We start from the raw sequence: 48,223 nt of genomic DNA, 5'->3' as shown, positions 1-48,223 counted from the left end.
GTCTTTTTCTTTTGATCTTAAAAGCGAAAAGCGAAAAGAATGTCCTCGCCGGACGGGCAGACCCCCGGAGGGGTTTGACAAGTCAAAAGCCGGGACGAGCAGGTTGCGGGGTTGAGCAGGCTGCCGGAGCCGATTCCAGCGTGCTCGCGGTCCTCTTGTCTTCTCCGCACGACCTTCCGACAGCGAACCACATCCCAGCGATCAGCCGCCGTCACGCTGATCGGCGTTGGCGGCGGTTGCTGTGAGCGTCTGCTCGCTGGGATGCGGTTAGCAGTCTCCAGGCCGTACGGAGAAGACAAGAGGCCCACTTTGTGGGTTTTCACCCCGAGCTAACCCCGAGCCAGCCCCGGGCCTTGCCCGACGCGCTACGAGCGCCGGTCAGGCCACTGCGGGTGCTGAGCCTGCTGCTGTTGTTGTTGCTGTTGCTGCTGGGGATGCCCGCCGTTCTGCGTCCCGTGCTGTCCCTGCCCCGGCTGCTGCTGCTGCCCCTGTCCCTGCCCTTGCATCGGCTGGGTGGGTTGCGCGTGCTGCATCGGCTGGGTCGGCTGGGGGTGCTGACCCATCGGCTGCGTTGGCTGCGCGTGCGGCATGGGCTGGGTCGGCTGGTGGCCGTGCGGGGGGCGGGGCTGGGGTGGCATGGTCTGTTGGCCGTGACCTTGCGCACCCGGGTGCATGTGTAGGGATTGCCCGTGTTGTGGCCCATACCCTGCCTGCATGGCCTGGACCGCCTCCGGTGACAGGATCACGGTTGAGTCCGGATCGGCGTGGTGCGGGTCGTTCGCCGCGACCACGATCCGGGGTATCTGTACCGTGTTGGCCGCATCCATCGGCGAGGTGGCGTCGTCTGGTGTGACGACGAAGGAGCCACGCGCCCTGGCACGGGCTAGCAGCTCATCGGCCCGTTCGCGGGGATCCATCGCGCTGGCCTCTCCTGCGTTGCCTCGTCGCCTGGGGCGGATTTGCCGGCAGGCGGATACGGAGATCATCCCCCACGCTGTGGTGGTCGCTCTCCGGAGCCGCCGCTCGCCTGGTCCGGGTTCTCTGCAAGAGTATTCCGTCCCAGGGGGTCTCGTCAGGGTGAAGAGGAGTAACGGCATGTCGGCCAGTCCGGCGCCAGTCGAGGAGCAGGGGGAACGTGTGCGAAAACTGTCCGGTGTTGACGCGGTCGTGCTGGTCGGCGGCCAGGGCACCCGGTTGCGGCCGCTGACGCTGTCGGCGCCCAAACCGATGCTGCCGACGGCGGGTGTTCCCTTCCTCACCCACCTGCTCTCCCGGATCAGGGCGGCCGGCATCACCCATGTGGTGCTCGGCACCTCGTACAAGGCCTCGGTCTTCGAGGAGTACTTCGGCGACGGGTCGCGGCTGGGCCTTGAGCTGGAGTACGTGGTCGAGGACACCCCGCTCGGCACCGGCGGCGGCATCCGCAACGCGGCCTCCCGGCTGCGCGCCGAGCACATCATGGTCTTCAACGGCGACATCCTGTCCGGGGTCGACCTGGGCGCGGTCGCCGAGACCCACATCGGCAACGACGCCGACGTCACCCTGCACCTGGTGAAGGTGCCCGACCCGCGCGCCTTCGGCTGCGTGCCCACCGACGCCGACGGCCGGGTGCTCGCCTTCCTGGAGAAGACCGAGAACCCGCCCGCGGACCAGATCAACGCCGGTTGCTACGTCTTCAAGCGCTCGGTGCTGGAGGAGATCCCGGCCGACCGGCCCGTCTCGGTGGAGCGGGAGACCTTCCCCGGTCTGCTGGAGCGCGGCGCCCGCCTCCAGGGCCACGTGGACTCCTCCTACTGGCTGGACCTGGGCACCCCGGCCGCCTTCGTCAAGGGCTCGGCGGACCTGGTCCGCGGCCTGGCTCCCTCCGACGCGCTGCCCGCGCCGGCCGGGGAGTCGATCGTGCTGGACGGCGCGCTGGTCCGCGCGGACGCCAAGCTGGTCAACGGCAGCACCGTCGGCGCGGGCGCCCAGGTCGGTCCCGGCGCGACCGTGGACGGCTCGGTGCTCTTCGACGGTGCGGTGATCGGCGCGAACGCGGTGGTCGAGCGCAGCGTCATCGGCGCGGGCGCGCGGATCGGTGACGGTGCGGTGCTGCGCGGCGCGGTGATCGGTGACGGCGCGGTGGTCGGCGCCCGCTGCGAGCTGCTGGACGGCCTGCGGGTGTGGCCCAACACGGCGCTGGCCGACGGCTCGGTGCGCTTCAGCCACGACGCATGACCCTGGCCGCCCCGGCCGCCGAGCGGGCCTGGACCCCGCCGTTCGCTCTGGACCTGGCCGCCGTGCTCAAGCCGCTGCGCCGCGGCCCGGCCGACCCGTGCCTGCGGATCGGCCAGGACGGCACGGCCTGGCGCGCGAGCAACACCCCGGCCGGGCCCGCCACCCTGGCCCTGCGCCGCAGCGGCGGCGAGATCAGGGCCAGCGCCTGGGGTCCTGGCGCGGACCTGGCGCTGGCCGCGCTGCCGGACCTGCTGGGCGCGCGGGACGACGACACCGGCTTCGTCGCGCACCACCCGCTGATCGCGGAGTCCCGGCGGCGCGCGCCGGGGCTGCGGATCGGGCGGACGGGGCAGGTCTGGGACGTGCTGATCCCGGCGGTGCTGGAACAGAAGGTGACGGGGAAGGAAGCCTGGCGGTCCTGGCGGGAGCTGTGCCGCCGCTTCGGCACACCGGCCCCCGGCCCCGCGTTGCCCGGCGCACCGGAACCCGAGCCCGCCCTGTCCGGCGCACCTCTCGCCCCGCCCGCGGCCCTGACCCCGCTCTACACCCCACCCACTCCCCGCGCCCTGCTCGCGATCCCCGACTGGGAATGGCACCGCGCCGGCGTCGACGGCGCTCGCCGTCGCACCCTGCTCGCCGCCGCCTCCGTGGCCACCCGCCTGGAACGCGCCGTCGACCTCGGCGGTGAGGCGGGCCGCGAGCTGCTCCGCAAGGTCCCCGGCATCGGGGTCTGGACCGCGGCCGAGATCGCGCAGCGGGCCTGGGGTGACCCGGACGCGGTCAGTGTTGGCGACTTCCACCTGCACGACGTGGTTGGCTGGGCGCTGGCCGGGCGCAAGGCCAGTGACGAGGAGATGCTGGAGATCCTCGCGCCCTACGCCCCGCAGCGGCAGCGGGCCATCCGCTACCTGGAGTGCTCCGGGGCCCGCAAACCACGCTTCGGGCCCCGGTTCGCCGGCCGGGACTACCGGGCGATCTGACGCAGCGCCAGCTCCACCAGCCGCGGCACACTGTCCACATTGGACGGAAGTCCGTCGACCGGCCACCACTGGAGGTCGACCGACTCCGCGCTGCGCACCGGCCGCGCGCCCACCGGCGCGCGCACCAGGTACCGGACGTCCAGGTGCCTGGTCGGCCGGCCCAGTGAGCAGGTGATCGGGTGCACCTCCAGGTGCAGCGGGACGGGTTCGATCACCAGGCCGTCGATGCCGGACTCCTCGGTGGCCTCGCGCAGGGCGGCGGCCAGCAGGGTCGGGTCCTCTGGCTCGCAGTGGCCGCCCAGTTGGAGCCAGCGGCCCACCCTCGGGTGCAGGGTGAGCAGCACGTGCTCCGCGGTGGCGTCCAGCACGATCGCGGAGGCGGTCAGGTGCCCCGGCACGCAGGAGCGCTGACAACCGTCCTCGCGGGCGGCCAGGAAGCTCAGGAACGCGTGCCGCAGGCTCTCCTGGTTCGGATCCGCCGGCCGCCAGTCCGACAGCTCGGCGACCGCTTCGGCGTGCAGGCTCACAGCTCGATCAACTCCCCCTCGACGGACCGCGGCGGCCTCGGCGCGAGCGGGCCGTCCGCCGGATAACCCACCGCCACCGCGCCCAGCGGCGCGTAATCGGCTGGCAGGTCCAGGATCGAGCGCACGGTGTCCGGGCAGAAGATGGTCGAGGACACCCAGCAGGAGCCCAGCCCCTCAGCCGCCAGCGCCACCAGCAGGCCCTGCACGGCCGCGCCACCGGCCACGGTGAACATCGTCTTCTCCGCCGCGCTACGTCGCTCGTCCGGGTAGTCGTGCGCGCCGTCGGGAACTCCGAACGGCAGCACGATCTCCGGCGCTCCGTACAGCAGGTCGCCGCGCTTGATCCGCCGCTCGATCCGCTCCGCGGGCCAGCCGTCCGCGCGCAGGTCGGCCCGCCACTGCTCGCGCATGCCGTCCAGCAGCTTGGCCCGCAGCGCCCGGTCGCGCAGCCAGACGAAGCGCACCGGGTGGGTGTGGTGCGGCGCGGGCGCGGTCAGTGCGACGCCGACCGCCCGGCGCACCAGCTCCTCGGGCACCTCCTCCTGGCTGAAGGTCCGGATCGAGCGCCGGGTCAGCACCGCCTCCCGGCGGCCCTGCTCGATCGCCAGATCCGTGCCCAGCCGGAACAGGTCCTCCTCCAGTGGCCGGACCAGGTCACGGGCGGTGGAACCGTCGTCCACAATGGACATTCCGCGGACCACGGCCACCGGCAGCCCGCCCAGCTTGCCCTTCACCAGGTCGGCCGCGGCGGCCAGCTCGTCGGCCACCGCCACCTCGGTGACGTGCAGCTCGTTGCCCTGCGCGTCGGTCGACCCGGCATAGCGGTGCAGCACGGTGAGCCCGGCCGCGCCGATCGCCGCGTCGGTCTGCCCGACCCGCCAGGCCCGGCCCATGGTGTCGGTGACCACCACCGCGACCGTGACGCCCAGCCGCTCGCGCAGCTCCGCGCGCAGCCTCGCCGCCGAGCCGTCCGGGTCCTCCGGCAGCAGTGCCAGCTCATCGGTGGCCACGTTCGAGCCGTCCACCCCGGCCGCCGCCTGCACGATGCCCAGCCGGTTCTCGGTGATCAGCGTGCGGAACTTCCGCGCCACCAGCCGGACCGACTCGGCGGCCACCAGCTCGCGGCGCAGCGTGTCCCGCTGCTCGGGGTCGGTCGGCGCGCTGACCAGTCGGCCCTCCACTTTGGACAGAACCTTGCTGGTCACCACCAGCACGTCACCGTCGCGCAGCCAGGGCGCGGCCCCGGCCAGCGCGGCCGCCAGGTCGTCACCCGGCCGGAACTCCGGCAGACCGGTGACCGGCAAGATCTCCAGGGAAGCGGCGGCGTGGTCAGCCAACGGACACCCCGCCCAGCTCGAAGGCGTCCCTCGCCATCTGCGCGGTAGCGTCCACAGTGGACATGAGCAGTGGCACTGCGCGCACCTCCACCCCGTCCACCAGCGCGGAGTCCCCGGTGTGCACCAGCCAGCCGTCCAACACGCCACCGGACTTGCGCGATCCGTAGTGCCTGCCCACCGCCTCCGCGGTCGAGGCCACCCCGATCGCGGTCAGGCAGGCGTCGGCCATCCCGCGCAACGGTTTGCCGTCGATGATCGGCGACAGCCCGATGACGGGAGCCTCGGTCGCCGCGACCGCGGCCCGGATGCCCGGCACCGCCAGGATGGTGCCCACGCTGACCACCGGGTTCGACGGCGCGAGCAGCACGATGTCCGCGCCCGCGATCGCCTCGGCCACCCCCGGCGCCGGCTTGGCCTGCTCCGCGCCGACCGCCACGATCGCCCGCGCGGGCAACTGCGCCCGGTACCGGACCCACCACTCCTGGAAGTGGATCGCCTTGGGCTCACCGGAGTCCGGGTCCTCGATCGAGACATAGGTCTCACACCGGTCGTCGGTGGCCGGCAGCAGCCGCACCCCCGGCTGCCAGCGGTCGCACAGCGCCTCGGTCACCGCGGAGAGCGGGTAGTCCGCGCGCAGCATCCGGGAGCGCACCAGGTGGGTGGCGATGTCCCGGTCGCCGAGCCCGAACCAGCTCGGCTCGGCGCCGTAGGCCGCCAGCTCCTCCTTGACCGTCCAGCTCTCACCCGCGCGACCCCAGCCGCGCTCGGTGTCGATGCCACCCCCCAGGGTGTACATGCAGGTGTCCAGATCCGGACACACCCGCAGGCCGTGCAGCCACACGTCGTCGCCGTTGTTCACCACCGCGGTGATCTCATGCGGCGACGCGCCCGCGCCGACCGCGGGCAGGCCCAGCGCGGCCTTGACCCCTTGCAGGAAACGGGCGCCACCGACGCCACCTACCAGCACAACGACCTTCACAGTCGCCCATCCTCCCCGTTTTGCCCGAACGGGCGAACTTGGGGGCCGCGCTCCGTAATCATGATCACCACGGCGAACGCCCCTCCCAGAACCGGAACCCGGCCTGGCCCTTGAACAGCTCGGTGATGTCGCCGCCCAGCGACTGATAGATCCACAGCACCGCGCCGGAGAACGCCTGGCCAACCAGCGGCACCCCGATCAGCAGCGCGAACAGCACAAAAGGCGCCCACGGCCGGGCCTTCGCGCCGAACTCCCTGGCTTGGTAGGACAGGTACGGCTCGATCACGCCGAACCCGTCGAGGCCGGGAATGGGCAGGATGTTGAGCACGAAGGTGAACAATTGCAGGTAGGCCAGATAGGACAGTCCGGCTGCCAGTCCTTCGGGTGGATTTGTCAGTACCACCGTCGCAATGAGCAACAGACCGATCACCAGGTTCGCCATCGGCCCGGCCAGCGAGACGAAGGACTCCCCGCGCCGGGTGCGCAACGCGTGCCGATCGATCCACACCGCGCCGCCCGGCAGCGGGATGCCACCGACGGCGAGCAGCAACAGCGGCAGCAGCAGGCTCAGCACCGGATCGGTGTACCTGCGGATGTCCAGGGTGAGATATCCCTTGTGCCGCACCGAATAATCGCCGTTGCGGAAGGCGAGATAGGCGTGCCCGAACTCGTGCAGGCACAGCGAGACCGCCCAGCCACCGAGCACCAACAGGACGATTCCGGCAGTGCGTGCCACATTCTGGTCCAAGGTGGACAGCACGCCGCCGCCGACCGTGACCGCCAGCAGGATTAGGAACAGCGGGCTTGGGGCAACCGAGGATCTCGTCACAGCAACACTCTGCCCTGCCGGTGAACCTCCTTGCCAGCGGGGCAGATTCGTCCCCCGTCGTGTGTACTTGGCTTGACCCTCTTGCATCCCACAGGTCTAATCACATTGGTGTCATTCGTCGGGTGGGACGGCGAATGGGGTCCGCCACCGGGGAGTGCGGGAGGAGCGGACAGTGGAAGAGAACGAAGGGAGCCGAGTGGGAGAGCGGGACTCCGCACCCACTGGCGTGGGAGTGCTGGTCGATCTCTTCGACCCCGCCCTGGAGGCGGACGAGGAGCACGACTGGCAGGAACGGGCACTGTGCGCGCAAACCGACCCGGAGGCGTTCTTCCCTGAGAAGGGTGGATCCACCAGGGAGGCCAAGCGGATCTGTGCCGGTTGCGAGGTTCGGGCCGAGTGCCTCGAGTACGCCCTTGCGCATGATGAGCGCTTCGGCATCTGGGGCGGTCTGTCCGAGCGAGAGCGCCGCAAGCTCAAACGCCGAGCGGTGTGACATAACGGTTCGGTGTGGCCGGGTGAGATCACCCGGTCGCACCCCGTAGCGTTTTCCACCACGTGCCAGTGGATTCCACCGGCACGTGGTGGAAGCGCCGCCGACTCGAGGGACCAGCTTGCCGCACCCGCAGCCGGGCACCACGCCGGTGCTCGCCGTGATCGTCTGCCATGAGGGCGCGGAATGGTTGCGGCCGCTGCTCTCCGCGCTGCGCCACCAGACCCTGCGCCCCCGGCACATCCTGGCCGTGGACACCGGATCCACCGACGCCACCGCCCGCCTGCTGGCCGCCGCGGCCACTGGTCCGGACCGGCTGCTCGACGGCGTGCTCACCGAAGCCCCAGGCACCGGATTCGGCGTCGCCGTTGCCAAAGCCGTCGAAGCCGCCACCGAGCGCTGGGGCGACCCCGGCAAGTGGATCTGGTTGCTGCACGACGACTCCGCGCCCGAACCCGACTGCCTGCCCGCCCTGCTGAGCACCGCCGAGCTCGCGCCGTCGGCGGCCATCCTCGGCCCGCTCGCGGTGGACTGGGCCGACCCCAGGCTGGTGGTGCAGGGCGGGCTGTCCCTGGACGCCTCCGGCCACACCCAGACCGGCATCTCCGGCGCGGAACTGGCGCACGGCGGCGGCTTCGACCAGAGCCGGGACGTGCTCGCGGTCGGCACCGCGGGCGCGCTGGTCCGGCGCGAGGTCTGGGAGGCCCTCGGCGGGCTGGATCCCGCGCTGCCACTGGGCTGCGACGACATCGACCTCGGCTGGCGGGCCAACCTGGCCGGGCACCTGGTGCTGCTGGTGCCCACCGCCCGGATCCGGCATGCCCGTGCCGCGGAACGGGATCAGCGACCGGTGCACGCGGTGCCCAGCCTGGCCCGCGCCCGCCGCGCGCACGGCCTGCGCACCTTCCTGGTCAACACCAGCCTGCCCTCCTTCGTGCTCGGCCTGCCCCGGCTCGCGGTGCTGTGCCTGCTGCGCGCGCTGGGTTTCCTGTTGCTGCGCCGGACAACTTCCGCGGGCGCCGAGCTGGCCGCCCTGGGCTACCTCTTCGGCGGCCGGGCCGGTCTGCTGGCCGCGCGGCGATCCCGCGCCGCCACCCGCACCGTGCCGCCATCGGAGATCCGCGGACTGTTCACCTCCCGGCTCACCAGGCTGCGCAACGCGGTGCAGGGCGGGCTGCTGCACCTGCTGCGCAACCGGGTGCGCGCCGATGTCAGCCTCGGCCGGATCCCGGCCAGCCCGGTGCCGGAGTGGACCGAACCCGGTGCGCCACAACGCCGTCCCGGCCCACCCGCACTGCCCGCCGGCGCGCTCGGACCGAGCCGCCGCCGGGACGCCGCGCGCAGGTTGGGACCCGCCGGGCTGCGCAGGCCTGCCGGACCGGTGGTGGTCGAGGTCGCGGCCACCGCGGCGCTCCAGCGCAGGCCCAGCCCGCGCCCCCGGCCCTCGCCGGTGCCGCGCGGCACCCCGCGACCGGCCGAGCTGGTGCTGGTGGAGATCGACCGCGGCCGGGTGCTGCGCGAGCTGTTACTCAGCCCGGTGCTGTTCCTGGTGCTCGGCCTGACCGTGCTGGCGCTGGCCACCCAGTGGGCCCGGCTCGGCGGCGACCTCGCCGGCGGCAGGCTGCTGCCCGCCGGGAGCCTCGGCGAGACCTGGGCCGGCTACGTGGCCACCTGGCAACCGGTCGCGGGCGGCAGCATCGCGCCCGCGCCGATGACCGCCGGGGTGCTCGCGGTGCTGGGTTCGGTGTTCGGCGGCCCGTCAGCGGTGGTCTCGGTGCTGCTGCTCGGCGACCTGCCGCTGGCCGGGCTGACCGCCTACCTGGCCACCCGCCGCCTGCGTGCCTCGCGCGCGGTCCGGGCCGCGGTGGCCGCCGGGTACGCGCTGCTGCCCATCGCCACCGCCGCCACCGCGCAGGGCAGGCTGGACGTGGTGGTCGCGCACATCCTGCTGCCGCCGGTGCTGGCCGGGGTGGCCGCGATCCTGTGGCCCCGGCGGCCGGACATCGGCTGGCTGTCGGTCACCTGCGCCACCGCGCTCGCGCTGGCCGTGCTGGGCGCCTTCCACCCGCTGCCGCACCTGCTCGTGCTGCTGGCCGCGCTGACCGGGTTCGTGCTGGTGCCGGGCGAAGGCCGCCGCCGGGTGGCCGCGCTGTTCACCCTGGTGCTGCTGCCGCTGGCACTCCAGCTGCCCTGGCCGGCGCAGGTGCTGCGGCACCCCTCGGTGCTGCTGCACGGCACCGGAGCCCCGATCCGGGAGACCCGCGCCAACCCGCTCGACCTGCTGGCCCTCTACCCCGGCGGCCCCGGTGCGCTGCCCTGGCTCGGCCTGGTCGCGGTGCTGGCCGCGCTGACCGCCGCGGTGCTGCGCCCCCGCCCGCTGATGCTGCCCGGTCTGGCCCTGTTCGCACTGGGCGCGGCCGCGGCCATCGCGACCGGGCTGATCGAGGTCACCCCGGTCAACGGCGGCCCGCCCAGCACCGGCTGGACCGGCGCCCCGCTGCTGCTGGCCGCCTGCGGCCTGGCCTGGATCGTGCTCACCGCCGCCCTGCCCGGCCCGCCGGCCGCGATCCCGGTCCGCCTGCTCGCCGGCACCGGAGCCGCGACCCTGGCCGCCCTCGCCGCGAGCACGCTGCTCGTTGGCCCGGACGGCCCGTTGAAGTCCGCGCCGCCGGTGCTGGTGAACAGCCTGCTGGCCGAGCTGCGCGAGACCGGCGCCGCGGTGCTGGAGGTCGGCGCGTTCGGCCAGCCCAGCCGCCAGACCACCGGCCGCCTGCCCCGCTTCGGCGATGACGACGTGCTGGCCGCGCCAGGCGCCGCCCAGCGGATCAACGACACCGCCACCGCCCTGCGCGCCGGCACCTCGGAGGCCGTCCGCGCCGCCCTGCAGTCCGCCGGTGCCAGCGGCATCCGGTTCCTGCTGCTGCCCGACCCGGACACCGCTGCCAGGGTCCGCGCCTCAGCCCCCGACCTGGTGGTGGCCGACGCCACCGCCACCGACGGCCGCCCGGTGCTGCGCCTGCCCACCGCCCGCGGCCCGGTCACCCTGCTGGCCGGCGAGGCCGCGCTGCGCGCCCGCACTGGCGGCATCCCGGCCGGAGGAGTCGAGTTCACCTCGGTCGAGGCCCGGCCACCGGAGATCGCTGTCGCGGTCAGCGCCGGGCCGCTGGGCCGGGTGCTGGTGGTCGCCGCCGAGGACGAGCGTGGCTGGCTGGCCACTGTCCACGGCCGAGAGGTTCCGCTGGCCAGGGCCTACGGCCACCTGGTCGCGGTCGCCCTGCCGGAAACCGCGGCCGAGATCCGCGTCACAGTGCCGGCCACCCTGCCGACTTTGCTGTTGCTGGCCCAGGCGGCGATCGCTCTGTTCACCGCGCTGACCGCGGTGCCTAGTCGCCGTCGATGACTTCCGGGTCCAGGCCGAGGTAGGTGGCGACCTGTTCGACGAGCACGTCGTGCACCAGGTCGGAGAGGTCCGCGCCGTCCTTCGCGCGGGCTTCCAGCGGACGGCGGTAGAGCACGATGCGCGCCCGGGTGGGCAGGCCGCGGCGGTCCACGCCGGCCGGCACCAGCCGGGCCAGCGGCACGTTGCCGTCCTCGACCACGTCATCGCCCCAGCTCAGCGCCTCGGGTTTGGCCGAGGGCAGCTCAGGGACGTCGTCCACCGCGACGTCCAGCTGGGTCAGCTCGTTGCGCCAGCGCTGCTCGATCGGCTCCAGGGCCTCCAGCACCACCGCGTCGAAACGCTCCGAGCGACTGCGGGCAGCGGGCATCGTCGAGGGGTAGAGCTGCCCTCGCATACCTCGCCCGTGCCGGTCCCGACGCTGCCTGATCCCCCGTCGGGTACCCCTTGCCATCACCACGGCCACTGAGGGTACGCGGATGTCATCCGCGTGCCTGCCGCACAGGGTGGACAGGAGGCGCTATCGTCCCCAATCGTGCGGAGCGTAAGAAGGTGCTCGCGGACCGGGTGCACGAACCCGGCCGTTGCGACGCTGACCTACGCCTACGCCGACTCCACCGCGGTCGTCGGGCCGCTGGCCACCTATTCCGAGCCGCACAGCTACGACCTGTGTGAACAGCACGCGATGCGGCTCACCGCCCCCCGTGGGTGGGAGGTCGTCCGGCACGAGGGCGAGTTCGCCGTTCCCCAACCTACGGTGGACGACCTGACCGCGCTGGCCGAGGCGGTGCGTGAGGCAGGCCGGGCGGACCGCCCGATCGAAGCGACCGAGCCCGCCTACGGCACCGGCCGACGCGGCCACCTAAGGGTGCTCCCAGACCCTCTCGAGGACTGAACACAACCGCAGAGTCGCCGCCGGTAGGCTTCGGGGCAGCTGTCCAAGTGAGCCGAAGTCAGGAGAAGGCGTGCGAGACCTGTCCGGCATCGTCAAGGCCTACGACGTCCGCGGGTTGGTGGGAGAACAGCTCGACACCGACGTGGTGCGCGACCTCGGTGCGGCCTTCGCCCGGCTCGTCGGTGGCCCCGCCGTGGTCATCGGGCACGACATGCGCGAGTCCTCACCCGGCTTCGCCACCGCCTTCGCCGAGGGGGTCACCGCCCAGGGCGTCGACGCCGTCTCCATCGGCCTGGCCAGCACGGACATGCTCTACTTCGCCTCCGGCAAGCTGAACCTGCCCGGCGCGATGTTCACCGCCAGCCACAACCCGGCCCAGTACAACGGCATCAAGCTCTGCCGCGCTGGCGCCGCGCCGGTCGGCCAGGACAGCGGGCTCACCGAGATCCGCGAGATGGTCGAGCAGGGCGTGCCCGAGTTCCTCGGCGCCCGCGGCTCGGTCTCCGAGCGCGACCTGCTCACCGACTACGCCGCCTACCTGCGCGGCCTGGTCGACCTCACCGGCATCCGGCCGCTGAAGATCGTGGTGGACGCGGGCAACGGCATGGGCGGCTACACCGTGCCCGAGGTGTTCAAGGGCCTGCCCATCGAGGTCGTGCCGATGTACTTCGAGCTCGACGGCAACTTCCCCAACCACGAGGCCAACCCGCTGGACCCGAAGAACATCGTGGACCTGCAGGCCAAGGTGCGCGAGATCGGCGCGGACGCGGGCATCGCCTTCGACGGCGACGCCGACCGCTGCTTCGTGGTCGACGCCAACGGCGACCCGGTCTCGCCGAGCGCGATCACCGCGCTGGTCGCGGTGCGCGAGCTGGCCAAGGAGCCGGGCGGCACGATCATCCACAACCTGATCACCTCCAAGGGCGTGCCGGAGATCGTCGCCGAGCACGGCGGCAAGCCGGTGCGCACCAGGGTCGGGCACTCCTTCATCAAGCAGACCATGGCCGAGACCGGCGCCATCTTCGGCGGCGAGCACTCCGCGCACTACTACTTCCGGGACTTCTGGCGGGCCGACACCGGCATGCTGGCCGCCATGCACGTGCTGGCCGCGCTCGGCGAGCAGGACAAGTCGCTGGCCGAGATCACCAGGGACTTCGCCCGCTACGCCGCCTCCGGTGAGATCAACTCCACCGTGCACGACCAGGCGGACCGGCTGGCCGCGATCAAGGCGGCCTTCGGCGGCAGGGACGGGGTGACGCTGGACGAGCTGGACGGGCTCACCATCGAGCTGCCGGACGGCTCCTGGTTCAACCTGCGCGCCTCCAACACCGAGCCGCTGCTGCGACTGAACATCGAGGCCAAGGACGCCGAGGCCGTCGCCGCGCTGCGCGACGAGGTCCTGGCGATCGTCCGGGCCTGAGGAGGGAAACAGAGGTGAGCACCGTGTCCACGCAGCTCGACCCGGATCTGCTGGAGATCCTGGCCTGCCCGTGCCCCGTGCACGGCAAGCTGACCCCCGGCACACCCGATGACGCCGAGGCCGACTACCTGTCCTGCACCGCCTGCACCCGCCGGTTCCCGGTGCGCGACGGCATCCCGGTGCTGCTGCTCGACGAAGCCGAGGGTGGCCCCGCCACCGACGGGCCGTCCGCCGCAGGGTGACCCTGGTGCTCGACGACGTCCTGCTCGACGACCCGGCCCGGCTCGCCGAGGCCGACACCGGAGGGCTGTTGCGGGCGGCCGCCTCGGCGGGCGCCCAGATGCGCTCGACCATCGAGGCCGCGCAGGAGTTCGGCCTCGACCGGCTCGCCGAAGACCGCCCCCGCGCGCTGGTGCTGCTCACCAGGCCCGGTGTCGGCCCGGCGGCCGCGGCGCTGCTGGCCGCGCTGCTCGGCCCGGCCTGCCCGGTGCCGGTGGTGGTCACCGACGTGGTGCCCACCTGGATCGGCGCGCTGGACATGATCATCGCGCACGCCGACGACCCCGGTGACCCGGTGCTCGCCGAGTCCATCGACCGCGCCGCCCGCCGCGGCGCGCGGATCGTGCTCACCGCGCCCGCGGAGGGCCCGGTGGCCGCCGCGGCCGCCGGCCAGGCCCTGCTGCTGCCGCCACGGGTGCACGCGCCGCACGGCCTGGGCTTCGCCCGCGCGCTGGCCGCCGGGCTGCTCACGGTCACCAAGCTCGGCCTGCTGCGCACCGACGTCGGCCTGATCGCCGACGAGCTGGACCGGGAGGCCGAACGCGACCACCCGATGCACGAGTCCTTCGTCAACCCGGCCAAGGCGCTCGCGCTCCGGCTGGCCGACCGGACCCCGTTGCTCTGGGGGCTCGACCACGTCGCCACCGCGGTGGCCGCGCACGCCGCGCAGTCACTGGCCACCTTCGCCGGAGTGGTCTCCGACGTGGCCGGATACCCGCAGGCCGTGCTCCGGCCCGCGCTGCACCGCGCGGCCGTGCAGGGCACATCCGGCCACGACCTGTTCGCCGACCCGGACGACCTGTCCACCGGGCCGACCCCGCGGGTGCTGCTGCTCGCGGTCCGCCGCGGCCCGATCGCCGATGCCACCCGCCGCGCCGCCGAGGACACCCTCCCCGGCGCCGACCTGGTGGCCCCGGCCGAGGAGGTCACCGGCGACGAGGCCCTGTGCGCCGCGCTGCTCGCGGTGCGCTTCGACCTGGCCGCCCTGTACCTGGGGCTGGCCGCCGGCACGCTGGGCGGGCCGGGAGTGGTGTCGCCGGTCATCGCCTGAGGCGAGCGACCCGCGAGACCCGAACCAGGAAGTGAGAAGGAACAGTGGACCTGCTGCGCAACGCGGTGCGGCCCTACGCGTGGGGCTCGCGCACCGTGATCGCGGAACTGCTCGGGCGCGAGGTCCCGGCCCCGCACCCGGAGGCCGAGCTGTGGCTGGGCGCCCATCCCGGCGACCCGTCCACGCTGCTCGGCCCGGACGGCGCGGAGACCTCGCTGCTGGCCGCGATCAACGGTGAACCGGAGTTCCACCTCGGCAAGGCCTGCGCCCGCCGCTGGGACAACCGGCTGCCGTTCCTGCTCAAGGTGCTCGCCGCCGAGGAGCCGCTGAGCATCCAGGCGCACCCCTCGGCCGCCCAGGCCGCCGAGGGCTACGCCAAGGAGGAGGCGGCTGGCATCCCCAGGGACGCGCCCAACCGCAACTACCCCGACCCGACCGCCAAGCCGGAGCTGATCTGCGCGCTCTCGGAGTTCCACGCCCTGGCCGGGTTCCGGGACGCCGACCGGACCGTGGCGCTGCTGGCCGCGCTGGACGTGCCCGAGCTGGCCGGACACGCCCAGCTGCTGGCCGCCGACCCCGGCCCGGACGGGCTGCGCGCGTTGTTCACCACCTGGATCACCCTGCCCCAGCTCGCGCTGGAAGGGCTGCTGCCACCGCTGCTGGAGGCCTGCATCCGGCACCTGCGCGAGCGCGGCGAGTTCGCCCTGGAGTGCCGCACCGTGCTGGAGCTCGGCGAACGCCACCCCGGCGACGCAGGCGTGCTGGCCGCGCTGCTGATGAACCGGCTGGTGCTCCAGCCCGGCGAGGCCATCCACCTGCCCGCCGGCAACCTGCACGCCTACCTGCACGGCACCGGCGTGGAGATCCTGGCCAACTCCGACAACATCCTGCGCGGCGGCCTGACCCCCAAGCACGTGGACGTGCCGGAACTGCTGCGGGTGCTGGACTTCTCCTGCGGGGACATGCCGGTGCTGCGCGGCGAGCGGGTCAGCCGCCACCTCACCGCGTACCCGACGCCCGCGCCGGAGTTCGAGCTGTCCAGGGTGGACATCCCGGCCGGCGCCCCGGCCGCCGAGGAGGTGCTGCTGCCCGCCGACGGGCCGCAGATCCTCCTGTGCACGCAAGGGAAAGCCCTGCTCACCGCCGAGGACGGCACCCGGCTGGAGCTGCCCCGCGGCGCCTCGGCCTGGCTGGCCGCCGGTGATCCGAAGACCAGGGTGTCCAACCTCGCCGGCACCGATCTGCAGGTCTTCCGCGCGACCGCGGGCACGGACGGCTAGTCTCCCCTCCGGACCAGCCGGGGCAGGACAATCCGGACACGACACCACGAGGAGTTGTTGTGGCAGCAGGGGGCGGCACCAGGGCGATCGTGGCGGCATTGGTCGCCAACGCGGGGATCGCCGCCGCGAAGTTCGTCGGCTTCGCCATCACCGGCTCGTCCTCGATGCTCGCCGAGGCCGTGCACTCGGTGGCCGACACCTCCAACCAGGCGCTGCTGCTGGTCGGGCAGAAGACCGCCGCGCGCAAGCCGAGCGAGTCGCACCCGTTCGGCTACGGCCGGGACCGGTACTTCTACTCCTTCGTGGTCGCGCTGCTGCTGTTCACCCTGGGCTCGGCGTTCGCGCTCTACGAGGGCATCCACAAGCTGGAGGCCCCGGAAGCGCTGACCTCGCCGCTGGTCGCGGTGGGCATCCTGGTGGTGGCCATCGGCCTGGAGAGCTGGAGCTTCCACACCGCGATCCAGGAGTCCAGGAAGATCAAGGGCAACGCCACCTGGTGGCAGTTCATCCGCAACGCCAAGACCCCGGAACTGCCGGTGGTGCTGCTGGAGGACCTCGGCGCGCTGGTCGGCCTGGTCCTCGCGCTCGGCGGTGTCGGCATGACCGTGCTGACCGGCGACCCGGTCTGGGACGCCATCGGCACCCTGTGCATCGGCGTGCTGCTCGGCGTGATCGCGATCACCCTGATCATCGAGACCAAGAGCCTGCTCATCGGCGAGGGCGCCAACCCGGACGTGCTCGCGGTGATCGTGGACGAGCTGGCCACCGCCACGGTGGACCACGTGATCCACATCCGCACCCAGTACATCGGCCCGGACGAGCTGCTGGTCGCGGCCAAGATCGCGTTGCAGCCCAAGCTTTCCGTGGCCGAGGTGGCCCAGGCGATCAACGACGCCGAGTCGCGGGTGCGGGCCAAGGTGCCGGAGGCCCGGCTGATCTACCTGGAGCCCGACCTGGACCACTCGGTCAAGGCAGGCGCCTGAGTTCTCCTGCCGCCGGCGGGCGTTGATTTGTGGATAACCGTGGAGAAACCACAGAACGTCCGCCGGTAGGGTGAGCGCCGCCCACGACAGTGTTGTCGGGGGCGCCCCCACCGGGGCACAGGCGGGAGAACTTTTTCAGGAGGTTGGGCGTGCCAGGCAGTGGCTTGTGGCGCACTAAGGGCGTTGAGCAGTCGATCGCCGACACCGATGAGCCGGAGACCAAGCTCAAGAAGGACCTCAACGCCTGGGACCTCACGGTCTTCGGCGTCGCGGTGGTGATCGGCGCGGGCATCTTCACCCTGGCCGCGCGGACCTCAGGGGACATCGCCGGCCCCGGCGTGACGATCTCCTTCGTGCTGGCCGCCATCACCTGTGGCCTGGCCGCGCTCTGCTACGCCGAGTTCGCCTCCACCGTGCCGGTGGCGGGCAGCGCGTACACCTTCTCCTACGCGACCTTCGGCGAGTTCATCGCCTGGATCCTCGGCTGGGACCTGATCCTGGAGTTCGCGCTGGCCGCGGCCGTGGTCGGCAAGGGCTGGTCCAGCTACCTGGCCAACGTGCTGGAGATCGCCGGGCTCAAGGCGCCCACCACGGTCTCGATCGCCGGGCTGGACTTCGACTGGGGCGCGGTGCTCGTGGTGCTGGTGCTGACCGCGCTGCTGGCCCTGGGCACCAAGCTGTCCTCCAGGGTCAGCCTGGTGATCACCGCGATCAAGGTCGCGGTGGTGCTGCTGGTCATCCTGGTCGGCTTCTTCTACATCAACACCGCCAACTACACCCCGTTCATCCCGCCGGCCGCCGAGGCCGGTGGCGCGGTGGCGCACGCGGGCAGTGGGCTGGACCAGTCGCTGTTCTCGCTGATCTTCGGCGGGGCCAGCAGCACCTACGGCCTCTACGGCGTCTTCGCCGCGGCCTCCATCGTGTTCTTCGCCTTCATCGGCTTCGACATCGTGGCCACCACCGCGGAGGAGACCCGCAACCCGCAGCGCGACGTGCCGCGCGGCATCCTCGGCTCGCTGGCCGTGGTCACCGTGCTCTACATCGCGGTGTCCCTGGTGGTCACCGGCATGCGCCCGTACACCGCGCTGGCCACCAAGCCAGGCCCGGACGGCAAACCGGTGCGCTCCACGCTGGCCTCGGCCTTCTCCGACGTCGGGGTCACCTGGGCGGCCAGCATCATCGCCATCGGCGCGCTGGCCGGTCTGACCACCGTGGTCATGGTGCTGCTGCTGGGCCAGAGCCGGGTGCTGTTCGCCATGTCCCGCGACGGCCTGGTCCCGCAGGGCCTGGCCAAGACCGGCAAGCACGGCACCCCGGTGCGCGCCACCCTGTTCGTCGGCATCGTGGTCGCCATCGCGGCCGGTTTCTTCGACGCCGGGCGACTGGAAGAGATGGTCAACGTCGGCACGCTGTTCGCCTTCGCGCTGGTCTCCGCCGGTGTGCTGGTGCTGCGCAAGACCCGGCCCGACCTCAAGCGCGGCTTCCGCACCCCGTGGGTGCCGTTCGTGCCGATCGTGGCGATCATCGCCTGCCTGTGGCTGATGCTGAACCTGACCGCCCTCACCTGGGTCCGCTTCGGCGTCTGGATGCTCGCCGGCGTGGTGCTCTACTTCGCCTACGGCCAGCGCAAGTCCGTGCTCGCCCGGCGTGAGCGCGAGAGCGTGAGCGGCTAGTCCCGCAGGCCGAGGAGGTCGCTGGCGGCACACCAGTCGGCGACCTCCTCAGCCAGCTCCGCCTCAGTGCGTCCGGCCACCTGGAGCTCCAGCACCGGCAGCACCGAGCGCGCGGCCAGCTTCCGCAGCTGTTCCTGCTCGCGGACGAAGATCGACAGGTCGTCGTACTGCGCCGGATTCCCGGACACCGTCAACCGTTCCGCCCGCGCCGCCGGGAACGTCGCCGGCTCGCGCAGGCAGAGCACCAGCCCAAAACCCAAGGGCCGCAAGCGCTCCTCGATCCAGCCGAAGTCGAACTCCCGGCCCGCCCGGTGCTGGAAGGCCGCGGTGGACAGGTGGAACCGGTCCACCAGCCACGAGTAGTAGCGCTGTAGCTCGAACATCCGCAGCCAGGTCGAGTAGGTCTCCCTGGCCAGCTCCGCCTCGGACTCCGCGAAGTTGATCAGCCCGCGCCCCCACGGCCGGTTGGTGAACCCGCACCACTCCGCGGAGATCAGCGGCGAGTGGTACCGGTACTTGCGCGGCCCGACCAGGCGCGGGTGCTCGTTGAGCGCGAAGGCCAGCTCGGTCTTCCCGGTGAGCCGGGTGCCCTCCAGGATCAGCTTCGGCGCGAGCTTCGGCGGTGGCGGCCTCATGCCAGCGCCCGCACAACCGGGTCGAACTCGATCTCGAAGGCCTTCGGGTCCTCCAGCAGCGACCGCGAGGCCAGCAGGTCCGCCGACCCGCGTTGCCAGAAGAACCGGCCCCGCACCGGCACCACGGTGATGGTCAGCCCGAACGGCCGCACCGGCCGCCCCAGCCGGTCCTCGAAGGAGTTCACGAACTCGGTGATGAACAACCCGCCGTAGCGCGGCCCGTCATCCCCGGACCGCCGCTGCCGCTCCCACTCCCGCAACGGCTCCACCAGCTCCAGCGCCGCCGCGGTCAGCACCGGCCGGTCCCGCACGCTGCGCCGCTGCCCGTAGAGCAGCTCATCCAGCCACGCCACCCACTCCCGCTCGGCAGCGGCCCGGTCCACCCGGTTCGCCCCGATCACCGGCACGGACGGCTCGACCAGGGGGAAGGGATCTTCGGGAGCGCTCAGCGCCAGCGCGTCCCGAACGAACAGAGCGCCACTGAGCGCACTGTCCTCGCTGATGGAGACGGTCCAGGTGGGCTGTCCGTGTTCGCGCATCACGATCCAGTGTGCCGGTAGCGTGCCGCCGTGACCATCCTTTGCCTCGACGTCGGTTCGACGTGGACCAAGGCCGCGCTGGTCGGCCCGGACGGCGCGCTGCTCGGCACCGCCCAGCACCCCACCACGCCGCCCGAGGTGCTCACCGGCATCGACGCGGTCACCGCCGAACTGCACGCCACCGGCGCCGAGGTGCTGGCCTGCTCCTCGGCCGGTGGCGGCCTGCGGCTGGCCGTGGTCGGCCAGGAACGGCTGGTCAGCGCCGAGGCCGCCTACCGGGTCGCGCTCTCGGCCGGGGCGAAGATCGTGCACGTGGCCGCGGGCGAGCTGGACGGGGCGGACATCAAGGCGTTGCGGGCCAGCGCGCCCGACGTGCTGCTGCTGGTCGGCGGCACCGACGGCGGCGAGACCAGGGTCTTGGCGCACAACGCGAAGCGGGTGGCGGCCAACCGGTTGCGGGCGCCGGTGGTGCTGGCCGGGAACCGGGAGGTGCGGGCCGAGGCGACCGCGGCGCTGACCGCGGCCGGGCGGACCGTGATCGCCACTGACAACGTGCTGCCCGATGTCGGCGAGCTGGCGCCGGGCCCGGCGCGGGCGGCGATCCGCGAGATGTTCCTGACCCACGTCATCGGCGGCAAGGGCCTGTCCAGGGGACCGCGGTTCCGGCGGCTGGTCCGGGCGGTCACGCCGGACGCGGTGCTGCGCGGGGTGGCCGAGCTGGCCGCGGCGCTGGCCGGCTCGGACGCCCCTGGCGCGGTGCTGGTGGTGGACGTGGGCGGGGCGACCACCGACGTGTACTCGGCGGTGGCGACCGTGGACGAGCTGGCCGGGCGCAGCACGGTGGAGCTGCCGCCGGACCGCCGGACCGTGGAGGGCGACCTGGGCATGCGCTGGTCCGCGCCCGGGGTGCTGGCCGAGGCGGTGGCGGAGCGGTTGATCGACGCGGCGGAGGCGGAGTCCCTTGCCGCGCGGGCGGAGTTCCGGGCCGGGGCGGTGGACTGGGTGCCCGCTGACGAGGCGGAGACCGCGGTGGACGGGCGGATCGCCGAGCTGGCCGCGGTGCTCGGCCTGCGCCGCCACCTGCGGCTGGTCGCCGGGCGGCTGGGACCGCAGGGGGTGGGGCTGCTGGTGCTCTCCGGCGGCGTGTTCCGGCACGCCGAGCCCGCCAGGGTCGAAGCCGTGGTGACCGCGCTGCGCGCCGACCCGGTGCTGCGGCCGGTGCTGCGCAACGCCAGGGCCGTGGTGGACCAGCGCTACGTGCTCGCCCCCGCCGGACTGCTCGCCGAGGCCGGGCACGGCGCGGCCGGCCGGAAACTGCTGACCGGGGCGCTAGGGCTTCTCTAGCCCGGCGGCGATGCTCACCGCGCGGTCCCACTCCGGATCCGGCTGGTACTGCACGTGCCCCAGCACGCCAGGCGCCCAGCGGCGGAACGGGAACGGGCCGCGCATCGGGTCCGGCAGCCAGTGGTCGCCGCCGAGCACCAGCGCGCCGTTCGGGCCGACCGTGGCCGCGGGCAGCGGGCCGGTGGTGCCGTCGGCGCGGAAGCCCACGCCCAGCATCATCCCGTCGTAGACCTGCCTGGCCCAGGTGGTCACCGCGCCGCCCAGCGGATCGGTGCCCCGGCACAGCGAGCGCCACCGCCCGCCCAGCTGCCCGTTCAGGGCCGCCAGCGAGGAGAACGGCACCACCGCGGGGAACGCCCTCGGGTACGCCCACTGCAACTGCGAGCCCGCGGTGACCAGGCCGATCCGCTCCCGGTCGTACTCCGAGGCCGAGTCCAGCAGCCGGGACACCGCGACCGCGGCCAGCAGGCTGCCCTGGCTGTGCCCGACCAGCACCACCCGGTTGCCCGGTTCCTTCAGGTGCTCCTGGGCGCGGGCCACCAGCTCCGGCACCACCTTCATCGCGTAGCACGGTGGCACCGTCGGATGCGCCTCGCGCGGCCAGAACGCGGCCAGATCCGCCAGCACGCCAACCTGTTTCGCCCGTTCCGGGTGCCGCGCGGCCAGCCACACCAGGTACAGCAGCCCGCCGCCGAGCACGCCGAGCGCGACCACGCCGACCCCGGACAGCGGGGCCAGTCCGGTGGGCAGCGGCGTGCCCAGCGCCTGCATGGTCACCGAGGCCGCCGCGCCGAGGCCGAGCAGCCCGGCGAAGCAGATCAGCAGGTGGTGCGCGTGCCGGCGCTGCCACTCCGCCCGCCGCCAGGCCCGCGCCGCGCGCAGCTCGTCCTTGGGCCGGTCCTTGTGCAGCAGGCGCACCTCCGGCGGGACGTAGCTGCCGCGCCGCACCCGCAGTCGCCGCAGCAGCAGCACCACCGGCGCGCACAGCACCGCCACGGTCACCGCGACCCCGGCCGCGGTGCCCCACACCAGCGTCACCCAGCGGTAGCCCGAGGGCAGATCCAGCTGCACCGGGGTGAGCAGCTGCTCGAAGGTGATCGCGATGCCTGCGCCGAACCCGCCGCCCAGCAGCCCGGCCAGCCCCAGCACCGGCGCGGCCATCCAGCCACCGGCCCACGGCCGCAGGTTCCTCGGCAGCTTGCGCCAGGTCGGCCGGGCCAGCAGCGCGGCCGGGATCAGCAGCAGCCCGAACAGCACGCAGCACAGGCCAAGCCCGACCGCGATGCCCTGCACGGTGCCGTCGGAGGCGGGCAGCGGCCCGGACAGCTCCGGCGTGTACGCCGCCGCCGCGCCCAGCAGCACCAGCGAGGCCAGCACCAGCATCCGCCGCGGCGCCGGGGCCAGCGCGGCCCGCAGCCAGCGTCCGGCCCGGTCCGGGTGGCTGCCGCCGGGGTCGTCGAGCAGCAGCACGCCCAGCGCGCACAGCCCGAGGATCAGCACCGTGGTGCCCCACAGGGCGGCCAGGTCTGCCCGAAGGGGACCAGCCGGACCGCCCAGCAGCAGCCAGGCCACGGTGGCCGGCGCGGCCGCGGTGTGCAGGCCGCGCAGCGCGGGGGTGTCCGGATCGGCGGTGACCCCGGCCCCCGGCAGGTTCGACATGGCGTGCCCTGGCGGGTCCGCGGTGTGCGGCACGGCAAGCTCCCAGTCCACCCCGGAGACCCGGAACAGCACCGCGATCGCGACCAGCACCGGCAGCAGCCCGGAGATCATCCGCAGGGTGGCGGAGTCGCGCAGCCAGGCAGGCGTCAGCCCGCCCGCGCACTCCAGCGCGGGGGAGAGGCACTGCGCCGCGACCAGGTCCACCGAGACCACCGCGAGCTGCCCGATGAACAGCATGGTCAGCCCCAGCGCGGCCACCCGCAGCAGCGCCCGCAGCAGCACACCCAGCACCTTGGCCGGCCGCGATCCCGGCGGCACCGGCGGCAGCATCCAGTGCGCCACGTTGGCCAGGGTGAACGGGAACAGCAGCGCCCAGGTGGCCTTGGCCACACCGCCGGAGGTCATCGCGCCCCACACGTAGCCCTCGATCACCCTGGCGATCGGCCGTCCGCCCAGCGACAGCGAGGGCCCGGACACCGGCCGCTCCATCCGGTCCGCGGGCCGCACCACCCGGCCCAGCCCGTCCCCGGCCACGTCGACCGCGCTGGCAGAGCCGGTCACCGACTCCGGGGTCGCGCCGAGCACCCCCGGCACGCGCAGCTCGACGACACGGGTGTCGGGACCGGGAAGAAGCACAGTTGTCTCCGAACCATTTTGATCTTTGAGGTCGTGTGTGGCGGATCTTGTGCGTGAGCGCCGGATTCCAGGTTGTCCCTGGTGGCGGCGCCGGGACGACCTCGTACTGGGCGTACTTGGTCGTTCCGGCGCCGCCACCAGGGACGGCCTGGGACCGGCGATCATGTGCAAGATCCGCCACACACGACCTGAGTTTCAGGTCACACCAGGGCCGGTGAAATCCAGCCGAGGGGTCATCTTCGGACATCCAGCTGTTGAATTACGTCATATGCCGTTCCCGGCGTGGCTGGTTGTAGGGTGGCCAGCGGATTCCCAAGACTTGGATGGAGCCGGTTCATGACCGCCGAAAGGCTGCAGACCCGTAATGGCATCGACTTCGCGGTAGCCGATCTTTCGCTGGCCGAGTTCGGCCGCAAGGAGATCCGTCTGGCCGAGCACGAGATGCCGGGCCTGATGGCGCTGCGCCGTGAGTACGCGGAGGTCTACCCGCTGCGTGGCGCGCGGATCGCCGGCTCGCTGCACATGACCGTGCAGACCGCGGTGCTCATCGAGACCCTGGTGTCGCTGGGTGCGGAGGTGCGCTGGGTCTCCTGCAACATCTTCTCCACCCAGGACCACGCCGCGGCCGCGGTCGTCGTCGGTCCGCACGGCACCGAGGAGGAGCCCAAGGGCGTCCCGGTGTTCGCGTGGAAGGGCGAGACCCTGGAGGAGTACTGGTGGTGCACCCGCCAGCTCTTCGACTTCGCCGACGGCCAGGGCCCGAACATGATCCTGGACGACGGCGGCGACGCCACCATGCTGGTGCACAAGGGCACCGAGTTCGAGAAGAACGGCGTGGTGCCCAACACCGAGGCCGACGACCCGGAGGAGTGGCAGGTCTTCCTGGAGCTGCTGCGGCAGTCCCTCAAGGAGTCCGACAACCGCTGGACCAAGATCGGTGAGGGCATCCTCGGCGTCACCGAGGAGACCACCACCGGCGTGCTGCGCCTGTACCAGCTGGCCGAAGCGGGTCAGCTGCTCTTCCCCGCGATCAACGTCAACGACTCGGTCACCAAGTCGAAGTTCGACAACCGCTACGGCTGCCGCCACTCGCTGATCGACGGCCTCAACCGGGCCACCGACGTGCTCATCGGCGGCAAGGTCGCGCTCGTCGCGGGCTACGGCGACGTCGGCAAGGGCTGCGCGGAGTCCCTCCGCGGCCAGGGCGCCCGGGTGATCGTGGCCGAGATCGACCCGATCTGCGGCCTGCAGGCGGCCATGGACGGCTACCAGGTCGGCACCATCGACAAGCTGGTCGACCAGGCGGACATCATCATCACCGCCACCGGCAACAAGGACGTGCTGCTCGTCGAGCACATGGCCCGGATGAAGCACCAGGCGATCGTGGCGAACATCGGCCACTTCGACAACGAGATCGACATGGCCGGGCTGCAGCGCTACCCGGGCATCCACCGCACCAACATCAAGCCGCAGGTCGACGAGTGGCGCTTCCCCTCCGGCCGCACGGTCATCGTGCTCTCCGAGGGCCGCCTGATGAACCTGGGCAACGCCACCGGCCACCCGAGCTTCGTCATGTCGAACTCCTTCTCCAACCAGGTGATCGCGCAGATCGAGCTGTTCACCAAGAACGAGGAGTACGACAAGGAGGTCTTCCGCCTGCCGAAGGCGCTGGACGAGAAGGTCGCCAAGATCCACCTCGAGGCCCTCGGCGGCGAGCTGACCAAGCTCACCAAGGAGCAGGCCGAGTACATCAACGTGGACGTCGAGGGCCCGTACAAGCTGGACCACTACCGCTACTGATCCTGCCGGTCAGTTCGGGTTTTTCGCGGCGGGCTCGTCCTTCGGGGCGGGCTCGCCGTCGTTTGTCAGCGCCAGTCCACCGCGATCCCGGCCAGCCCCGGCCCGGCGTCGGCGAAGAACGCGCTCACCCTGGCATCGGCGCACACCAGCTCCTCGGACTCCGCGGGCACCGCGTCCTCCCTGGCCAGCACCCGGCGCACGCAGCGGGCGGGCAGCGCCTTGCGGTGGAAGCTCAGCTGCAGCAGGTACGCGCCGCAGTGCGTGCGCAGCATCCGGTGGTAGCCGGGCGACTCGGCCCCGGTCCCGTCCAGCACCGAGTACTCGAAGACGTGCGTCTCGCCCTCGGCCAGCCGCCGGTCGAACAGCAGCTCGATGGCCAGCGCGCCAGGGCCGCCGTCCCGCCAGCGGACCCGCCCGATCCGGCAGCCCTCCTCCGCCCGCACGGTCACCTTCGTCATGTCCGCGCCGTCATCGCCGTGATATACCGCCAGATACCGGTAGGGCCCCGGCTGCACCGCCCTGACCACCAGCTTCGACCGCACGCTGCGCTGCACCCGGTCCTGGCCGAAGGCCACCACCTCGTGCACCATCCGGACCCGCATCGCGGTGTTGCACCGGTGCACCTCGGGCGCGGCGTCCAGCTCCTCCAACAGGTCCGCGGTGATCTTGCCGACCTCCACCAGGTCGGCGAAGGAGGTCAGCTTCTCCCGGTCCGCGCCCGGTGGCCGGTGCTGCGGGCCGAGCAGCACCACCAGTGAGTCCGAGGGCAGCCGGAGCACCGTCTCCAGCGCGCGCACCGTGGGCAGCGAGCCGGGCACCTCGGGGTGGCGCAGGCCGCGCTGCCAGTAGCTCAGGGTGGACTGGCCGGTGCTGATGCCCAGGCGGCGCAGGTGCGCGGTGAGCCGGGCCAGGGACAGGCCGCGGCAGCTGATGGACTCCCGCAGGGCGCGGTGGAACGGGCCGTAGCGGAGCGCGTCGGCGAGACCCTCTGGGACGTCGGAGACCATGCCACTTACCTTCCGACCACGATTTTCACGCCCTGTGAATGGGCTGTGAACGTTCACGCTAACCACTCGACCGAGTGTGATCCAACCGTCAACAAGCCAGGTCAGGCTAGCCGTTCCCTCGTTCGCGCTACATCGTCCGCCCCGGAACGGTCCTGCCCGGCCGGCCAGACCAACCTCCGTCGGTTGTCGCCCAACCGTTTGCGCCCGACTCTTCCGCAACCACCGCCCGAGCTGCCCGCGCCAACCCTGCGGCGTGCGGTCACCGGGTGGACCGGCGAGAGGAGAAGACCACCGTGTCACGGAGGTCCGAACTGCGCAGAGCCGTGGCCGGCATGGCCGCGGTGCTGGCCAGCTGGCTGCTCGTCCCCGTCCCAGGAGCGTTCGCCGCTCCGGCCACCATCGAACAGGCAGCGCACACCCAGAGCGCCGCGGCCCTGCCTGCCGCGTACCGGGTCAACATCACCATGCAGGCCCAGGAGAAGACCAACTGGTGCTGGGCCGCCGCGGGCAACACCATCGCGGCCTGGCACGGCGTCAGCGTCAGCCAGAACCACTTCTGCGCGCTGGCCAAGAACCGCGCCACCAGCTCCGCCTGCCCCAACGACCAGGCCCACCTCGGCGAGGCGCAGAACGCGCTGCGCAAGCTGAACTTCACCAACCCGGGCCAGTACCTGAGCAACACGCTCAGCTACGCCACCATCCAGCAGCAGACCGCGGCCAACCAGCCCATCGAGACCCGGATCGGCTGGCAGTCCGGCGGTGGCCACATGCACGTGCTCTACGGCTACGACACCACCAAGAGCTGGGTCTACTGGGGCGACCCGTGGCAGTCCAGCAACCGCTACAACTGGGCCACCTACAACTACTACCGCAACAACTCGAGCTTCACCTGGACGCACACGCTGACCGGGATCAGGAGGTGAGCGCGATGCGCGGGATCACCAGGACGCTCGTGACCGCGGCACTGGGCGCGGGCCTGCTGCTGGCCAACGGCTGGGGCGCCAGCGCGGCGCCCGCGGCGAACGAGCCCTCGGCCCAGGACCTGGCCGCGGCGGCCCAGGTCTCCGCGGATCCGTCGACCAGGGCCACTCTCGGCAAGTTCTTCCAGGCCGACCCGTCCGGTTCCTCCACCGGCGGCGCGCCCGGCCTGGACGCCGAGATCGCGGTCGCCCCGCAGCCGGTGCCGGTCTACCAGCTGGCCAAGGACTTCGTCGCGGGCAAGAGCACCGCGCCGGGCTCGCTGGCCTACGTCGCGGTGCCCGCCACCGGCGCGGGTGGCGCGAGCGCGACGCTGTGGACGGTGCGCGACGAGCGCGGCGCCTGGCAGGTCGGCAACATCGCCTCCGGCGACCGCGAGCGCCAGTTCGCCGCCAAGCTGCCACAGGGCGCGTACCTGTTGCAGGAACCGCAGATCGACGCCTGGTACGCGGTGCACGGCGACACCGTCCGCCGCCTCGACGGCGACGGCGCGACCGTCTCCGTGGCCGACTACCAGCGCGCCGTCGCCGCCAAGTACGGCGACAAGCAGGCCGGCTCGAACTACGCCCAGCGCGGCAACGCCGGTGGTTACGGCTACGCCGCCCCTGCGGACGAGGGCAGCTCCCTGCCGCTGGTCCTCGTCCTGCTGGGCTCCCTGCTGGTGATCGGGTTCGGCTCGGTGTTCCTGCGCCGCAGCGCGTAGGAACACCGGAGGCCCCGTGGGGCGGGCGTTGCCCGGAAGCCCCCGCCCCACGGGACTCACCCCTTCGTCGGGTTAGATGACGACGTGGGTCGACTGGTGGTCATCGAGGGTCTGGACGGCGCGGGCAAGCGAACGCTCGCCGACGCGCTCACCGCGGAACTACGCCAGCGCGGCAAGACCGTCGCCCGGCGCGCTTTCCCCCGCTACGGCGAGGACGTGCACGCCGACCTGGTCCGCGACGCCCTGCAAGGGCGGCTTGGTGACACTGTCGATTCGATCTACGCGATGGCGGTGCTGTACGCGCTGGATCGCCGGGGGGCCGCTGACTCGCTGCGGGCTGACTTGGCCGCGCATGACGTGGTGCTGCTGGACCGGTACGTCGCCTCCAACGCCGCTTACTGCGCCGCTCGGCTGCACCAGGACGCGCATGGCGAGTTCGTCGGCTGGGCGTATGACCTGGAGATCCGGCGGTTTGGGGTGCCGGTGCCGGATCTGCATCTGTTGTTGCAGGTGCCGGTTGAGGTGGCGGCCGCGCGGGCGGTGCAGCGGGAAGCGGTTGAGGCTGACCGGGCTCGCGACTCGTATGAGACTGACGCGGGGTTGCAGGCCCGGTGCGCGAAGGTCTACCAGCAGCTGGCGGCTGAGCACTGGCTTGCGGACTGGCATGTGGTTGATGGGGTCGGGGCAGTGGACTTCGCGGAGTTGGCTGCTCGCGTGCTGTAGCTGTCACATTGGCGCGCTCCGCGCGCGGGATTTTTTCGCTCTTGAGTCGTGCGTTCGTGACCCCGGCACACGCGAAGCAAGCTTCGGAGTGCCGGGGTCACGAACGCACGACGCGAAAAAATCAACCCCACCGCGGAGTTAAGAGCCCGGCGTGTCGCTGGCGCGCCACGCCTCTTTCGCGACCGGGGGGCTCGTCCTCGGCTAGAGCGCGCCTATCAGGTCGCCACCCCATCGGGTGATTTCCTGGTCCAGGTCCAGGGGGAGGGTTTTGGGGTGGGCTCGCATGTCTTCGGTGACCTTGGCCAGGGGGACCAGCCAGGAGACCTCGAACTCCAGGCCGTCCGGGTCCTTGGCGTAGAGGGCCTTGGTGGTGATGTGGTCCGAGGCGCCGACCAGGGCTCCGGCCGCGCGCAGGCGCTCCGCGTAGTCGGCCAGTTCGGTGAGCGTGTTCACCGACCAGGCCAGGTGGTACAGGCCAACGCTGGTGCGGCCCGCGGTGGACGGGCCGGCCTGGTCGCCGATCTGGAACAGGCCCAGGTCGTGGTCGTTGTCCGACTCGGGTGCCTGCAGGAAGGCCGCGCCAGGGAGCTGGTGCACCACTCGGAAACCGAGTACGTCCTGGTAGAAGGCCTGGCTGCGGGTCACGTCGCGGACGTAGAGGACTGCGTGGTTGAGGCGCCGGATGGCCATCAGAGTTCCCTCCACTGGTAGTTCAATCTTCAACTTACTCCCTGAAGGGTTGACAAAGTTGACTCGATTGGTCGCAAATCGGTAACGCGGGGCAATGGGAGAGCGCTGTAGGCGGTGAGCGGCAACGTTGCCGGGCCCGTCGGGCGGGAGGTCGTGATGGACAGGCACACGCGAATAACTCTGGGTAACCGTCCGATCGGGCAGTCGATCGGCCTGTCGGAAGGTCGGTCGATAACGAACGGGTCTGCAAACGGCGGCAATGGTCAACGGGTGGTTCGCACCCGGGTAGCGGGCAGTGGAAACATGTGGCCAATGAAGGCGCGCGTACTCGTGGTGGATGACGACCCTGCGCTGGCGGAGATGTTGACCATCGTGCTCCGCGGGGAAGGCTTCGACACCGCCGTCGTCGGGGACGGGACGCGGGCACTGCCCGCACTCCGCGAGCTCAAACCGGACCTTGTCCTGCTGGACCTGATGCTGCCAGGAATGAACGGCATCGACGTCTGCAAGGCCATCAGGTCCGAGTCGGGCATCCCCATCGTCATGCTCACAGCCAAGAGCGACACCGTGGACATCGTCCTGGGTCTGGAGTCCGGGGCCGACGACTACGTGGTGAAGCCGTTCAAGCCGAAGGAGCTGGTCGCCCGCATCCGGGCCAGGCTTCGCAGGACCGAGGCCGAGCCGGCCGAGGTGCTCTCCATCGGCGATCTGACCATCGACGTGCCAGGCCACGAGGTCACCAGGGAGGGGAAGGCCATCCAGCTGACCCCGCTGGAGTTCGACCTGTTGGTCGCGCTGGCCCGCAAGCCGCGCCAGGTGTTCACCCGCGAGGTGCTCCTGGAACAGGTGTGGGGTTATCGGCACGCGGCGGACACCAGGCTGGTGAACGTGCACGTCCAGCGACTGCGCTCGAAGGTGGAGAAGGACCCGGAACGCCCGGAGGTCGTGCTGACCGTCCGCGGCGTGGGGTACAAGGCCGGTCCGCCGTGAGGCGTGCCGCCGTGACCGTCCTGTGTGGACGGTCGTGACGGTCCTCCAACGTCGGTTCCCGACCCTGGTCCGCAGGTGCAAGCGCCTGGCGTACCAGGGTCGGCGACGCTGGCTGGCCTTCGCCGCGCTGTGGCGACGTTCGCTGCAGCTGCGGGTCGTGGTGAGTACCCTCGCGCTGTCCTCCGCCGTGGTGTTCGTGCTGGGCATCGTGCTCCAGACCCAGGTCACCGACCGGCTGATGAACGCCAAGGAGAGCGCGGCGATCGCGCAGGCCTTCCGCAGCGCCGAGGTGGTGCAGCGGGAGCTGCTGGCGGTCGACCCGGCCAACACCGAGCTGCTCGGGCAGCGGCTGGCCAGCGCGCTGACCAAGCTGACCAGCCCGTCGCTGGAACGCGACGTGGCCAACCCGGCCGCTGGCGCCTTCGAGCCGGTGCTGGTCGACGGCGCCGGACCGGTCGCGCCTGGCACGCGGCCCGCCTACGCCGGGCAGATCAACGACGTGCCCACCCAGCTGCGCAACGACGTCCAGCAGGACGGCAAGGCCACCCAGATCACCACGGTGACCAGGGACTCCGGCCGGGTCACCCTGCTCGTGGTCGGCCTGCCGGTGGCCAGCGCGGGCCGCGCGCTCCAGCTCTACCTGCTCTTCCCGCTAACCGCCGAGCAGCGCACCGTCGCGGTGGTGCAGTCCACCCTGGGCATCGGCGGCCTGGTGCTGCTGTTCCTGCTGGCCGGCATCACCAACCTGGTGACCAGGCAGGTGGTCCGCCCGGTGCGGCAGGCCGCCGAGGTCGCCGAGCGCTTCGCCGACGGCAAGCTGGATGAGCGCATGCACGCCATCGGCGAGGACGACGTGGCCAGGCTGGCCGAGTCCTTCAACGAGATGGCCGCCAGCCTGCAACGCCAGATCCAGCAGCTGGAGGAGTTCGGCCAGCTCCAGCGCCGGTTCACCTCCGACGTCTCGCACGAGCTGCGCACCCCGCTGACCACGGTCCGGATGGCCGCCGACGTGCTGCACGCCTCCCGCGAGCAGTTCCCGCAGGGCCTGGCCCGCTCCACCGAGCTGCTGGTCGCCGAGCTGGACCGGTTCGAGGCGCTGCTGGCCGACCTGCTGGAGATCAGCCGCCTGGACGCCGGGGTCGCCGACCTGTCCGTGGACGCCATGGACGTGCGCAGCATCGTGCAGCGCGCGGTCGACTCGGTCCGGGTCATCTCCGGCAAGGCGGGGGTGCCGGTCGAGCTGTACCTGCCCGCCGAGGAGGTCACCGCCGAGGTGGACGCGCGCAGGCTGGAACGCATCCTGCGCAACCTGCTGGCCAACGCGATCGACCACGGCGAGGGCCGTCCGGTCCAGTTGCAGCTGGCCGCGGACCGGAACGCGATCGCCTTCACCGTGCGGGACTTCGGGGTCGGCCTGCGACCGGGCGAGGCCGAGCTGGTGTTCACCCGCTTCTGGCGCGCCGACCCCTCGCGGGACCGGCAGACCGGCGGAACCGGACTCGGGTTGTCGATCAGCATCGAGGACGCGCACCTGCACGGTGGCAGACTGGAGGCGTGGGGTGAGCTGGGCGAGGGCGCCTGCTTCCGGCTGACGCTGCCCCGCAGGCAGGACGTCGAGCTGCACAGCGGCAGCCCGCTGCCGCTGCCCCCGCCGCTGCCCGGCGGTGGCCGTCCGCGGGCGGTCGCGGCGGTCTTGGGCCCCGGAGGAGACGAGGACCAGCGCGAATGACCCGGCGACTGCTGGCGCTGTGCGCCATCGGCGGCGTGCTGCTGAGCACCGGCTGCGCCGCCATCCCCGAGTACACCGCGCCCAAACCGCTCAGCACCGCCACCGGGGACATCACCCGCACCTCCACGCCGGCCGGCCCGCAGGGCGGGGAGGACGCGGCCAACCTGGTCCGCAACTTCATCGGCGCCTCCGGCAAGCCGGAGGGCAGCAGGGCCGAGGCCAGGCAGTACCTGGTGCCGCCGCTGGACAAGTCCTGGGACGCCAACCGGCAGCTGACCGTCATCGAGGACAACTTCAACACCCAGGTGACCACCGACGGCGGGGTCGGCGACACCCAGACGGTGACCGTGCGCGGCCGCCGGATCGGCCAGCTCGGCACCGACAACGCGTTTGTGCCCGGCCAGGAGCCACTCGACCTCGAACTGCCGGTGAAGGTGGCCAAGCAGAAGGACGGGCAGTGGCGGATCCAGGAGCCGCCCGCGGAGATCCTGGTCGCCCGCTCCGACATGGACGCCAACTACAAGCAGGTCCGGCTGGCCTTCTTCGACCCCAGCGGCACCTCGATCGTCCGGGATGCCCGCTACCTGCCGCTGCGCCCGAACAACACCCTGCCGCAGCGCACCATGGAACTGCTGATCGGCGGGCCCTCGGCCGCGCTGCGCAACGCCGTGCGCAGCGCGCTGCCCGGCGGGGTGAACCTGGACACCAACGTCACCGAGGACAACCAGGGTGCGATGTCGGTCAACCTGACCGGGCTCAACGAGGTGTCCAAGGAGGACCGGCAGCTGGTCGCCGCGCAGGTGGTGCTCTCCCTGCAGTCGGTGTCCAACAACCGGATCAAGCTGCAGAGCGACGGCGTGTCCATGATCCCGGACAAGCAGGAGTGGCGGCCGGGCGATGTGTCCAAGTACGAGTACAACTTCACGCTGAGCCCGGAGACCAACTACCTGGCCGTGGTCAACGGCGCGGTCCGCTACCTGCCCGGCGGCGAGCCGTTCCCCGGCCCGGCTGGCGGCGGCGAGCTGTCCGTGGTGACCGCGGCCCAGTCGCCCAAGGGGGACCGGCTGGCCGTGGTGGCCCGCTCCGGCGACAACGTGGCGCTGCGGGTGGGCGCGCCGACCGCCCTGCGCCAGGTGAGCCTGCCCGCCAACGAGCTGACCAGGCCGACCTGGCGGCCGGAGGGCCCTGAGCTGTGGACGGTGGTCGACCACAGCATGGTCATGCGGGTGGTGGAGTCCGGCGGGGTGTGGAAGCCGCAGCGGGTCAGCGCGGACGAGCTGACCAAGCTGGGGCCGGTCACCGACCTGCGGCTGTCCAGGGACGGCATCCGGATCGCCGCGGTGGCCGACGGCAGGCTGGTGGTCGGCTCGGTGGTTAAGGAGGGCGAGACCACCGCGATCCGCGCGGTCCGCCAGGTGGCCGCCGGGGCGCTGCCCAACGTGGTCGGCGTGGACTGGTGGCAGGCCGACCAGATGGTGGTGGCCACCGGCGGCAGCTCGGGACAGGTGCTGCGGGTGCAGGCCGACGGGCAGTCCTGGGAACGGTTCCAGTCCACCAACCTCTCGCCCGGGTTCACCGCGATCACCGCCGCGCCCGGCCGCAACATCGTGGTCGCGGACCGGCGCGGGCTGTGGCAGTCCCAGGGGCCGGATGAGCTGTGGAGCCAGGTCTCGCCCAGCCTGCCCTTCGACGTGGTCCCGTTCTACCCCGGCTGACCTGCGGTTTGGGGACAACTCGCGCCCTGTGGACAGCGCACCCCACGGCTCGCTGATCTGGCGCAGGCTGAACGGGTGCTCACCGCCCTGCTCGACCTCCTGCTGCCCCGCGTGTGCGCGGGCTGCCGCCGCACCGGCACGCCGTGGTGCCTGCCCTGCCGGGCCCGCTTCGCCGGGCTGTACCGGGTGCGGCTGAGCGTGCCCCGGCTGCCGCCCGTGCACGTGGTGGCGGAATATTCCGGCTCGGCCAGGGCCACCGTGCTGGCCTACAAGGAACGTCGCAGGCGTGACCTGGCCGCCGGGCTCGGGGCCGCGCTGGCCGCCGCGATACCCCGGCTGCCCCGCGGCAGCCCGGATTCCGGCGGCCACTGGTGGCTGGTGCCCGCACCCTCCCGGAGTGCCGCGGCCAGGGCAAGGGGTGGCTCGCACATGCTCAGGCTCACCGCGAGCATCGCGACACACCTCGAACGAGCGAGCGCACTCCCCATCCTGGGACTCGACAGAACGGCAACAGACTCTGTTGGGCTCAGGCCAGATGAGCGGTTGGCCAACCTGCGGAACCGGGTACACCTGAGCGGGCGATGGTCCCCACCGCCAGGCACGCCGGTGCTGCTCGTTGACGACGTTGTCACCACCGGCGCGACGGCGGCCGTCTGCACCGCGGTGCTGCGCGCCGCGGGGTTGCGGGTGACCGGGCTGCTCGCCCTGACCGGACCGCCCGGTCGCCTTGAACCAGAGCTGGATCCCAAGAAAACACTGAGAAAAAACAGCAGGTCGGCGGGTCGCGGAACCTCTGGACGGGGTGAGCCGTTTGCGGAGTATGAGCCCGAGGAACCCCCCGTTCGGAGCACTGGGACTTCAGACAACGGTCTGCAATCCCATCCCCCGATCGAGTGATGGTGAGGAGGGTTTGGCGATCACCTGGGTGATCTTCGAGCACCACCGCTGGCCAGCTCTGGCCCCTGTTTGGTCGCGCACAGTCACGGCGTGCGGGGGATTGACGTCCTCCGTACAGGGGGCTGTTGCCTTCGGGGAACCAGGGCTAACGTGCTCCGCTATCAGCGACTCCGGGCTTGGGGAGGAGGCGAACAGCCCATGGACCTGGCGCCGGCAGGGAGCTGACAACCTCCGTCAGTTATCGGCGCCGCAATGACCGCTTTTCTGGCAACACCGCGCGACGCAAGGGAGGTCGTGTATGGACATCGTCGTCAAGGGCCGTAACGTCGAGGTGCCTGATCACTACCGGGAGCACGTGGCCGACAAGCTCTCCCGGCTCGGACGTTACGACAGGAAAGTTATCAGCTTCGACGTCGAGCTCTTCCACGAGCCCAACCGCAGGCAGATGAAGAACTGTCAGCGGGTAGAGATTACCGGTAAGGGTCGAGGCCCTGTCATCCGGGCCGAAGCATGCGCGGGCGACTTCTACGCCGCCCTCGACGCCGCCGTGAGCAAGCTGGAAGGCAGGCTCCGCAAAGCCCACGACCGCCGCCGTGTGCACCACGGCAGGCACGCCCCAGTGTCCGTGGCCGAGGCGACCGCGGCCACCGCCGCCACCCTCGTGCACGAGATCGACCATTTCGCCGGAAACGGCCAGGCGCAGCGGTCCAGGACCGCGCTGCTGGAGGCCACCGACCTCCCCTCCGGCGACGCCGAGGTGCCTGAGCAGCGCTGGGACAGCGACCAGTACGAGGAGTACCTGCCAGGACGCGTGGTCAGGGAAAAGGAGCACCCGGCCAAGCCCATGACCGTCGACCAGGCCCTCTACGAGATGGAACTGGTCGGACACGACTTCTACCTGTTCGCCTGCGCCGACAGTGGACGACCGAGCGTCGTCTACCGCCGTCGCGGCTTCGACTACGGCGTCATCCGCCTCGCCTGACCTCCCTCCCCAACTCCGCCAGCCATCCGATGGCCCCCGTTCGGCTGAACGCCGCACGGGGGCCGTCCGTTGTCTACCGACGGGCGGAGGTCGTCGAACACCGTATTGCCGCACTCTGGGCAGGCTGCCGGGTTTCTGGTTTTCTGGAGTTCATGGCAGCCGGTGTTGGCTGGTTGCCTACGATGACATCAAGGCGTCCTGTCCAGGGGCGCATCCGATCAGCTAGTGAGGTCGACCTCGGATGGTCCTGTCCCGACTGCTCCGCGCCGGCGAAGGCAAGACGCTCAAGCGGCTCCGCTCGATCGCGACGCACATCGACTCCCTGGAGGACGATGTCGTCGACCTGTCCGATGCCGAGCTGCGGGGGAAGACCGAGGAGTTCAAAAAACGCCACGCCGACGGCGAGACCCTGGACGAGCTGCTCCCGGAGGCCTTCGCGGTCGCCAGGGAAGCAGCCAAGCGGGTGCTCGGCCAGCGGCACTACACCGTCCAGCTCATGGGCGGCGCGGCGCTGCACCTCGGCCAGATCTCGGAGATGAAGACCGGTGAGGGCAAGACCCTGACCTGTGTGCCACCCGCCTATCTCAACGCCATCTCCGGCAAGGGCGTGCACGTGGTCACGGTCAACGACTACCTGGCCAAGCGCGACGCGGAGTGGATGGGTCGCGTGCACCGCTTCCTCGGCCTGGAAGTCGGCGCGATCCTGTCCTCGATGACCCCGGACCAGCGCCGGACCGCCTACCACGCGGACATCACCTACGGCACGAACAACGAGTTCGGCTTCGACTACCTGCGCGACAACATGGCCTGGAGCCTGGAGGAGTGCGTCCAGCGCGGCCACAACTACGCCATCGTCGACGAGGTGGACTCCATCCTGGTCGACGAGGCCAGGACGCCGCTGATCATCTCCGGCCCGGCTGACCAGTCCTCGCGCTGGTACCAGGAGTTCGCCCGGATCATCCCGCTGATGAAGAAGGACGTGCACTACGAGGTCGACGAGCGCAAGCGCACCGTCGGCGTCTCGGAGGAGGGCGTCACCTTCGTCGAGGACCAGCTGGGCATCGAGAACCTGTACGAGGCGGCCAACACCCCGCTGGTGGGCTACCTCAACAACGCGATCAAGGCCAAGGAACTCTTCCTGCGCGACAAGGACTACATCGTCCGCGACGGCGAGGTCCTGATCGTGGACGAGTTCACCGGCCGCGTGCTGGCCGGTCGCCGCTACAACGAGGGCATGCACCAGGCCATCGAGGCCAAGGAGAAGGTGGAGATCAAGGCCGAGAACCAGACCCTGGCCACGATCACCCTGCAGAACTACTTCCGCCTCTACGACAAGCTCTCCGGCATGACCGGCACCGCCCAGACCGAGGCGGCCGAGCTGCACCAGATCTACAAGCTCGGCGTGGTGCCCATCCCGACCAACCGGCCGATGCAGCGCAAGGACCAGGGCGACCTGATCTACAAGACCGAGGCGGCCAAGTTCGAGGCGGTCGCCGAGGACATCGCCGAGCGGCACGAGAAGGGCCAGCCGGTGCTGGTCGGCACCACCTCGGTGGAGCGCTCGGAGTACCTGTCCAAGCTGCTGGTGCAGAAGGGCATCCCGCACGAGGTGCTCAACGCCAAGCACCACGAGCGGGAGGCGGCGATCATCGCCCTCGCCGGGCACAAGGGCGCGGTCACGGTGGCCACCAACATGGCCGGTCGAGGCACCGACATCATGCTCGGCGGCAACCCCGAGTTCATGGCCGACATGGAGCTGCGCGCCCGCGGCCTGGACCCGGTGACCACGCCGGAGGAGTACGACAAGCTCTACCCGCAGGCGGTCGAGGAGGCCAAGGAGGCCGTCAAGGCCGAGGCCGAGGAGGTCCGCGAGGCGGGCGGGCTGTACGTGCTGGGCACCGAGCGGCACGAGTCCCGCCGCATCGACAACCAGCTGCGTGGCCGCTCCGGCCGTCAGGGCGACCCCGGCGAGTCCCGGTTCTACCTGTCGCTGGGCGATGAGCTGATGCGGCGGTTCAACGCCAGCATGGTCGAGATGGTGATGACCAGGCTGAAGGTGCCGGAGGACGTGCCGATCGAGGCGAAGATGGTCAGCAAGGCCATCCAGAGCGCGCAGACCCAGGTCGAGCAGCAGAACTTCGAGATCCGCAAGAACGTCCTCAAGTACGACGAGGTCATGAACAAGCAGCGCACGGTGATCTACGCCGAGCGCCGCCGGGTGCTGGAGGGCGAGGACCTCCAGGAGCAGATCACCAACATGATCACCGACACGGCGACCGCCTACGTCGAGGGCGCCACCTCCGGCGGCTACTCCGAGGACTGGGACCTCGAGCAGCTGTGGACGGCGCTGAAGACGCTGTACCCGATCTCGCTGGACTGGCGGAAGATCCTTGAGGAGGAAGAGGACCTCGACAAGGAGAAGCTGACCCAGCTGGTCGTCGACGACATCCTCAAGGCCTACCGCGAGCGCGAGGCCGACATCGACAGCCGGGTCGGCGAGGGCGCGATGCGCGAGCTGGAGCGCCGGGTGCTGCTGTCGGTGCTGGACCGCAAGTGGCGCGAGCACCTCTACGAGATGGACTACCTCAAGGAGGGCATCGGCCTGCGCGCGATGGCCCAGCGCGACCCGCTGATCGAGTACCAGCGCGAGGGCTTCGACATGTTCAACGCGATGCTGGACGCGTTGAAGGAGGAGTCGGTCGGCTTCCTGTTCAACCTGCAGGTCGAGGCGGTGGAGCCGGAGGATGCTCCCGAGCAGCAGCCGGAGCCCGAGGTGGACAACGGCCCGCCGACCACCATCCTGCCGGTCATCCAGCCGATGGAGGCGCCGGCCGGTCCCGCGATGAGCCAGCTCGACGCGGGCAACCAGATCCCGCCCGCGCTGCGCGGCAAGGGACTCGGCGGCCCCGGTCAGCAGCACCTGACCTACTCCGGCCCGGCTGAGGACGGCGGCGTGGAGTCCCACGGCGACGCCGAGGACGACGACCAGGGCGGCACCCGCCGCGAACGCCGCGCCGCCGCCCGCGCCGCCAACAAGAAGCGCCGCCGGTAACGCCCAGCCGACGCCGGCAGGCCGCGACCGCGGCCGACCGGCCCGGCAGGCGCTGACGTAACCCGCACGCGGCACCCGGTCCCCACCAGGACCGGGTGCCGCGTTCGTCTTTCTCACAGCAGCGCCAGCGCGGTGGCCAGCCACTCCTCCCCGCGCCGCTCCAGCCGCCCCGCGATCGCCCGCACCCGCCCGCCACCGGCCGCCGTCCCGTTGGCCTCGATCACCTGCCACACCGGCGAGCTCACGTGCACCGTCCGCAGCCGGTAGCTCACCGGGCCCCGGTGCGGCCGGGCCAGGAACGCCTCGAACACCCGCCTGCTCACCATCGGCCGCAGCTGCCACAGCGGCCGGTGCCCGCCCAGCACCTCCAGCGCCACCACGAACAACCGCCACACCATCTCCCGCCGGGGATCCGGTGGCGGTGGCGCGGGCCGCCACAGGTCCAGGGCCAGCTGGCTCGCGTCGTGGAAGCGGGGCGCCGGGATCACCCGGTCCAGCCGGTGCAGCCGGGGCCGCGGCAGTTGCTCGCATCGCATGCCGAACAGAGCGGACCGGGCGGCCGGGGATACCGGGAGCACCCGGCAAGGTGATTTAGGGTGACCGGCGTGGACCTTGTCGCACTGCTCGTCGACTACGGCGGCGTGCTCACCGACTGGGGCGACGACCCCGCCGCCGCCGAACCCCCGCTCTTCGGCGTGCTGCGCAGAGCGAAGGCGGCCGGGCTGCGGACCGCGTTGCTGTCCAACGCCGAGGGGCCTGGACCGGATCCGGACAGCCCGTTCGGCGCGCTGTTCGACACCATGGTGCTCTCCGGCGAGGTGGGCATCGCCAAACCGGACGAGCGGGTCTACCGGCTGACCGCGGACCGGCTGGGGCTCGCGCCCGGTCAGTGCGTGTTCGTGGACGACCTGCGGGTCAACGTGCGCGCGGCCGCGGCCACCGGCATGGTCGGCGTGCACCACACCACCGTGGCCGGCACCGTGGCGGAGCTGGAGACCCTGTTCGAGCGCAAGCTAGGCGGGTAGGCGAACGAGCGCGGCCCTGGCCGCGTCGATGAGCTTCTGGTCGTCGGCGATGACCGTCTTCAGCCTGATCTCCACCAGGTACTTCTCGGTGGCCACGTAGATCGTGCCGCCGTCGGGGATCTGCGCGGCCGGGTGGTAGACCGCGGACAGGCCGACACCCTCCAGCTTGCGGCTGATCAGCACGTTCTGGTTGATCCGGTTGATCAGGTCGGGGGTGCTGGGGCCGGCCGAGCCGTAGATGTTGATCCAGCCGCTGTACCGGTCGCCGTCGGCGGCGTCGTAGTAGCAGCTGCGCGCCGGGCCCTGGCCCTCCAGCTCGACCACGGCGTTGCGGCCGGTCCGGGTCGGCTTGTCGATCATGGTGGTGAACTCTTCCGCGGTGAGCAGGCACTCGTCCGCGACCACCCCGGTCACCAGCGGCACCGAGGCCAGCGTCTGCGGCGACACCGAACCCGCGGGCGCCCGCTGGGTGGGGGTGCCGGTGCGGTTGGTGGGGGAGAGCGCGATGTTGTCCGGCAGCTCCGCGGTGCCGGGGATGACGTTCATGCAACCCGCCAGCACCGCACCGGCCACCGCCAGCGGGACCAGGGCGGTCAGCAGTTCACGGCTCGCACGCACGGGCCCCACGGTAGGCCAGGCTCAGTGAGATCCCCGTCTGACCAACTCGAAGCAGAGCACGGCCGCGGCGGTGGCCACGTTCAGCGACTCCACCCCGCCGGCCATCGGGATCGACACCCAGCCGTGCACCTGCCGGGAGACCTCCGGCGACAGGCCAGCGGTCTCCCCGCCCATGACGAAGGCGACCCGGCGCGGGAAGTTCGCGGTGAACAGGGTGTCCTTGGCCCCGGCGTCCATGCCGAACAACCGGTACCCGGCCGCGCGCAGCTCGCCTGCCGCCTCGCCCGCGGTGGCCGTCTTGAGGATCGGCGCGTGGAAGGCCACCCCGGCCGATGCCTTGACCACCAGCGGGTCGATGCTGGCCACGCCCCGGCGCGGCACCACGATGCCGCCGATCCCGGCCGCGGTGGCCGCGCGCAGGATCATGCCCACGTTGGCCGGAGTGGTGACCCCGTCCAGCAGCAGCACCGAGTCGGGCAACCGGCCGGCCGAGAGCGCGGCGCTGAGCGGGCGCATCCGGGTGGCGACCACGTCGGCCAGCACACCCTGGTCCTGCTTGCCGTTGCCCGCCAGCACCTTCACCCGCTGCGCGGTGGCCCGCTGCACCGGCACCCCGCGCCGGGCGGCCGCGGCCAGGATCTCCTGGGCGGCCGGACCGCGGGCGTTGTCGGCGAGCATGACCTTGTCGACCTCGAGCCGGTCGTCGGCCAGCGCCTCCAGCACGGGCTTGCGGCCGTAGACGGTGACGAACCGATCTTTCGGGGACACAGCAGGTTGCACGAAGGCACAGGTTACGCGTTCAGCAGATGTGATCACCGGTCCGCTCCCGCCCCCGGGTGTGCCAGGATCGCTGACATGCCCGACCGGTTGTCTGCCCTGGACGCGTCCTTCCTCTACCTGGAGGACTCGACCACGCCCATGCACGTGGGCGGGGTGGCCGTCTTCCGCAGGCCGCGCTCGGGCTTCGACTACGACCGGCTGGTCGGCCTGATCGAGCAGCGGCTCGGCCTGGTGCCGCGCTACCGGCAGCGGGTCACCCAGGTGCCGGGCAGGCTGGCCCGGCCGGTGTGGACCGACGACCCCGACTTCGACATCACCTACCACGTGCGCCGCTCCGCCCTGCCCAAGCCGGGCAGCGAGCACCAGCTGCACGAGCTGGTCGCCAGGCTGATGTCCCGGCCGCTGGACCACACCCGCCCGCTGTGGGAGGCCTACCTGGTCGAGGGCCTGGCCAAGAACCGGGCCGCGGTGATCACCAAGACGCACCAGGCGATGGTGGACGGCGCGGGCGCGATCGACCTGACCCAGGTGATCCTGGACGTCTCGCCCTCGCCCCGCAAAGGCGGTGAGGAGCTGTGGATGCCGCAGCCCGAGCCGAGCACCGCGCAGCTGGTGCTGGACGCGATGGCCGAGATAGTGCAGCGGCCGGGCGAGCTGGTGGAGAACATGCGGGCGGCCGCGCTGGACGCCGCGGCCACCGTGCGCAAGGTGGGCGACGCGGTCGGTGGCCTGGCCTCCGCGCTGGGCACCGCCTACCGGCCCGCCCCCGGCAGCCCGCTGAACGCCCGGATCGGCACCCAGCGCCGGTACGCGGTGGCCCGCACCCGGCTGGAGGACTACCGCGCGGTGCGCCGCCGCCACGGCGGCACGGTCAACGACGTGATCCTCACCGTGCTCACCGGCGCGCTGCGCACCTGGCTGCTCTCCAGGGGTGAGGCGGTCACCTCCTCCACCACCATCCGCGCCATGGTGCCGCTCTCGATCCGCGAGACCGAGGGTGGCAACAGCGGGGCGGGCAACAAGGTCTCCTCCTACCTGCTGGACCTGCCGGTCGGCGAGCCGAACGCGGTGGTCCGGCTGCACCACGTCAGCCACGCCATGCGCGCGCACCAGGAGTCCGGCCAGTCGGTGGCCGCGGACGCGCTGGTCCGGCTGTCCGGGTTCGCCCCGCCCACCCTGCACGCGCTGGGCGCCCGCGCGGCCAGCTCCTTCTCCCGGCGGATCTTCAACCTGGTGGTGACCAACGTGCCGGGGCCGCAGGTCCCGCTGTATGCCGCGGGAGCGAGGATGATGGAGATGTTCCCGGTCGTCCCGTTGGCGATGAACCAGGCACTGTCCATCGGGGTCACCTCCTACGACGGCGGTGTCTACTTCGGACTCAACGCCGACCGGGACGCCATGTCGGATGTGGACGTGCTCGCGAGCATGGTCGAGGAGTCCTTGGAGGAACTGGTGGGAGCGGTCTCGGCATGAGGGTCTACATCCCGGCGACGGTGCCGATGTTGCGCAAGCTGGTGGAGCAGGGCGAGATCTCCGCGATCGGCCAGACGGCCTTCGCGCTCACCCCGATGCTGCGGGAGTCCTACGCGGCGGGCGACACCGAGGAGCTGGAGTACGCGGCGATGACCGAGGCCGGGCGCGCCTCGCTCAGGCTGCTCGCCGCCGAGCTGGAGAACGGGGACAAGCCGCCGCTGCGCCGCGCGGTGATCTCCGCCGACGTGGAGGGCGTCACGCTGCGGCCCGACCTGGACTACGCGGTGGTGAAGCTGCCCGGCGTGGTGCCGCTGTCGGCGGTGGCCGCGGTGCACGTGGACGGGGCCGACGCCGAGGACGCGGTCCGGGACGCCTCGGGCGTGGTGGACGCGGCCGACATGGGCGATCCGGACGCGGAGTTCATGCTCGGTGAGGCTGAGGACCACGAGCTCCAGTGGTACGCCACCCAGGAGCTGCCCTTTCTGCTGGAACTGATGTAACTCCAAACGGGCTACCGGGCGTTCAATCTCACGCCGGGGTGGGCGGTTACCTGCCGGTACGGATGTAAGGATGGGCCGTACCGACCCGTCCCATGTCTGCGCAAGGAGGCGCCACACCATGGACGCCATCACGTCCGTCCCGGCCCCGGTGAACGAGCCCGTTCGCGGCTACGCGCCCGGCTCTCCCGAGCGTGCCTCGCTCCAGCGGCGGATCGCCGAGCTGGAGGCCGAGCAGCTCGAGCTGACCATGACCATCGGTGGACAGCAGCGGATGGCCGGTGGCGAGCAGGTCAAGGTGGTCCAGCCGCACGACCACCAGCACGTGCTGGGCGTCACCGCGCAGGCCACCAAGGACGACGTGGCCGCCGCGGTGCGCGCGGCCAAGGAGGCCGCCCCGGCGTGGCGCGACCTGCCCTTCGACGAGCGGGCCGCGGTGCTGCTGCGCGCCGCCGACCTGCTGGCGGGCCCGTGGCGGGACACCATCAACGCGGCCACCATCCTCGGCCAGTCCAAGTCGGCCCAGCAGGCCGAGATCGACGCCGCCTGCGAGTTCATCGACTTCCTGCGCTTCAACGTGCAGTTCGGCCGCCAGCTGATCGCCGAGCAGCCGATCTCCGCGCCGGGCATGTGGAACCGGTTCGACCACCGCCCGCTGGACGGCTTCACCGTCGCGATCACCCCGTTCAACTTCACCGCCATCGCCGGCAACCTGCCGCTGTCCCCGGCGCTGATGGGCAACACCGTGGTGTGGAAGCCCTCGCCGACCCAGCAGCTGGCCGCGCACCACACCATGCGGCTGCTGGAGGCCGCGGGCCTGCCCGCCGGCGTGATCAACCTGGTCACCGGCGACGGGCACGCGGTGAGCGAGGTCGCGCTGACCGACCCCGAGTTCGCCGGGCTGCACTTCACCGGCTCCACCGCCACCTTCAAGGCGCTGTGGAAGAACATCGCGGGCAACCTGGACAACTACCGCAGCTACCCGCGCCTGGTCGGCGAGACCGGCGGCAAGGACTTCATCGTCGCGCACCCCTCGGCCGATCCGACCGCGGTGGCCGTCGGCGTGGTCCGCGGCGCGTTCGAGTACCAGGGCCAGAAGTGCTCGGCGGCCAGCCGCGCCTACCTGCCGCGCTCGCTGTGGGAGGGCGGCCTGCGCGAGCAGATCGCCGACCTGACCAAGCAGATCACCTACGGCGACGTCACCGACTTCAGCTTCTTCGGCGGCGCGGTGATCGACGCGCGGGCCTTCGCCAAGCACAAGGACGCGCTGGCCAAGGCCGCGGCCGACCCGACCATCGAGGTGCTGGCCGGCGGCACGTGCGACGACTCGGTCGGCTACTTCGTGCAGCCCACCGTGCTGGTCGGCACCGACCCGATGAACGAGGTGTTCACCACCGAGTACTTCGGGCCGATCATCGCGGTGCACGTCTACGAGGACGCCGACTACGCCAAGGTGCTGGAGCTGGCTGACAACTCCACCCCGTACGCGCTCACCGGCGCCGTCTTCGCCACCGACCGCACCGCGATCGAGCAGGCGCACCGGGCGCTGCGCTTCGCGGCCGGCAACTTCTACGTCAACGACAAGCCCACCGGTGCGGTCGTCGGCCAGCAGCCCTTCGGCGGCAGCCGCGGCTCCGGCACCAACGACAAGGCCGGTTCGGTGCTGAACCTGCTGCGCTGGACCAGCCCGCGCTCGATCAAGGAGACCTTCGTGCCGCCGACGGCGACCGGGTACCCGCACATGGGCTGAGCCCCGCAACGACGAACGGCCCGCCGCGATCGAGTCGCGGCGGGCCGTTTCGCTTGTCTCAGCTGGACTCGCCGACCTGGGTGGCCGGGGGCGCGGCGATCTCCACCGGCTTGCCCCAGTCCTGGAACTTGGCGTCCAGGGTGGTGGTGAACTCGACCTTGCCGGTCTCGGTGGCCCGCCAGCGCAGCGGCAGGTTGTTCGCGTCCAGCCAGATCTCGTGCTTCATCGCGTTCCGGTTGAGCTTGACCTTGGACTCCAGGTTCGTCTTGACCAGCTTGTCGGTGCTCGCCGCGGCGGCCTTGGCGTAGTCGACGGTGATCGTGTAGCGGGTGGCGGCCGCGCCGTCCACCGGCTCGGCGGCCGAGGAGTCGAGCTGCCCGGCCGCGGCGAAGTGCACGATGCCCCGGCTCGGATCGCTCATCTCGACGTAGCGGTTCATGAGCGAGGTCATCAGCTTCGAGGTGAGGTCCTCACCGCCGACGGTGAACCGCCGCCACGGCTTGCCGGGGGTCTCCTGCTCCTGGTCGGGGCTGCTCAGGAACGACTCCGCGGGCAGCATCACGGTCCTGGTGGCGCCCTCTGGCTGCTCCGCGACCATCGCGGAGGAGACCCGGCCGCCATCCTCGAAGCGGAGCTGGCTCTTCGTCTTGACCGACTCCGCCGGCTTGCGCGAGTCGACGACGTCGGCGCTCAGCTGGACCGTCTTCTTCGCCAGCATGGCCGCGTTGACCGCGGTGGCGAGCTCGGCCGGGCTGGCCAGCTTGGTCGCCGCTGCCGGGGCCGAGCTCGACGTGGGCGCGGGGGACTGGGCGGCGGGCGAGCCACCGGAGCAGGCGGCCAGCGTGGTCAGGGTGAGGGCGCTCGCGGCTGCCGCGAGCAGGGTGGTGCGCATGGGGTGTCCTTCGGTGGTTTTTGTGACCGGGTCAGCGGATCTGGTGTGCGGGCGGGGCCGTGATCTCCACCGGCTTGCCCCAGTCCTGGTACTGGATGTCCGTGGTGGCCGGCGTGCTGCCCTCGCGGGTCTGCTGCACCCACCAGCGCACCGGCAGGTGGTCGGCGTCCAGCCAGACCTCGTGCTTGGCGGTGGTCCAGCCCTTGTCGACCCGGTCTGTCAGCCGGGCCTTGGCGGTCCGGTCGGTGGTCGCCTCGGCGGCCCGGCGCAGCTCGACGGTGAAGGTGTACTTGACCGTGGGCTTGCGGTTCAGCTCGTCGTCAGCGGCGCTGTCCAGCTTGCCGACCGAGCCCAGCAGGCCGAGCTGCCTGCTCGGCTCGGTCAGCCAGGACATGCCGTGCTTCAGCGGCTCAGCGGTGTAGGCCAGCTCGGGGTCGTCGTCGCCGCGGGCCTGGAGCCACGGCTGGGACTGGTTGTCCTCGGCGCTCTCCTTGGACCAGACGAACGTGCCCTCCGGCACCGTGACCAGGGTGAACGGCCAAGCGGTCGCCTCGGCGGCGAGGTAGGAGTCCACCTGCCCGCCGGGCGCCAGCCGGAGCCGGCCCTGGGCCCGCACGCTGAACTTGGCGCTGTCCGGGTCGATGAACACGCCGTGGTGGCTCGCCGTCTTCTTGGCCAGCATCGCGCCGTTGACCTTGGCCGCGAACTCCGCGACATTGCCGATCTTGGGCAGCCCGGCGGGCGCGGGCGGGGCGCTCGCGCAGCCGGTCAGCAGAAGTGCGCCCGCGACGGCGAGCAGCAGTGGACGCATCGGTGTTCCCCCCAGAAGAATGTGCCGGGCGCGCAGTACGACGCCACGACGTCCCCCCTGGTCGTCGCAGGCGCCGTACCGCTGCCCTCCCCCCAGCAGCCGGCCGGTTGCGGCCGGCGAGCCTGCTGGTGTTCCCCCCTGGAGAAGAACCTAAAGAAACCCACTGACGCCTCGCTGTCGCCGAACTAGCCGCCGCGTTAGCCGGTCGGTTAGCTCGGGTCAGTCGGCCAGTTCGTCCTTGCCCGCACGGGAGACCAGCAGCCTGCGCAGCGAGACGATCCGGTCCGCGGTCGGCCCGCCCTGCGCGAGCAGGGTCTCCAGCGCGCAGTCCGGGTCGGCGGGCGGGCCGAGGTGGCCGCAGTTGACCGGGCACTCCTCGGCCGTCGCGGCCAGGTCGTCGAAGTGCTTGACCAGGTCGTCCGGCTTGACGTGGGCCAGGCCGAAGGAGCGGATGCCGGGGGTGTCGATCACCCAGCCGCCCACCTCCGGCGGCAGTGGCAGGGCCAGCGTGGAGGTCGAGGTGTGCCTGCCCTTGCCGACCCCGCTGACCACGCCGGTGGCCCGGTCCACCCCCGGCAGCAGCTTGTTGACCAGGGTGGACTTGCCCACGCCCGAGTGGCCGACCAGCGCGGAGACCTGTCCGGCCAGCAGCGCGCGCAGCTCGGCGGGCTCCTCGTCGAAGCGGGTGACCACCACCCGCAGGTCCAGCCCGGAGTAGGCGGCGAGCAGGGCTTCCGCCCCGGCCAGGTCGGCCTTGGTCAGGCACAGCACCGGGTCCAGCTTGCCCGCGTAGGCCGCGACCAGGCAGCGGTCGATGAAGCCGGGGCGCGGCGGCGGGTCGGCCAGCGCGACCACGATCACCAGCTGGCTGGCGTTGGCCACCACCACCCGCTCGGTGTCGTCGGTGTCGTCGGCGGTGCGGCGCAGCACGCTGCTGCGCTCGCTCACCCGGACGATCCTGGCCAACGTGTCGGTCTGGCCGGAGGTGTCGCCGACCAGGTCCACCCGGTCGCCCACCACGATCGGCGTGCGGCCCAGCTCGCGGGCGCGCATCGCGGTCACCTTGCGGCTGGGGTCGCCGTCGACCGCGCAGGTCCACCGGCCGCGGTCCACGGTGATCACCATGGCCTGCTCGGCGTCGGCGTGCTTGGGCCGCTGCTTGCTGCGCGGCCGGGTGCCCTTGCCGGGGCGCACCCGCACATCGGACTCGTCCAGGTTGCGCCAGCCCTGCTTCACCGTGCCACCCCGATCATCCGGCGACCCCGACCGGCTGGCCGAGCATGGCTGACCACATGCCCCGGAAGTCCGGGATGGTCTTGGTGGTGCTGAGGATGTCGTCGACCACCACACCCGGCACCACCAGCCCGAGGATCGCGCCCGCGGTGGCCATCCGGTGGTCCGCGTAGGCCTGCCAGGGCCCGCCGGTCAGTGGCCGGGGGTTGATCCGCAGGCCGTCCTCGGTCTCCTCCACCGCGCAGCCCAGGCCGCTGAGCTCGGCGCGCAGCGCGGCCAGCCGGTCGGTCTCGTGGCCGCGGATGTGCGCCACCCCGCGCAGCTGGGACGGGCCCTCGGCGAGCGCGCACAGCGCGGCCAGGGTCGGGGTCAGCTCGGAGACGTCACGCAGGTCGGCGTCGATGCCCTGGAGCCGGTCCGGGCCGCGCACGGTCAGCCCGTCGGCGGTCAGCGCCACCTGACAGCCCATCCGGCCCAGCAGCTCGCGGATGCCGTCCCCGGCCTGGGTGGTCTCGGTTGGCCAGTGCGGCACGGTGACCTCGCCGCCGGTGACCGCGGCCGCGGCCAGGAACGGGGTGGCGTTGGACAGGTCCGGCTCGATCACCAGGTCACGCGCGGCGACCGGGCCGGGCAGCACGGTCCAGGTGTCCGCCTCGGCGGTGTCCACGATGACCCCGGCGGCGCGCAGCATCCGCACGGTCATCTCGATGTGCGGCAGCGAGGGCACC

General features: G+C 71.7%; 44 protein-coding genes (1 of these 44 cut by a window edge). 27 read left to right on the top strand and 17 right to left on the bottom strand.

Annotated features, from left to right (window positions below; translation table 11 throughout):
* Window positions 1-392: 392 nt before the first annotated feature.
* The 3 genes from M8C13_RS30975 (at window position 393) to M8C13_RS30965 (ending at window position 3,197) form a co-directional block, all read left to right on the top strand.
* Window positions 393-680, top strand: a complete 288-nt coding sequence (locus M8C13_RS30975) for a hypothetical protein (RefSeq protein WP_252484291.1) — start codon at window positions 393-395, stop codon at window positions 678-680.
* Window positions 681-1,095: 415 nt separating this feature from the next.
* A complete protein-coding gene (locus M8C13_RS30970) occupies window positions 1,096-2,217 on the top strand; it encodes a sugar phosphate nucleotidyltransferase (protein ID WP_252484285.1) in 1,122 nt (373 codons plus the stop codon).
* Window positions 2,214-3,197 carry a DNA-3-methyladenine glycosylase gene (locus M8C13_RS30965; protein ID WP_252484284.1) on the top strand — a complete coding sequence of 328 codons (984 nt, stop codon included), beginning with the start codon at window positions 2,214-2,216 and terminating at the stop codon, window positions 3,195-3,197. The genes M8C13_RS30970 and M8C13_RS30965 overlap by 4 nt, the downstream gene beginning before the upstream one ends.
* On the opposite strand, the gene M8C13_RS30960 is transcribed toward M8C13_RS30965, so the two are convergent.
* From M8C13_RS30960 to M8C13_RS30945, 4 genes are all read right to left on the bottom strand, one after another.
* Entirely contained in the window at window positions 3,182-3,724 is a 543-nt protein-coding gene (locus M8C13_RS30960) for an NUDIX hydrolase (RefSeq protein WP_252484283.1), read from the bottom strand. The genes M8C13_RS30965 and M8C13_RS30960 overlap by 16 nt on opposite strands.
* Window positions 3,721-5,061 carry a coenzyme F420-0:L-glutamate ligase gene (locus tag M8C13_RS30955; RefSeq protein WP_252484282.1) on the bottom strand — a complete coding sequence of 447 codons (1,341 nt, stop codon included), beginning with the start codon at window positions 5,059-5,061 and terminating at the stop codon, window positions 3,721-3,723. Before M8C13_RS30955 ends, M8C13_RS30960 begins: the two co-directional genes overlap by 4 nt.
* Window positions 5,054-6,040: a 2-phospho-L-lactate transferase gene (cofD, locus tag M8C13_RS30950; RefSeq protein ID WP_252484281.1), complete on the bottom strand. Its 987-nt coding sequence runs from the start codon at window positions 6,038-6,040 to the stop codon at window positions 5,054-5,056. The genes M8C13_RS30955 and cofD overlap by 8 nt, the downstream gene beginning before the upstream one ends.
* Before the next feature lie 64 nt (window positions 6,041-6,104).
* Window positions 6,105-6,869 carry a site-2 protease family protein gene (locus M8C13_RS30945; RefSeq protein ID WP_252484280.1) on the bottom strand — a complete coding sequence of 255 codons (765 nt, stop codon included), beginning with the start codon at window positions 6,867-6,869 and terminating at the stop codon, window positions 6,105-6,107.
* A gap of 226 nt (window positions 6,870-7,095) precedes the next feature.
* Between M8C13_RS30945 and M8C13_RS30940 the strand changes: the two genes are divergently transcribed.
* Both M8C13_RS30940 and M8C13_RS30935 read left to right on the top strand, forming a co-directional pair.
* Window positions 7,096-7,362 (top strand): WhiB family transcriptional regulator, encoded by a 267-nt coding sequence (locus M8C13_RS30940; RefSeq protein ID WP_252484290.1) that lies wholly within the window; start codon window positions 7,096-7,098, stop codon window positions 7,360-7,362.
* Between the two features lie 118 nt (window positions 7,363-7,480).
* Window positions 7,481-10,759: a glycosyltransferase family 2 protein gene (locus tag M8C13_RS30935; RefSeq protein ID WP_252484279.1), complete on the top strand. Its 3,279-nt coding sequence runs from the start codon at window positions 7,481-7,483 to the stop codon at window positions 10,757-10,759.
* Here M8C13_RS30935 and M8C13_RS30930 read toward each other — a convergent pair.
* Window positions 10,743-11,210, bottom strand: coding sequence for a metallopeptidase family protein (locus M8C13_RS30930; protein WP_252484289.1), 468 nt, complete (start codon window positions 11,208-11,210; stop codon window positions 10,743-10,745). The two genes, M8C13_RS30935 and M8C13_RS30930, sit on opposite strands and share 17 nt — an antisense overlap.
* 81 nt (window positions 11,211-11,291) lie before the next feature.
* Here M8C13_RS30930 and M8C13_RS30925 point away from each other — a divergent pair, with 81 nt between their 5' ends.
* From M8C13_RS30925 to M8C13_RS30895, 7 genes are all read left to right on the top strand, one after another.
* A complete protein-coding gene (locus M8C13_RS30925; RefSeq protein ID WP_252484278.1) occupies window positions 11,292-11,651 on the top strand; it encodes a DUF3499 domain-containing protein in 360 nt (119 codons plus the stop codon).
* A gap of 70 nt (window positions 11,652-11,721) precedes the next feature.
* Window positions 11,722-13,071, top strand: a complete 1,350-nt coding sequence (locus tag M8C13_RS30920) for a phosphomannomutase/phosphoglucomutase (RefSeq protein ID WP_252484277.1) — start codon at window positions 11,722-11,724, stop codon at window positions 13,069-13,071.
* Window positions 13,072-13,094: 23 nt separating this feature from the next.
* The gene (locus tag M8C13_RS30915) at window positions 13,095-13,313 is read left to right on the top strand and encodes a Trm112 family protein (protein ID WP_252484276.1); all 219 of its coding nucleotides are present in this window, start codon (window positions 13,095-13,097) and stop codon (window positions 13,311-13,313) included.
* Between the two features lie 5 nt (window positions 13,314-13,318).
* On the top strand, window positions 13,319-14,401 hold the full coding sequence (locus M8C13_RS30910) for an SIS domain-containing protein (RefSeq protein ID WP_252484275.1): 1,083 nt from the start codon (window positions 13,319-13,321) through the stop codon (window positions 14,399-14,401).
* Window positions 14,402-14,445: 44 nt separating this feature from the next.
* Window positions 14,446-15,681 (top strand): mannose-6-phosphate isomerase, class I, encoded by a 1,236-nt coding sequence (gene manA, locus M8C13_RS30905; RefSeq protein WP_252484274.1) that lies wholly within the window; start codon window positions 14,446-14,448, stop codon window positions 15,679-15,681.
* A 59-nt stretch (window positions 15,682-15,740) separates the two neighbouring features.
* Entirely contained in the window at window positions 15,741-16,664 is a 924-nt protein-coding gene (locus tag M8C13_RS30900) for a cation diffusion facilitator family transporter (RefSeq protein WP_252484273.1), read from the top strand.
* A gap of 149 nt (window positions 16,665-16,813) precedes the next feature.
* On the top strand, window positions 16,814-18,337 hold the full coding sequence (locus M8C13_RS30895) for an amino acid permease (protein WP_252484272.1): 1,524 nt from the start codon (window positions 16,814-16,816) through the stop codon (window positions 18,335-18,337).
* Here the strand turns inward: M8C13_RS30895 and M8C13_RS45160 are convergent.
* On the bottom strand, window positions 18,334-18,972 hold the full coding sequence (locus tag M8C13_RS45160; protein ID WP_305884023.1) for a hypothetical protein: 639 nt from the start codon (window positions 18,970-18,972) through the stop codon (window positions 18,334-18,336). The two genes, M8C13_RS30895 and M8C13_RS45160, sit on opposite strands and share 4 nt — an antisense overlap.
* The gene (locus M8C13_RS30885) at window positions 18,969-19,511 is read right to left on the bottom strand and encodes a hypothetical protein (protein WP_252484271.1); all 543 of its coding nucleotides are present in this window, start codon (window positions 19,509-19,511) and stop codon (window positions 18,969-18,971) included. Before M8C13_RS30885 ends, M8C13_RS45160 begins: the two co-directional genes overlap by 4 nt.
* A gap of 30 nt (window positions 19,512-19,541) precedes the next feature.
* Between M8C13_RS30885 and M8C13_RS30880 the strand changes: the two genes are divergently transcribed.
* Window positions 19,542-20,855, top strand: coding sequence for a glutamate mutase L (locus M8C13_RS30880; RefSeq protein WP_252484270.1), 1,314 nt, complete (start codon window positions 19,542-19,544; stop codon window positions 20,853-20,855).
* Here M8C13_RS30880 and M8C13_RS30875 read toward each other — a convergent pair.
* Window positions 20,841-23,150: a hypothetical protein gene (locus M8C13_RS30875; RefSeq protein WP_252484269.1), complete on the bottom strand. Its 2,310-nt coding sequence runs from the start codon at window positions 23,148-23,150 to the stop codon at window positions 20,841-20,843. The two genes, M8C13_RS30880 and M8C13_RS30875, sit on opposite strands and share 15 nt — an antisense overlap.
* Before the next feature lie 336 nt (window positions 23,151-23,486).
* Between M8C13_RS30875 and ahcY the strand changes: the two genes are divergently transcribed.
* Entirely contained in the window at window positions 23,487-24,950 is a 1,464-nt protein-coding gene (gene ahcY / locus M8C13_RS30870) for an adenosylhomocysteinase (RefSeq protein WP_252484268.1), read from the top strand.
* A gap of 65 nt (window positions 24,951-25,015) precedes the next feature.
* Here the strand turns inward: ahcY and M8C13_RS30865 are convergent, their stop codons facing one another.
* Complete coding sequence (locus M8C13_RS30865) at window positions 25,016-25,957, bottom strand: helix-turn-helix transcriptional regulator (protein WP_252484267.1); 942 nt, start codon at window positions 25,955-25,957, stop codon at window positions 25,016-25,018.
* 332 nt (window positions 25,958-26,289) lie between these two features.
* Here M8C13_RS30865 and M8C13_RS30860 point away from each other — a divergent pair, with 332 nt between their 5' ends.
* The 3 genes from M8C13_RS30860 to M8C13_RS30850 all read left to right on the top strand — a co-directional run bounded on the left by M8C13_RS30860 (window position 26,290) and on the right by M8C13_RS30850 (window position 28,361).
* On the top strand, window positions 26,290-26,880 hold the full coding sequence (locus tag M8C13_RS30860; protein ID WP_256510011.1) for a papain-like cysteine protease family protein: 591 nt from the start codon (window positions 26,290-26,292) through the stop codon (window positions 26,878-26,880).
* Window positions 26,881-26,885: 5 nt separating this feature from the next.
* The gene (locus M8C13_RS30855; RefSeq protein WP_252484265.1) at window positions 26,886-27,638 is read left to right on the top strand and encodes a hypothetical protein; all 753 of its coding nucleotides are present in this window, start codon (window positions 26,886-26,888) and stop codon (window positions 27,636-27,638) included.
* An 84-nt stretch (window positions 27,639-27,722) separates the two neighbouring features.
* Window positions 27,723-28,361: a dTMP kinase gene (locus M8C13_RS30850; protein ID WP_252484264.1), complete on the top strand. Its 639-nt coding sequence runs from the start codon at window positions 27,723-27,725 to the stop codon at window positions 28,359-28,361.
* A gap of 201 nt (window positions 28,362-28,562) precedes the next feature.
* Here M8C13_RS30850 and M8C13_RS30845 read toward each other — a convergent pair whose 3' ends face one another.
* Window positions 28,563-29,051 (bottom strand): VOC family protein, encoded by a 489-nt coding sequence (locus M8C13_RS30845; RefSeq protein ID WP_252484263.1) that lies wholly within the window; start codon window positions 29,049-29,051, stop codon window positions 28,563-28,565.
* A gap of 312 nt (window positions 29,052-29,363) precedes the next feature.
* Between M8C13_RS30845 and mtrA the strand changes: the two genes are divergently transcribed.
* The 6 genes from mtrA to secA all read left to right on the top strand — a co-directional run bounded on the left by mtrA (window position 29,364) and on the right by secA (window position 38,416).
* Window positions 29,364-30,041, top strand: coding sequence for an MtrAB system response regulator MtrA (gene mtrA / locus M8C13_RS30840; protein WP_283663156.1), 678 nt, complete (start codon window positions 29,364-29,366; stop codon window positions 30,039-30,041).
* A gap of 34 nt (window positions 30,042-30,075) precedes the next feature.
* Window positions 30,076-31,770, top strand: coding sequence for an MtrAB system histidine kinase MtrB (mtrB, locus tag M8C13_RS30835; RefSeq protein WP_374213208.1), 1,695 nt, complete (start codon window positions 30,076-30,078; stop codon window positions 31,768-31,770).
* On the top strand, window positions 31,767-33,485 hold the full coding sequence (locus tag M8C13_RS30830; RefSeq protein WP_252484261.1) for an LpqB family beta-propeller domain-containing protein: 1,719 nt from the start codon (window positions 31,767-31,769) through the stop codon (window positions 33,483-33,485). The genes mtrB and M8C13_RS30830 overlap by 4 nt, the downstream gene beginning before the upstream one ends.
* A 75-nt stretch (window positions 33,486-33,560) precedes the next feature.
* On the top strand, window positions 33,561-34,382 hold the full coding sequence (locus M8C13_RS30825; protein ID WP_252484260.1) for a ComF family protein: 822 nt from the start codon (window positions 33,561-33,563) through the stop codon (window positions 34,380-34,382).
* A gap of 298 nt (window positions 34,383-34,680) precedes the next feature.
* Complete coding sequence (gene hpf / locus M8C13_RS30820; protein ID WP_252484259.1) at window positions 34,681-35,364, top strand: ribosome hibernation-promoting factor, HPF/YfiA family; 684 nt, start codon at window positions 34,681-34,683, stop codon at window positions 35,362-35,364.
* A gap of 241 nt (window positions 35,365-35,605) precedes the next feature.
* Window positions 35,606-38,416, top strand: a complete 2,811-nt coding sequence (gene secA / locus M8C13_RS30815) for a preprotein translocase subunit SecA (protein ID WP_252484258.1) — start codon at window positions 35,606-35,608, stop codon at window positions 38,414-38,416.
* 113 nt (window positions 38,417-38,529) lie between these two features.
* Here the strand turns inward: secA and M8C13_RS30810 are convergent, their stop codons facing one another.
* Window positions 38,530-38,952: an Rv3235 family protein gene (locus tag M8C13_RS30810; RefSeq protein WP_252484257.1), complete on the bottom strand. Its 423-nt coding sequence runs from the start codon at window positions 38,950-38,952 to the stop codon at window positions 38,530-38,532.
* Between the two features lie 69 nt (window positions 38,953-39,021).
* On the opposite strand from M8C13_RS30810, the gene M8C13_RS30805 reads away from it, so the two are divergent.
* Window positions 39,022-39,441 (top strand): HAD-IA family hydrolase, encoded by a 420-nt coding sequence (locus M8C13_RS30805; protein ID WP_252484256.1) that lies wholly within the window; start codon window positions 39,022-39,024, stop codon window positions 39,439-39,441.
* Here the strand turns inward: M8C13_RS30805 and M8C13_RS30800 are convergent.
* Entirely contained in the window at window positions 39,430-40,059 is a 630-nt protein-coding gene (locus M8C13_RS30800; protein WP_252484255.1) for a hypothetical protein, read from the bottom strand. The genes M8C13_RS30805 and M8C13_RS30800 overlap by 12 nt on opposite strands.
* 21 nt (window positions 40,060-40,080) lie before the next feature.
* Window positions 40,081-40,839, bottom strand: a complete 759-nt coding sequence (locus M8C13_RS30795; RefSeq protein WP_252484254.1) for an RNA methyltransferase — start codon at window positions 40,837-40,839, stop codon at window positions 40,081-40,083.
* A gap of 75 nt (window positions 40,840-40,914) precedes the next feature.
* On the opposite strand from M8C13_RS30795, the gene M8C13_RS30790 reads away from it, so the two are divergent.
* The 3 genes from M8C13_RS30790 (at window position 40,915) to pruA (ending at window position 44,559) form a co-directional block, all read left to right on the top strand.
* Entirely contained in the window at window positions 40,915-42,312 is a 1,398-nt protein-coding gene (locus tag M8C13_RS30790; RefSeq protein WP_252484253.1) for a wax ester/triacylglycerol synthase family O-acyltransferase, read from the top strand.
* Window positions 42,309-42,812: a hypothetical protein gene (locus tag M8C13_RS30785; protein ID WP_252484252.1), complete on the top strand. Its 504-nt coding sequence runs from the start codon at window positions 42,309-42,311 to the stop codon at window positions 42,810-42,812. The genes M8C13_RS30790 and M8C13_RS30785 overlap by 4 nt, the downstream gene beginning before the upstream one ends.
* A 118-nt stretch (window positions 42,813-42,930) precedes the next feature.
* Window positions 42,931-44,559 (top strand): L-glutamate gamma-semialdehyde dehydrogenase, encoded by a 1,629-nt coding sequence (gene pruA / locus M8C13_RS30780; protein WP_252484251.1) that lies wholly within the window; start codon window positions 42,931-42,933, stop codon window positions 44,557-44,559.
* Between the two features lie 58 nt (window positions 44,560-44,617).
* Here pruA and M8C13_RS30775 read toward each other — a convergent pair whose 3' ends face one another.
* From M8C13_RS30775 to aroA, 4 genes are all read right to left on the bottom strand, one after another.
* Window positions 44,618-45,451 (bottom strand): hypothetical protein, encoded by an 834-nt coding sequence (locus M8C13_RS30775; protein WP_252484250.1) that lies wholly within the window; start codon window positions 45,449-45,451, stop codon window positions 44,618-44,620.
* A 31-nt stretch (window positions 45,452-45,482) separates the two neighbouring features.
* Window positions 45,483-46,262 (bottom strand): hypothetical protein, encoded by a 780-nt coding sequence (locus M8C13_RS30770; protein ID WP_252484249.1) that lies wholly within the window; start codon window positions 46,260-46,262, stop codon window positions 45,483-45,485.
* Between the two features lie 219 nt (window positions 46,263-46,481).
* Complete coding sequence (gene rsgA / locus M8C13_RS30765; protein ID WP_252484248.1) at window positions 46,482-47,498, bottom strand: ribosome small subunit-dependent GTPase A; 1,017 nt, start codon at window positions 47,496-47,498, stop codon at window positions 46,482-46,484.
* A 13-nt stretch (window positions 47,499-47,511) separates the two neighbouring features.
* A protein-coding gene (aroA, locus tag M8C13_RS30760) for a 3-phosphoshikimate 1-carboxyvinyltransferase (RefSeq protein WP_252484247.1) crosses the window boundary here: on the bottom strand, window positions 47,512-48,223 show its 3' portion. The gene runs 584 nt beyond the window's last position; the window shows 712 of its 1,296 coding nt (coding positions 585-1,296); its start codon lies beyond the right edge, outside the window; its stop codon occupies window positions 47,512-47,514.

This window comes from Crossiella sp. SN42, from assembly GCF_023897065.1.
Taxonomy (GTDB): Bacteria; Actinomycetota; Actinomycetes; order Mycobacteriales; family Pseudonocardiaceae; genus Crossiella.
The sequence above is the reverse complement of the archived record's forward strand: the minus strand, read 5'-3'. Positions and strand labels throughout refer to the sequence as shown.

Excerpts from the sequence above, each read along its gene's own strand:
- M8C13_RS30865 (WP_252484267.1), bottom strand. The coding sequence starts at position 25,957 with ATGGTCTCCGACGTCCCAGAGGGTCTCGCCGACGCGCTCCGCTACGGC.
- pruA (WP_252484251.1), top strand. The coding sequence starts at position 42,931 with ATGGACGCCATCACGTCCGTCCCGGCCCCGGTGAACGAGCCCGTTCGC.
- M8C13_RS30885 (WP_252484271.1), bottom strand. The coding sequence starts at position 19,511 with ATGCGCGAACACGGACAGCCCACCTGGACCGTCTCCATCAGCGAGGAC.
- M8C13_RS30830 (WP_252484261.1), top strand. The coding sequence starts at position 31,767 with ATGACCCGGCGACTGCTGGCGCTGTGCGCCATCGGCGGCGTGCTGCTG.
- M8C13_RS30790 (WP_252484253.1), top strand. The coding sequence starts at position 40,915 with ATGCCCGACCGGTTGTCTGCCCTGGACGCGTCCTTCCTCTACCTGGAG.
- M8C13_RS30845 (WP_252484263.1), bottom strand. The coding sequence starts at position 29,051 with ATGGCCATCCGGCGCCTCAACCACGCAGTCCTCTACGTCCGCGACGTG.
- M8C13_RS30970 (WP_252484285.1), top strand. The coding sequence starts at position 1,096 with ATGTCGGCCAGTCCGGCGCCAGTCGAGGAGCAGGGGGAACGTGTGCGA.
- M8C13_RS30785 (WP_252484252.1), top strand. The coding sequence starts at position 42,309 with ATGAGGGTCTACATCCCGGCGACGGTGCCGATGTTGCGCAAGCTGGTG.
- secA (WP_252484258.1), top strand. The coding sequence starts at position 35,606 with ATGGTCCTGTCCCGACTGCTCCGCGCCGGCGAAGGCAAGACGCTCAAG.
- M8C13_RS30855 (WP_252484265.1), top strand. The coding sequence starts at position 26,886 with ATGCGCGGGATCACCAGGACGCTCGTGACCGCGGCACTGGGCGCGGGC.
- M8C13_RS30810 (WP_252484257.1), bottom strand. The coding sequence starts at position 38,952 with ATGCGATGCGAGCAACTGCCGCGGCCCCGGCTGCACCGGCTGGACCGG.
- M8C13_RS30860 (WP_256510011.1), top strand. The coding sequence starts at position 26,290 with ATGGCCGCGGTGCTGGCCAGCTGGCTGCTCGTCCCCGTCCCAGGAGCG.
- M8C13_RS30965 (WP_252484284.1), top strand. The coding sequence starts at position 2,214 with ATGACCCTGGCCGCCCCGGCCGCCGAGCGGGCCTGGACCCCGCCGTTC.
- hpf (WP_252484259.1), top strand. The coding sequence starts at position 34,681 with ATGGACATCGTCGTCAAGGGCCGTAACGTCGAGGTGCCTGATCACTAC.
- M8C13_RS30775 (WP_252484250.1), bottom strand. The coding sequence starts at position 45,451 with ATGCGCACCACCCTGCTCGCGGCAGCCGCGAGCGCCCTCACCCTGACC.
- M8C13_RS30930 (WP_252484289.1), bottom strand. The coding sequence starts at position 11,210 with ATGGCAAGGGGTACCCGACGGGGGATCAGGCAGCGTCGGGACCGGCAC.
- M8C13_RS45160 (WP_305884023.1), bottom strand. The coding sequence starts at position 18,972 with ATGAGGCCGCCACCGCCGAAGCTCGCGCCGAAGCTGATCCTGGAGGGC.
- M8C13_RS30770 (WP_252484249.1), bottom strand. The coding sequence starts at position 46,262 with ATGCGTCCACTGCTGCTCGCCGTCGCGGGCGCACTTCTGCTGACCGGC.
- mtrA (WP_283663156.1), top strand. The coding sequence starts at position 29,364 with ATGAAGGCGCGCGTACTCGTGGTGGATGACGACCCTGCGCTGGCGGAG.
- ahcY (WP_252484268.1), top strand. The coding sequence starts at position 23,487 with ATGACCGCCGAAAGGCTGCAGACCCGTAATGGCATCGACTTCGCGGTA.